The organism is Chryseobacterium sp. C39-AII1, assembly GCF_039672645.1.
GTDB lineage: Bacteria > Bacteroidota > Bacteroidia > Flavobacteriales > Weeksellaceae > Chryseobacterium.
Map to the genome: position 1 here is coordinate 1 of NZ_JBDFPQ010000003.1, position 57,671 is coordinate 57,671.

49 protein-coding genes (1 of these 49 running past the window's edge) are annotated in these 57,671 nt (G+C 34.7%); 26 read left to right on the forward strand and 23 right to left on the reverse strand.

Annotation, left to right across the window (positions count from 1 at the left end; genetic code table 11):
* Positions 1-161: 161 nt before the first annotated feature.
* From ABEG63_RS05745 to ABEG63_RS05760, 4 genes are all read right to left on the reverse strand, one after another.
* Positions 162-872 (reverse strand): VTT domain-containing protein, encoded by a 711-nt coding sequence (locus ABEG63_RS05745; protein WP_267406350.1) that lies wholly within the window; start codon positions 870-872, stop codon positions 162-164.
* Between the two features lie 85 nt (positions 873-957).
* Positions 958-2,070 (reverse strand): peptide chain release factor 2, encoded by a 1,113-nt coding sequence (gene prfB / locus ABEG63_RS05750; RefSeq protein ID WP_312400116.1) that lies wholly within the window; start codon positions 2,068-2,070, stop codon positions 958-960.
* A 154-nt stretch (positions 2,071-2,224) separates the two neighbouring features.
* Complete coding sequence (locus tag ABEG63_RS05755; protein WP_346583671.1) at positions 2,225-3,184, reverse strand: T9SS type A sorting domain-containing protein; 960 nt, start codon at positions 3,182-3,184, stop codon at positions 2,225-2,227.
* Between the two features lie 327 nt (positions 3,185-3,511).
* Positions 3,512-4,867: an AAA family ATPase gene (locus tag ABEG63_RS05760; protein ID WP_346583673.1), complete on the reverse strand. Its 1,356-nt coding sequence runs from the start codon at positions 4,865-4,867 to the stop codon at positions 3,512-3,514.
* 160 nt (positions 4,868-5,027) lie between these two features.
* Between ABEG63_RS05760 and ABEG63_RS05765 the strand changes: the two genes are divergently transcribed.
* Together ABEG63_RS05765 and ABEG63_RS05770 are read left to right on the forward strand one after the other, a co-directional pair.
* Positions 5,028-5,930: an ABC transporter ATP-binding protein gene (locus tag ABEG63_RS05765; RefSeq protein ID WP_346583676.1), complete on the forward strand. Its 903-nt coding sequence runs from the start codon at positions 5,028-5,030 to the stop codon at positions 5,928-5,930.
* A 2-nt stretch (positions 5,931-5,932) separates the two neighbouring features.
* Entirely contained in the window at positions 5,933-6,778 is an 846-nt protein-coding gene (locus ABEG63_RS05770) for an ABC transporter permease subunit (protein WP_346583678.1), read from the forward strand.
* 35 nt (positions 6,779-6,813) lie between these two features.
* Here the strand turns inward: ABEG63_RS05770 and ABEG63_RS05775 are convergent, their stop codons facing one another.
* Together ABEG63_RS05775 and msrB are read right to left on the reverse strand one after the other, a co-directional pair.
* Complete coding sequence (locus ABEG63_RS05775; protein WP_346583681.1) at positions 6,814-7,365, reverse strand: DUF4468 domain-containing protein; 552 nt, start codon at positions 7,363-7,365, stop codon at positions 6,814-6,816.
* Between the two features lie 108 nt (positions 7,366-7,473).
* Positions 7,474-8,463: a peptide-methionine (R)-S-oxide reductase MsrB gene (gene msrB, locus ABEG63_RS05780; protein ID WP_346584068.1), complete on the reverse strand. Its 990-nt coding sequence runs from the start codon at positions 8,461-8,463 to the stop codon at positions 7,474-7,476.
* A 929-nt stretch (positions 8,464-9,392) separates the two neighbouring features.
* Here msrB and alaS point away from each other — a divergent pair.
* On the forward strand, positions 9,393-11,996 hold the full coding sequence (gene alaS / locus ABEG63_RS05785) for an alanine--tRNA ligase (RefSeq protein ID WP_346583683.1): 2,604 nt from the start codon (positions 9,393-9,395) through the stop codon (positions 11,994-11,996).
* 389 nt (positions 11,997-12,385) lie between these two features.
* On the opposite strand, the gene ABEG63_RS05790 is transcribed toward alaS, so the two are convergent.
* From ABEG63_RS05790 to ABEG63_RS05805, 4 genes are all read right to left on the reverse strand, one after another.
* On the reverse strand, positions 12,386-12,679 hold the full coding sequence (locus ABEG63_RS05790) for a GIY-YIG nuclease family protein (protein ID WP_346583685.1): 294 nt from the start codon (positions 12,677-12,679) through the stop codon (positions 12,386-12,388).
* A 195-nt stretch (positions 12,680-12,874) separates the two neighbouring features.
* The gene (locus ABEG63_RS05795) at positions 12,875-13,498 is read right to left on the reverse strand and encodes a hypothetical protein (protein WP_346583687.1); all 624 of its coding nucleotides are present in this window, start codon (positions 13,496-13,498) and stop codon (positions 12,875-12,877) included.
* Positions 13,499-14,142: 644 nt separating this feature from the next.
* Entirely contained in the window at positions 14,143-15,741 is a 1,599-nt protein-coding gene (locus tag ABEG63_RS05800; RefSeq protein ID WP_346583689.1) for a DNA-directed RNA polymerase subunit alpha C-terminal domain-containing protein, read from the reverse strand.
* Complete coding sequence (locus ABEG63_RS05805) at positions 15,738-16,433, reverse strand: hypothetical protein (RefSeq protein ID WP_346583691.1); 696 nt, start codon at positions 16,431-16,433, stop codon at positions 15,738-15,740. Before ABEG63_RS05805 ends, ABEG63_RS05800 begins: the two co-directional genes overlap by 4 nt.
* Positions 16,434-16,813: 380 nt before the next feature.
* Here ABEG63_RS05805 and ABEG63_RS05810 point away from each other — a divergent pair, with 380 nt between their 5' ends.
* The 5 genes from ABEG63_RS05810 (at position 16,814) to ABEG63_RS05830 (ending at position 23,909) form a co-directional block, all read left to right on the forward strand.
* Positions 16,814-19,294, forward strand: a complete 2,481-nt coding sequence (locus ABEG63_RS05810; RefSeq protein ID WP_346583692.1) for a hypothetical protein — start codon at positions 16,814-16,816, stop codon at positions 19,292-19,294.
* 313 nt (positions 19,295-19,607) lie between these two features.
* Entirely contained in the window at positions 19,608-21,803 is a 2,196-nt protein-coding gene (locus ABEG63_RS05815) for a hypothetical protein (protein ID WP_346583693.1), read from the forward strand.
* Between the two features lie 2 nt (positions 21,804-21,805).
* Entirely contained in the window at positions 21,806-22,042 is a 237-nt protein-coding gene (locus tag ABEG63_RS05820; RefSeq protein ID WP_346583694.1) for a hypothetical protein, read from the forward strand.
* A gap of 11 nt (positions 22,043-22,053) precedes the next feature.
* Positions 22,054-23,523: a M20/M25/M40 family metallo-hydrolase gene (locus tag ABEG63_RS05825; protein ID WP_346583696.1), complete on the forward strand. Its 1,470-nt coding sequence runs from the start codon at positions 22,054-22,056 to the stop codon at positions 23,521-23,523.
* Between the two features lie 191 nt (positions 23,524-23,714).
* Positions 23,715-23,909, forward strand: a complete 195-nt coding sequence (locus tag ABEG63_RS05830; protein WP_346583698.1) for a hypothetical protein — start codon at positions 23,715-23,717, stop codon at positions 23,907-23,909.
* A 299-nt stretch (positions 23,910-24,208) separates the two neighbouring features.
* Here ABEG63_RS05830 and ABEG63_RS05835 read toward each other — a convergent pair whose 3' ends face one another.
* The 6 genes from ABEG63_RS05835 to folP form a co-directional block, all read right to left on the reverse strand.
* Complete coding sequence (locus tag ABEG63_RS05835; RefSeq protein WP_346583700.1) at positions 24,209-24,700, reverse strand: hypothetical protein; 492 nt, start codon at positions 24,698-24,700, stop codon at positions 24,209-24,211.
* Positions 24,701-24,861: 161 nt separating this feature from the next.
* Positions 24,862-26,688 carry a hypothetical protein gene (locus ABEG63_RS05840; protein WP_346583701.1) on the reverse strand — a complete coding sequence of 609 codons (1,827 nt, stop codon included), beginning with the start codon at positions 26,686-26,688 and terminating at the stop codon, positions 24,862-24,864.
* A gap of 3 nt (positions 26,689-26,691) precedes the next feature.
* Positions 26,692-27,690 carry a glycerophosphodiester phosphodiesterase family protein gene (locus ABEG63_RS05845; protein ID WP_346584069.1) on the reverse strand — a complete coding sequence of 333 codons (999 nt, stop codon included), beginning with the start codon at positions 27,688-27,690 and terminating at the stop codon, positions 26,692-26,694.
* A 1-nt stretch (position 27,691) separates the two neighbouring features.
* A complete protein-coding gene (locus ABEG63_RS05850) occupies positions 27,692-27,922 on the reverse strand; it encodes a hypothetical protein (protein WP_346583703.1) in 231 nt (76 codons plus the stop codon).
* A 242-nt stretch (positions 27,923-28,164) separates the two neighbouring features.
* Complete coding sequence (locus tag ABEG63_RS05855) at positions 28,165-28,566, reverse strand: ACT domain-containing protein (protein WP_346583705.1); 402 nt, start codon at positions 28,564-28,566, stop codon at positions 28,165-28,167.
* Between the two features lie 13 nt (positions 28,567-28,579).
* Positions 28,580-29,347: a dihydropteroate synthase gene (gene folP, locus ABEG63_RS05860; RefSeq protein ID WP_346584070.1), complete on the reverse strand. Its 768-nt coding sequence runs from the start codon at positions 29,345-29,347 to the stop codon at positions 28,580-28,582.
* A 437-nt stretch (positions 29,348-29,784) separates the two neighbouring features.
* On the opposite strand from folP, the gene ABEG63_RS05865 reads away from it, so the two are divergent.
* From ABEG63_RS05865 to ABEG63_RS05900, 8 genes are all read left to right on the forward strand, one after another.
* Complete coding sequence (locus ABEG63_RS05865) at positions 29,785-30,351, forward strand: DUF1599 domain-containing protein (RefSeq protein WP_346583707.1); 567 nt, start codon at positions 29,785-29,787, stop codon at positions 30,349-30,351.
* A 1-nt stretch (position 30,352) separates the two neighbouring features.
* Positions 30,353-31,465: a BT_3928 family protein gene (locus tag ABEG63_RS05870; protein WP_346583709.1), complete on the forward strand. Its 1,113-nt coding sequence runs from the start codon at positions 30,353-30,355 to the stop codon at positions 31,463-31,465.
* Positions 31,466-31,600: 135 nt separating this feature from the next.
* Entirely contained in the window at positions 31,601-31,951 is a 351-nt protein-coding gene (locus tag ABEG63_RS05875; RefSeq protein WP_267406372.1) for a TerB family tellurite resistance protein, read from the forward strand.
* Between the two features lie 19 nt (positions 31,952-31,970).
* A complete protein-coding gene (locus ABEG63_RS05880; protein WP_346583712.1) occupies positions 31,971-34,097 on the forward strand; it encodes a S9 family peptidase in 2,127 nt (708 codons plus the stop codon).
* The gene (locus ABEG63_RS05885) at positions 34,060-34,506 is read left to right on the forward strand and encodes a hypothetical protein (protein WP_346583714.1); all 447 of its coding nucleotides are present in this window, start codon (positions 34,060-34,062) and stop codon (positions 34,504-34,506) included. Before ABEG63_RS05880 ends, ABEG63_RS05885 begins: the two co-directional genes overlap by 38 nt.
* A gap of 26 nt (positions 34,507-34,532) precedes the next feature.
* On the forward strand, positions 34,533-35,291 hold the full coding sequence (tpiA, locus tag ABEG63_RS05890; RefSeq protein WP_346583717.1) for a triose-phosphate isomerase: 759 nt from the start codon (positions 34,533-34,535) through the stop codon (positions 35,289-35,291).
* A gap of 471 nt (positions 35,292-35,762) precedes the next feature.
* A complete protein-coding gene (locus tag ABEG63_RS05895; protein WP_346583719.1) occupies positions 35,763-37,739 on the forward strand; it encodes a hypothetical protein in 1,977 nt (658 codons plus the stop codon).
* Positions 37,740-37,741: 2 nt separating this feature from the next.
* Positions 37,742-38,593 (forward strand): cupin domain-containing protein, encoded by an 852-nt coding sequence (locus ABEG63_RS05900; protein WP_346583721.1) that lies wholly within the window; start codon positions 37,742-37,744, stop codon positions 38,591-38,593.
* Between the two features lie 90 nt (positions 38,594-38,683).
* Here ABEG63_RS05900 and ABEG63_RS05905 read toward each other — a convergent pair whose 3' ends face one another.
* From ABEG63_RS05905 to dnaG, 3 genes are all read right to left on the reverse strand, one after another.
* The gene (locus ABEG63_RS05905; protein WP_346583723.1) at positions 38,684-39,943 is read right to left on the reverse strand and encodes an esterase-like activity of phytase family protein; all 1,260 of its coding nucleotides are present in this window, start codon (positions 39,941-39,943) and stop codon (positions 38,684-38,686) included.
* Positions 39,944-40,115: 172 nt separating this feature from the next.
* Positions 40,116-40,799 carry an ATP-dependent Clp endopeptidase proteolytic subunit ClpP gene (gene clpP, locus ABEG63_RS05910; protein ID WP_267406381.1) on the reverse strand — a complete coding sequence of 228 codons (684 nt, stop codon included), beginning with the start codon at positions 40,797-40,799 and terminating at the stop codon, positions 40,116-40,118.
* Between the two features lie 120 nt (positions 40,800-40,919).
* The gene (dnaG, locus tag ABEG63_RS05915; protein WP_267406382.1) at positions 40,920-42,899 is read right to left on the reverse strand and encodes a DNA primase; all 1,980 of its coding nucleotides are present in this window, start codon (positions 42,897-42,899) and stop codon (positions 40,920-40,922) included.
* Between the two features lie 270 nt (positions 42,900-43,169).
* Here dnaG and ABEG63_RS05920 point away from each other — a divergent pair, with 270 nt between their 5' ends.
* From ABEG63_RS05920 to ABEG63_RS05960, 9 genes are all read left to right on the forward strand, one after another.
* Positions 43,170-44,912: a T9SS type A sorting domain-containing protein gene (locus ABEG63_RS05920; protein ID WP_346583727.1), complete on the forward strand. Its 1,743-nt coding sequence runs from the start codon at positions 43,170-43,172 to the stop codon at positions 44,910-44,912.
* Between the two features lie 147 nt (positions 44,913-45,059).
* Positions 45,060-45,467, forward strand: coding sequence for a tRNA (adenosine(37)-N6)-threonylcarbamoyltransferase complex ATPase subunit type 1 TsaE (tsaE, locus tag ABEG63_RS05925; protein ID WP_312390322.1), 408 nt, complete (start codon positions 45,060-45,062; stop codon positions 45,465-45,467).
* Positions 45,468-45,537: 70 nt separating this feature from the next.
* Positions 45,538-46,731 carry an alanine dehydrogenase gene (locus tag ABEG63_RS05930; protein ID WP_267406387.1) on the forward strand — a complete coding sequence of 398 codons (1,194 nt, stop codon included), beginning with the start codon at positions 45,538-45,540 and terminating at the stop codon, positions 46,729-46,731.
* A complete protein-coding gene (locus tag ABEG63_RS05935) occupies positions 46,731-47,102 on the forward strand; it encodes a hypothetical protein (protein WP_346583730.1) in 372 nt (123 codons plus the stop codon). Before ABEG63_RS05930 ends, ABEG63_RS05935 begins: the two co-directional genes overlap by 1 nt.
* 236 nt (positions 47,103-47,338) lie before the next feature.
* Complete coding sequence (locus tag ABEG63_RS05940; RefSeq protein WP_267406389.1) at positions 47,339-48,109, forward strand: histidine kinase; 771 nt, start codon at positions 47,339-47,341, stop codon at positions 48,107-48,109.
* Positions 48,087-48,797: a response regulator transcription factor gene (locus ABEG63_RS05945; protein WP_312390318.1), complete on the forward strand. Its 711-nt coding sequence runs from the start codon at positions 48,087-48,089 to the stop codon at positions 48,795-48,797. The genes ABEG63_RS05940 and ABEG63_RS05945 overlap by 23 nt, the downstream gene beginning before the upstream one ends.
* 109 nt (positions 48,798-48,906) lie before the next feature.
* Complete coding sequence (locus ABEG63_RS05950) at positions 48,907-49,296, forward strand: hypothetical protein (RefSeq protein ID WP_346583732.1); 390 nt, start codon at positions 48,907-48,909, stop codon at positions 49,294-49,296.
* Positions 49,297-49,396: 100 nt separating this feature from the next.
* Positions 49,397-51,688 (forward strand): cation:proton antiporter, encoded by a 2,292-nt coding sequence (locus ABEG63_RS05955; RefSeq protein ID WP_346583734.1) that lies wholly within the window; start codon positions 49,397-49,399, stop codon positions 51,686-51,688.
* A gap of 282 nt (positions 51,689-51,970) precedes the next feature.
* Complete coding sequence (locus ABEG63_RS05960) at positions 51,971-52,816, forward strand: prephenate dehydrogenase (RefSeq protein ID WP_267406393.1); 846 nt, start codon at positions 51,971-51,973, stop codon at positions 52,814-52,816.
* Positions 52,817-53,092: 276 nt separating this feature from the next.
* Here the strand turns inward: ABEG63_RS05960 and ABEG63_RS05965 are convergent, their stop codons facing one another.
* The 3 genes from ABEG63_RS05965 to ABEG63_RS05975 form a co-directional block, all read right to left on the reverse strand.
* Positions 53,093-54,511 (reverse strand): L-serine ammonia-lyase, encoded by a 1,419-nt coding sequence (locus tag ABEG63_RS05965; protein ID WP_346583738.1) that lies wholly within the window; start codon positions 54,509-54,511, stop codon positions 53,093-53,095.
* A gap of 249 nt (positions 54,512-54,760) precedes the next feature.
* Positions 54,761-56,104: an ammonium transporter gene (locus tag ABEG63_RS05970; protein WP_267406395.1), complete on the reverse strand. Its 1,344-nt coding sequence runs from the start codon at positions 56,102-56,104 to the stop codon at positions 54,761-54,763.
* A gap of 106 nt (positions 56,105-56,210) precedes the next feature.
* The gene (locus tag ABEG63_RS05975) at positions 56,211-56,852 is read right to left on the reverse strand and encodes an alpha/beta hydrolase (protein ID WP_346583741.1); all 642 of its coding nucleotides are present in this window, start codon (positions 56,850-56,852) and stop codon (positions 56,211-56,213) included.
* Positions 56,853-57,134: 282 nt separating this feature from the next.
* On the opposite strand from ABEG63_RS05975, the gene ABEG63_RS05980 reads away from it, so the two are divergent.
* Positions 57,135-57,368, forward strand: coding sequence for a hypothetical protein (locus tag ABEG63_RS05980; RefSeq protein WP_267406397.1), 234 nt, complete (start codon positions 57,135-57,137; stop codon positions 57,366-57,368).
* Between the two features lie 92 nt (positions 57,369-57,460).
* On the opposite strand, the gene ABEG63_RS05985 is transcribed toward ABEG63_RS05980, so the two are convergent.
* Positions 57,461-57,671: the 3' portion of a hypothetical protein gene (locus ABEG63_RS05985; RefSeq protein WP_346583743.1), read on the reverse strand. The gene runs 563 nt beyond the window's last position; 211 of the gene's 774 nt are visible here — the last part of the coding sequence; its start codon lies beyond the right edge, outside the window; it ends in the stop codon at positions 57,461-57,463.

Genomic DNA, 57,671 nt, shown 5'->3' on the forward strand with positions numbered 1-57,671 from the left:
GGCGCGGCTTCGCCGCGCCGCCGAAACATAAAGAAATAGCGAGTGCGGAAAGCGGGAAAAAGCTTCAAATAAAAATAGCTATTTCGATAGAATCAAATAACTCCTAAAAAAACAACCCGCTCTAAAGAGCAGGTTATTGATATAGTTTATTGAATTTAATGCTATTTATTTTCTTCTTCGTCGAAATTATGATTTTCATACTTCGAAAAATCCTGTTTCTTTCCGAATAAGAATTTAAGAATAACTGGTAAAGTGGTTACCAAAACGATGACAATGATAATCAGTTCCAGTTTTTTCTTTAAATCAATTCCGAATTGCTCCATGAATAATTTGTCAAGGTAATGTCCTGCAAAAATCAATAAGAAAGACCATAAAATAGCCCCGATGATATTATCTCTCAGGAATGCTTTTTTATCCATCTTTACAATTCCCGCAACAATTGGAGTAAACGTTCTTACCACAGGTAAAAATCTTGCCATAATAATTGCTAAAGCCCCGTTTTTTTCAAAGAAATCATGTGCCTGATACAAGTATTTTTTCTTGAAAAGCATCGTATCCTGCTTCTTATATAATGCAGAACCTGTTTTTCTTCCAAAATAATATCCAACCTCGTTACCAATGATTGCAGCCAGCGCAACCGCCGATGCTAAAAGGAAAGTATCGAAAAAGTCGCTTCCCGTAGATCCGAAAGTCTCTTTGATGATATCAACAGCATAAATTCCTGAAACAAAAAGAAGTGAGTCTCCTGGTAAAAAGAATCCTACAAACAGACCTGTTTCAGCAAAAATAATGAATAAAATAAGCCAGAACCCGCCTAATTTTATATAAAACTCTGGATTTAGTAAATCTCTCCAGCTATTGAAATCTTCCATACACTTTGTTATACGGCAAAAATAGGATTAATAAATGTCAAAACGAAATTTATTCTAACAATTTAACGAAATTTAAATATGATTTTTATAGGTCTAAATCATCATCCGAAACTGCCGTTCCATCCGCCATTAGAAATGCTTTCAGGAAAGGCGTAAGATTTCCGTTCATCACAGAATCTACATCCGAAGTCTCATGCCCCGAACGTACATCTTTTACCAATTTATAAGGATGCATGACGTAATTTCTGATCTGGCTTCCCCACTCGATCTTCATCTTATTGGCTTCGATCTCGTTACGGGCTTTCATACGCTCTTCCAGTTCCATTTCATATAATCTTGAACGAAGCAATTGCATTGCCTTTTCTTTATTCTGAAGCTGTGAACGTGATTCTGAGTTTTCAATAATAATTCCTGTTGGCGCGTGACGAAGACGAACCGCTGTTTCCACTTTGTTTACGTTCTGACCTCCCGCTCCGGAAGACCTCATCGTTTCAAATGAAATATCGGCAGGATTGATATTAATTTCAATCGTATCATCCACCAAAGGATAAACATATACCGATACGAAACTCGTGTGACGCTTCGCATTAGAATCGAAAGGAGAAATCCTCACTAATCGGTGTACCCCGTTTTCACCTCTTAAATAACCGAAAGCAAATTCACCTTCAATTTCAAGCGTTACGGTTTTTACTCCGGCAACATCACCTTCCTGGAAGTTCAGTTCACGGATTTTATAACCTTGCTTTTCAGCCCACATGGTGTACATTCTCATCAACATAGAAGCCCAGTCACAACTTTCTGTACCGCCTGCTCCAGCTGTAATTTGTAATACCGCAGAAAGTTCGTCACCTTCGTTGGAAAGCATATTTTTAAACTCAAGGTCTTCGATTTTTTCGACTAATTGAGGGAATGTTTCATCCAGTTCTTTTTCAGAATCAGGATCTTCTTTAGCAAAATCTACCAAAACTTGTAAATCTTCAAACTGAGTATGGATTTCATCATAGGCTTCTACCCACTTTTTCTTAGAACGAAGCTGCTTTAGAAAAGCTTCTGCCGTTTTAGGATTATCCCAAAACTCAGGTGCAGCCGTTTTCTCATCATCATTGGCAATTTCTATCTTCTTTTTTTCGATCTGAAGATATTTATATAGGTCTTCAATTCTTGATTGAATTTCTTTTATCTGGTCGTTGTTGATCACGAATATATAATTTTCAGCAAAAATACGGATAAAATTATGAGTAAGGAATAGTTGATGTTGAAGGACTAACTTCCAACATATAAAATTTTATCACAAAAGAAAAGCCAGCTTCAAAAAGCCGGCTTGAGGATCTAACAATCAAGTTTACTATTGTTTATTTTTTAACAACCTTTTGAGAAGTCATTGTTCCGTTTTTATTTTTAAGTACAAGGATATAATTTCCTTTGTCTAATCCGGAAAGATCTAATTTTGATTGTGGCTGTACATTATTTTTAACCGTTTTTCCTGAAAAATCTAAAATATCAATGGAGGTAACCTCTGAAGCATCGGCTAAATTTAATTCATCTACAAATGGATTTGGGTAAATATTTTTAAGTTTAGACTGCTTCACATCTGAAACCGAAAGCAAAGAAGCCTGTGCCGAAATACCAAATACATTAATAACCGTAGTTCCCGTAGACGTTTTTCTGAAACCTACAGAATTTATCTGCTTCCCTTGATTAGCTGTATCTATCGCTAAAGTAATCTGGTAAATTCTCGGATTTGTTCCGCCCGCAGCATCTAAAGCATTTGTTCCGCGATGAATTCTGCCAATTCCCTGAATGGCATAATTGGTTCCTCCGTACCAATCCTGAAAATTTATATTGGTAAAAACCTGGTTTGTTCCATCCTGAAAATTCACTGTAATTTCACCTGTTGAAGGTCCGCTTCCGCTTACTGCAAGCACATACAGATTAGTTGCTGCGACTGGCGTTGCCAATGTTAAAACACCTACATCATTTGCATTAGGAAGCCTCAATGAATTGTCTGAAGAATAAGGCGCGAGTTGAAACGTTAAACCAGTTGTTGCCGCCACAACGGTGGTGATTAATCCATTCTCTGGTAAACCATATGTTAATGCAGCATCCGAAGCGTTTACTTTAAAATCTCTCGACATATAAGCAAAATTATCCGTATCCTTATCAAGGCTCATATTGGTTGAGGTTGAAGCTCCGCCAACGCCATTAGCAATAACGTCTGCGTTGAAACCAGTAAGGGATAATGGTTGATACGTTTGCGCATTTACCTGAGCCAAAGTCAGCATAACACCCAAAGAGAAGAGTTTTCTTTTCATAAATTCTATGTTAAATGTTGATTAGTTTTTTTTTGTAATATTTCTATTTTCATGACAAAAGTCATAAAAATTTAATCATCCTTTAATTTTTAAAGTAATTTTTTAAATATTATCACGAAATTTACCAAAATAACCAATGATAACCAAATTTTAAATTGAATTTTCTCCCATTCAAGAAATATTTATAAAAAAAGATGGCATATAAAATAGCACCATCTTTTATGATAAAACATCGAATTTATACTGTAAGCCCCCTTTTAAAAAGGGGTTTTGAAATATTTTAATAAAAAACTAATTTATGATAAGTATTGTAATTTATGATTAAAATCAGTTTTTGTTTTCTTCTTCTCCATTATGTTGAAAACCAATACTTCTTTGCGGTTCTTCAACAATTCTATAACTATCCAATTCCTTTTTCAAAGCCTGAATTCTGTATTGAAATTCATCAAAATTATTTACAATAGCATCACTCAAGAATCTTGCAATTTGATCCAGATATTCTTCTGTAAGTTTTGCAGTGGCGTCTCTTAAAGCTTTACTTAAAATTTGCTGATCTATTTTAAGATTTTCATTTCTTGTTTTCTGATAAAGATTTTTTATTCTCTTTTTCAAACTTTGCGTAAAATCGATCACCATTGTATTGCTAAAAACCTTCATTTGTGAAGATATTTCGTTCCAGAAAGGAATTTTATCTGCTTTATTATCCTTCAAGATTTTATACAATAAGGAATCTTTTTCAAGGTTTTTGGTCATTGCGTATAAAATTATCTCGGAACGCTCAGCCGCATTAGGCGGAAAAACGGGAATCATCACATCAAATCTTCCTGGCGCCAAAATTTCTTCATCAATTTCTGAAACAGAATTCGCTGAACCGACCATTAACAGATCTTCCTGCTCGAACTTACTGATATAATGAAGGATAATTTCCTGCGTTTCAAGATTACACGAAGCGACATTGGTTTCAGCTTTTCTTTCCATCATAATTTCATCAAAATCATCAAGAAAAAGCAAAACTTTGTCATCCTGCATCATAGTCACCAAAAAATCGTTGAAATTGGTTTTATTTCCGTCAACAAAAGAAGTTCCTAAATAATGTTTTTTTACTTCTTTGAATTGATAACCAATTATTTCAGCAATTTTATTCGCCCAAAAAATCTTACCACTTCCCGGAGGCCCATATAAAATAATTCCTGCAGGTTTATGAATTCCCCAGTCTTTAATCTGTTGCGGATTTAAAAATGGCTCCAAAACGCTTGAAATATAGAAGAATAAATCTCGGTACCCGATAAAATCACGATGTTTCAAGCTGGTTTTATGTCCGAAATAATCATAGACAAACTGATAATTTCCTCCTAATTTATTATCAATCCCATAACTTGAAATCGATGAACGGAAATAGCCATTATCAAAAATATTAGGATTGGTTTCCTTGATGGCTTCTTCCACTTTTTCTTTAGGTTTATTAATGGTTTCCGCGATTTGTTCCAGCGTTTTATTCTTATCAAGATCTTTTTCATAAAGTCTTAAAAAGTCGATATTTTCGCGGGCAAATTTTTCGAAATCTTCTTTTACTTCAAAATTGGTACTGATGCATTCCACCAGTTCAATATCAAAATCCTGTATAAATTGTTTAATTGCTTCTGCCGAAACATTTAATTCTTTTGCTAAATCAATTAACTTCATAAACGACTGATTAATTCTATCAAATTTAATATTAAAAAATGAATGAATCATTGTGATTACACTTTAAATAATAGATAAAATAAATAAAAAGAGTTAAAATTTTTCTCATTCTGTAACAATTTGTAAACTATATAGACTACTACTATGTAAAACAAATTACATGGAAAAAATTTTATCAGTAAAGAATCTGACAAAAAAATTCAAAAGAGTTGTTGTTAATAATATCTCTTTTGATGTAGAAAAAGGAAATGTCTACGGACTTTTAGGCCCCAACGGAAGCGGAAAATCTACCACTTTCGGAATGTTACTTTCCACCATAAATCCTACGAGTGGCGATTGGTATTGGTTTGGAAAAAAGGGAACCGATTCTGATACATTGAAGAAAATAGGCGCTATTATAGAGCAGCCTAACTTTTATCCTTATTTAAGTGCCGAAACAAATCTTAAAATTGTTGCAGAAATAAAAGGAACCCCTTACCAAAGAATTGATGAAGTTTTAACGACAGTTGGGCTTATTGAAAGAAAAAAAGATACTTTCAAAACTTATTCTTTGGGAATGAAACAACGTTTGGCGATTGCTTCTGCACTGCTGAACAATCCTGAAGTTCTTATTTTGGATGAACCTACAAATGGTCTTGATCCTGAAGGGATTATCCAGATCAGAGATATCATCAATAATATTGCAAAACAGGGCATTACGATCATTATCGCAAGTCATTTGCTGGATGAAATTGAAAAAATATGTAGCCATGTAATTGTGTTAAAAGAAGGAAATTCTATTTATTGTGGAAGAGTGGATGAAATGACTTCCAACAACGGCTATTTCGAGTTAAAAGCGGATAATAACACCTTACTTTTAAGTGCTTTGGAAGAATTGCAATGGTTTACAGCCATTAACCAAGACGGCGAAATCATCAAAGCGCAGATTCGTGATGATGCTTCCATTTCGGCTTCTGCTTTAAATCAGAAACTTGCGGAAAAAGGTATCTATTTATCTCATTTAACGAAGAAAAAACTGTCTTTAGAATCTCAATTCCTTGAACTTGTAAAAAACACAAATTAATTATGATAAAACTATTAAAACTAGAATATTATAAAAATCTGAATTACAGACCATTCAAGATTTTCACGATCCTGTATTTCCTTATTTTGATCGCTTTGCTTTTCATCGGATTGGTTGATTTTGATCTTTTCGGAGGAACGATTAACCTGAAAGAAGAAGGAATTTACAATTTTCCGCAAATCTGGAATTTCACGACATGGATTGTTGCTTTACTGAAAATTTTCCTTGGATTAATCATTGTTTTCTCGATTTCGCAGGAATTCAGCAACCGAATGTTTAAACAAAATACAATCGACGGATTAAGCAGAAAAGAATTCATCACTTCAAAGCTTTTAACCATAAGTGTTTTCACAATTATTTCTACGATAATTGTTTTTGTGATCACGATGTTTTTAGGCTTTCAATATTCCAACACCACAGAATCTGCAAAAGTAACGGAAGAAATTTTCTTCATCGGAAACTATTTCGTGAAGCTGTTCACTTTCTTTTGCTTTCTGATGTTTTTATCAATTTTACTGAGAAAATCAGTCTTTGTTTTCTTAGGATTTTTTGTTTTCTGGATTGCCGAAAGTATTTTATCTGCGGTTGAAGTATTCTCGAAAGTTCGCGGTACACAAAGTGTTGAAAGAAATGAGATTCTTCAGAACGACTTTTTCTTCAGCCATCTTTTGCCTTTGGAAAGTATGTCGAGCTTAATTCCCAATCCCATCATGCGATTGAAAGCAGCACAATTGTTGGGCGCAAAGTATGAACTTCACTATCCAACAGAAAGTTTGATTGCCTGTATAGTTTGGTGCGGCATCTTTATTTTTGCTTCTTACTGGATTTTGAGAAAAAGAGATTGGTAAATAAAAAAGTGATTCAAAATGAATCACTTTTTTATTTACCAATCTTCTTTTGTTATAATTGATTTGTTCATAGTTTCTTTTAAGTTATCAATTGAAAGATTGATCTTCCCAGAAATGATATCTCTTATTTCATTGGTAACTTTAATTTTATAGCTTTTCGGACCACCTGCAAACATTCCTGTCAAAGTAGAGAGCATTTCTTCATTTGTAATAATTCCTAAATTAACACTTTGACCTTCATGAATAAAATTGGTGAAATCATATTTATAACGACCATCTTTACAAGCAATTGTAACATCAAAAGTTATCCAACCTTCCCTAGCTGCAGATCCCATAAAAACCTTACTCGAATACTTTAAATTACCTCTTCCAACTAATATCTTATTATCAGTATCTTCCATAATGATAACTTCTTTAGGATTTTTAAAATTTTGTGCAAACCACATTTTTGCAGCTGTGTGTAAAGCTATGGATGACTTTGTAGAATCTGAAACTTTTACAACTTGAGAAAACTTTAATGGTTCTTTATCTTGAGCTTGTAGATTAATCAGTAAGATTAAAGCGAAAAATAAAAAGATTTTTTTCATGAAATTAATTTTTCGCAAATCTATGAAAACAAAAAAAATATTCGTTATAATCTTAACAAAGAAAGACTGCCTTTCGGCAGCCCTTCAATCACTTTCACTTAACACTTTTTATTTTTTATCTAAAAGAGAAATATACTCTCCATAGCCTTTCTTCTCCATTTCAGCTTTTGGGATAAATTTCAATGATGCAGAATTGATACAATAACGAAGGCCGCCTTTATCTTCAGGGCCGTCGTTGAAAACGTGTCCCAAATGGGCATCTCCGGTTTTACTTCGTACCTCAACTCTTGTCATTCCGGCAGATCGATCCAGCTTTTCTTCAATCAGTTTTTTGGTGATTGGTTTGGAAAAACTTGGCCATCCACAGCCTGATTCAAACTTATCGGTTGAGATAAAGAGAGGTTCTCCTGTGGTAATATCCACATAAATCCCTTCTCTTGTTTCATCCCAATATTCATTTTGAAACGCTCTTTCAGTACCATTTTCCTGAGTTACTCTGTATTGCTCAGAAGTCAATTCTTTTTTTAACGCTGCTTTATCCTGTTTTTGATATTTCATTTCTTTATTTTGCTTTTTAGGAAGCGGATTGGCATTTTTTGCCATTTCAAATAATCCCGGTTCAATGTGGCAATACCCTCCCGGATTTTTATCCAGATAATCCTGATGATAATCTTCCGCTTTATAGAAATTTTTCAACGGAATGGTTTCTACTAAAACCGGTTTGTTATAATTTTTTGCCAGTTTCTGAACTTCCTCTTTTATAATAGCTTCCGTTGCTTTGTCGGTCGAATAAATTCCGGTTCTGTATTGATCTCCTCTGTCATTTCCCTGTTTGTTTAAACTTGTTGGATCGATTGTTTTAAAATAAAGATCGATCAGAAGTTTTAAATCCACCTGCTCAGGGTCGTATTTCACTTTTACCGTTTCCGCGAAACCTGTGGTATGGCTGATTACCTCCTCATAAGTCGGATTCGTTTTATTTCCGTTGGCATAACCAACTTCCGTTCCTACAACGCCACGAATTTGTTGAAAAAAGTGCTCTGTTCCCCAAAAACATCCACCTGCAAAATAAACTTCTTTTACATTTCTATTGTCCATAATGGTCTCATTTTCTTTTTTACTGTCTGTAGATTTTTGTTTCGCATCTCCGCAACTCGTTGCGAATACAGCGATTCCCAAAAACATTCCTAATACAATTAATAGGTTCTTCATTTTTATCTTTTTATTCATTTTTAATTCTTTTTCCAATTAAAAATCTGCAAATAGTTGACTGCAAATTTCAGACTAATTTTTATGCAAAACCAAAGATAATGTCTATCGGAATGATAGCGGATTTACCTTTATTCTTCCACAAAATTATATACGATAAGTATTGAAAAATAGTTTTGATTTTTGAATAAAATCTTGAATTTATTTCAATATTTATTTTTGAAAGTATGGTAGACAATTTTTTAGTTCTGAAAATGTTTTACTTAGCAAAAACTGTCATTGCGAGGAATGAAATGACGAAGTAATCTCAAATTTATATATATAAATTTTGTCATTCTGAAAGAATCTAAACCTAGTATTAGGAAACAGTTTAGAAAGATTATGCTTAAATGCTTTTAGCATTATAATTTTTATTGAGATTGCTTCACCTTCGGTTCGCAATGACTGATAGTTTTATTGCCTTTTTTAAGTAAAGATTATTTTTTTTGACAAATCGTTCTAAAAGGTTATAATTCCCTAGCCCAGATTGAAGCATTTGTTTGAGCTCATTTATTCAGTTTCGGCTGCGGCTGGCTTTGCCAGCCGCAGCCGAAACTGAATAAATAGCGAGTGCGGAAAGCTGGAAAAAGCTACTGAAAAAGAAAGGAAGTCAGAGGCTGGATGATGGAAGTTTATATGATTGAGAATATAGATTTTTTCTTCCTAGAAATGATCCTATTTTACAAATATTTTAAAACGTAAAACTATTGTTTTACATTGGTTCAAAAACCTTAAATTTGCATCTTATCAAAATTGTAAAAGCAAAGCAATATATACTTATGACATCACAAGAAATACGTCAGAAATTTTTAGACTATTTTAAAAGTAAAGGTCACCTTATCGTTCCTTCGGCGCCGATTGTGCTGAAAGACGACCCTACCTTAATGTTTAATAACTCCGGAATGGCACAGTTCAAGGATTTTTTCCTGGGCTACAAAACGCCTACCGCCCCAAGAATTGCCGATACTCAGAAATGTCTTAGAGTTTCGGGAAAGCATAATGATTTGGATGATGTAGGCAGAGATACTTACCACCATACGATGTTTGAAATGTTGGGGAACTGGTCTTTCGGTGATTATTTCAAAAAAGATGCTATTGCTTTTGCCTGGGAATTGTTGACGGAAGTATACGGAATTCCAAAAGAAAATTTATATGTTACGATTTTCGAAGGTGATGCTTCTGAAAATTTAGACAGAGATCAGGATGCTTACGATTTCTGGAAATCTCACATTTCTGAAGATAGAATTATCAATGGAAACAAAAAAGATAATTTCTGGGAAATGGGTGAAAGCGGACCGTGCGGACCATGCTCAGAAATACATGTTGATTTGAGAACACCTGAAGAAAAAGCTAAAGTTTCAGGACTTGATTTGGTAAATAATGACCACCCTCAAGTAGTTGAAGTTTGGAATCTCGTTTTCATGGAATTCAACAGAAAAGCTGACAAATCATTAGAAAAACTTCCTGCTCAGCATGTTGATACAGGAATGGGCTTCGAGCGTCTTTGTATGGCACTTCAAGGCAAAACTTCAAATTATGATACTGACGTTTTCACACCATTAATTGCTAAAGTTGAAGAACTTTCTGGCAAAAAATATACGGGTGTTTTAGAAGACGAAAAAGATATTGCCATTCGTGTTGTGGTAGACCACATCAGAGCGGTTTCTTTTGCGATTGCAGACGGACAATTACCTTCAAACGGAGGTGCAGGCTACGTAATCAGAAGAATTTTAAGAAGAGGAATTTCTTACGCTTATCGATTCTTAGATATGAAAGAACCTTTCCTTTATCAATTGGTGGCTGTTCTTCAGGAACAAATGGGTAAATTCTTCCCCGAATTGGAGAAACAAGGAACTTTGGTTACGGAAGTGATTAAAAGCGAAGAAGAATCTTTCTTAAAAACTATTGAAAACGGATTAATTCGAGTTGAAAAATTAATTCAACAAACGATTTCCGAAAACAAAAAAGTTTTACCTACAAAAGAAGTTTTCGAATTATACGATACTTATGGTTTTCCGGATGACTTAACGAGAATTATCGCTGAAGAAAAAGGGTTAACCATCGACGAAGAAGGTTTTAAAGCTGAAAGAGAAATCCAAAGAAAACGTTCTCAGGATGATTCTGCTCAGAAAGTTTACGATTGGGTAACGTTGGAGGAAAGAGACGAAAACTTTGTTGGTTACGATCAACTTGAATCTGAAACGTATATTACAAGATACAGAAAAGTAGAAAATAAAGACGGAGAATTTTATCAGGTGGTATTGAGCGAATCGCCTTTCTATCCGGAAGGTGGTGGACAAATCGGGGATAAAGGTGTCCTTGAAAATGCTGCTGAAAGTTTCGAAGTGTTAGATACTAAAAAGGAAAACGGATTGATTATTTCTTTAATCAACGGACTTCCGAAAGATGCAGGTGCCCTTTTCTATGCTAAAGTAAATGTAACCGACAGAAAAAACTCTCAGGCAAATCACTCTGTAACACACTTGTTGCATGAAGCGTTAAGAGAAGTTTTAGGAACTCACGTTGAGCAAAAGGGTTCATTTGTGGGTCCTGATTATCTGCGTTTTGACTTCTCTCATTTCAATAAAATGACAGAAGAAGAATTGACTTTAGTTGAAGATAAAGTCAACCAGAAGATCAAAGAAAGCATCGCTTTACAGGAGTTCAGAAATATCCCGATTCAGGAAGCTTTTGATAAAGGAGCAACCGGACTTTTCGGTGAAAAATACGGTGATTATGTGAGAATGATCCAATTCGGAAGTTCAATGGAACTTTGTGGTGGAACTCACGTGAAAAATACCAGCGAAATCGGTCATTTCAAAATTGTTTCTGAAAGTTCTGCAGCGGCGGGAATCAGAAGAATTGAAGCTATTTCCGGAGACAAATCTGCAGAATATTTCAAAAATTTAGAAAAGCAAATTACTGAGCTTTCTCAATTATTGAAATCTAAAGATGTTGTAAAATCTATCGAGAAATTAATTTCAGAAAACTCAGCATTAAAAGCAGAAGTTGAAGCATTCAAAAAAGAAAAAGCAAAAGGCGAAATCGGCGACTGGAAAGGAGCTTACGAGCAAAAAGGCGATAAATTACTTTTAGTGAAAAGAACTTCTCTAGATGCAGGTTCTGTGAAAGATATCGTTTTCCAGTTGAAGAAAGAAATCCCAACTTCAATCACGATTATCCTTTCTGACGCAGATGGAAAGCCAATGATTACCGTTGGCGTTTCGGATGATTTGGCTGGAATTTATCAGGCTGGAGCATTGATTAAAGAGTTAGCTAGAGAAATCCAAGGTGGTGGTGGTGGAAACCCAGGTTTCGCTACAGCTGGAGGTAAAAACCTTTATGGTCTTGAGAATGCTTATCAGAAGGCTTTGAATATCTAAATGAAATAATAATCGCATTACGGTTTTTTATAAAATTAAATCCCTTTCAGTTTTTTGAAAGGGATTTTGCTTTATGTGATAAAGTGATTTCTCCCCGTCACTTCGAGTGATTTTTTGCAAAAAAATCGTATCGAGAAGTTTTTGATTTATAAACTGTCATTTACTCACGAGTTCTCGATACATTTTTCTCCGCTCCGCTACGAAAAACACTCGAACTGACGAAGCAACTTTGTTGATGGTAACCAAACGTCACTTCGAGTGATTTTTGAAAAAAATCGTATCGAGAAGTATATGATTTACAAGCTGTCATTTACTCACTGGTTCTCGATACATTTTCCTCCGCTTCGCTATGAAAAACACTCGAACTGACGAAGGAGTTAACGAAACCATTACCTATTAAAATTCTTTTTCGCAAGATTAGGCAGATCTTCATACCTTCCTTCAATTAATGCTAATTTTTTAGCCTGAGACCAATTCTTAATTTTTTTCTCAAAAGTAATTGCTTGCTCAATATCCATAAACTGACAAAAATAGACTAACTGCAACGGACGTCTAGAGAAAGTATAAGAACCAAAATATTTACCATCCTGATGCTCGTCAAAACGTTTGTAAACATTCTCGGTTACCCCAGTATAATACGTATTGTCCGAACAAAGTAATATGTAAACAAATGAAGTTTGCATAATTAAATTTATTATAATTATTAAGAGAAACTTTGAGGTTATCCGAATGCAACGTCACTTCGAGTAGATTTTTGAAGAAAATCGTATCGAGAAGTTTATGATTTACAAGCTGTCATTTACTCACTGGTTCTCGATACATTTTCCTACGCTGCGCTGCGAAAAACACTCGAACTGACGGCTCGAACTGGCAGAGATTCACAGATGACTTACAGGAGGAATTTCCGGTAATCCGCTTGGTGTATCATAAATAATGTAATCGTTGTATTTAGCTTCGTTGGTTTCATAGAAAATATCCTGACCGATGCCTGCATATTTTATAATCAATTGATACAGTCGGTTAAGCGCTTCTACACGCGCTTCTGTTACAACATCCCTATCGGAAATACCTTGCGCCTGTTTATCTATCCTGAGATCCAGCGCATCACGTTGAGTAATAAGCATGATCAGTTTATCAGAGGAAAAACCTTCGTCGGAAAGTTCTGCAAGATACTTATCTGCGGTAAGACTCATAATTTTAGCAACACGTACAATCTCGGCATCGCTTTGCTGGCTAATCATTGCATTACCAAACTCCTTGTATTTGGCACTGTACTGCCCGAAAACATTCTGTGCCATATTGAAAATACTGCGCATCGTTTTTTCCAGGGCTTTTCTAGCATCATCTTTTTGTTCGGTGAGATTCATTTTAACGGCTTCCAGCTGTTCGTCGCTTGCGAAGCTATCTACCGTATTTCGTACTTCTGTCAGTTCGTTCCTTTTGGTATCGTTATAACCACGATCTGCAAATTCGGCGATATCTCTGTCAATTAAGGCAATCAATTCATCTGCTTTTTGTTTCAGTACAGAATCTGCCAGATTAAAATTGCGTATTACCTGATCTTTTTTCATAATACATTTGTTTTTTTTATGTTTAAAATATAGGATTAAAACCTATTTATCTCGATTTTATAATGAGTTAATTTGTTCGAAAACAATACAAAGTACTGAAATATAACAATTTGTACTTGATTGCCCATTCGGAGTGGTTGATTGCCTCTTCGGAATACTTGATCGCTTCAACGGAGTGGTTGATTCTCTTTTCGAAACACTTGAAAGCCTCAACTAAATGGTTGAAAACTTCAACGGAATATTTGAAAGCTATTTCTAAACGGTTGAAGTAATCATCAAACCTATTGATTAATCTAACGGAATGCTTTACAAGCTTTTGAGTTCAGTAAGTTGTAGGAGATAATTATTTTTATGGAACTTGGCAGTGCTGAAAGCCTGCACATGAACTGCGGGATTATTTTTAAATATCATCATTTTGTTTTTTTGTTGTTCTTAAAACAAATATAAAAATATTTTTGAATAATATGGGATTGGTGTTTTATTTTTTTTAATGAGAAAACCTCGCGGGAGGGCGAGGTCTTTTATTTACAAAATTAAATTTTATTAAAAAAAGCAAATGCCATTATTATATAATTTTATCCAGAAATTGTTTCTAATATTTCTGCAATTGCTGCATTTTTTATTAATCTCGATTTAAAAGGTCCTATAAGTTTTAATTGCATTAAATCTTCTTCAGAGACATTCAATAATTCACCAATTGTTACTATATTTATCTCTCTAAGTTTGTTAAGCAACCATGGTGTTAGATCCAAGGTATTTACATTTTTATCTAACTGAACTTTAAATGAATTATAAAATTCTGTTTCTGAAAAATTAATTACTTCGTCAATTTTCAATGTATTAAACAAAGAATTATTTCTACCATACTCAGTAAACATTTCTAATTGTACGTTTGGAATAATTAATTTTGAAATGTTTGCAGGAGTTGTGAATTGAGCTAATATACAACCGAATTTTATCTCATATCTATCTCCAATTTTTGATTTTGTAGCCTTAACTCCACTGTCGTATTTTCTTATAACACCAGTGTAAGTTAAAAGCCTTAAAGCTTCTTTAATTTGTTCGGGAGCTTCTTTAGTAACCCAAAAATATAATGTTGCCTCACTTATTTTCTTATCAATCCTATCTTGAATTTTATTAATTGTTGCTGGTAAAACATGATCTTCTACGAATGTTCTACCCCAATCAATAATTGCTTTATGCCCCTTATACTTTTCACCTAATTGTGTATGTTCCGACCATATTTCATTCCTATAAAATTGTCTAATTACATCATTAATTGTATTTAATTTAAAATTACTACTTAGATCTAATGTTTTCAACAATAAGCGTGGATTTCCACCAGATGCAAAAGCTAAAGTATTAAATAGCTCTTTATTATTATTTATTTTATTTTGCCAGAATTCACCGCCTTGTTTTAGCACTAAAGACAACATATCATCTAAGTATGTTTTCGACAAAATATCTCTATCAACACGTTTTAAAAAAGCATCGTGAGTCATTTCAAAACTCTCACCGTAATGTGTAACACCTGGATAGACAGATGCTTTGCAACTTATAAAAGGGGATTTAAAATCTCTAAATAATGAAAAAAATTGTCTTTGTTGCTCAGGTCTAAAAACATGAGCGGCTTCATCAAAAAAATATGTGATTCGGTTAATATTATTTTCTTCACATATATCTTCTATTGCATCAATTATATCACCTAACTCTGGAAGATTTTCTATATTATTTATATCTAAATTAGGTTTCTTATAGGTTTCTTCAAACTGATTAATCATATCTTCTAGCTGACTCTCACTATTAGCTCCAATCAACGAATTTGCGTACTTTGATATAATAATACCTTTTTTTTGTAAAGATTTAAGTGTCTCCCTTAAAATCTTAGCTAGCATCCAGTAATAGAACTGGTGCTCATATTTACTATGTAATAATGAGCTCTGCATAAAGGTTATATATACTGGTAAAATTCGTAAATCATCAAATTCTTGATACATTTGGGTATTTGCTACCTTCATCAAAAATGATTTTCCGGAACCCCTACTACCTTCAAGAATAATATGTGATTGACTAAAAAAAGACTCCAAAATTTTATCTTCCGTATCACCTGATACAAAAAGTTCTAAAATTTTTTCTTTACTTATACTTTCAGTTCTGTAATAAAATTCACTCATACTGGACCTCCTATATATTTTCTTATTTCATTAATTGTTAACGTTTCTTCAAACATTAGGTCTTCTATATTATTTTTATCAATCTCTTTCAAAAATCTTAACGATAAAATTCTCGAAGAAATTTTTTTAAAATTACTTATATAATTATCAAATAAATCAATTTTTGACAAATCTAATTTAAGTTCAGGCTTAGAATTATTCCATGTAAGATAGTTGCCATGAACCATTTCAGATAATTCTCGATATAAATTTTTTAAAATAGAAAAAGATTCTTCTTGTATACTTTGCAATTCTTTATAATAGGCAGAAAAAAAACGACTAGATAAAATTCCATTTTCTTTACAGGAAATTTCAGCCCATTTTAAATCTCTATCACCATTGAGCCATTCCACAAACTCAATATTATGTGAAGAAAAATAAACAAATCCAGTAATCATTTCTAACGCCAATCTTAATGACACAAAACTCCCTCTGTATAAACCTTGATTAATTTGATGTAAAGAAATTTCGATCTCCTCAATAGAATTTCGTATCATTAGACAATCATATTTATTTTCTAAAGCTTTCACCCATAAATCAAGATTGTTAATTAATTCGTACGTATTTGCTAAATGATTTTCTTTCTTAATTGATTCTTCAAATATTGTATCAGTTTGCTTTTTTAATTCTATCGTATATTCTTTAATATTCATCAGTACAAAGTTTTAATATCGTACAGATATTAAGTATCACGATATTTTGTTAAAAGTAAAAAATTATTAATTCAAAAACAATTATTAATTGAAACTCTTATAAAATTTATCAAAAAAAACAAATTTACTCCTCCTTTAGTATAAAAAATATTTAAAAATAGCCTCTATTAGAAGTAACGTAGTTGTAAACAGTAGAACATTATTTCGCTATAAAAAACCATAACAAAGTTATATTTCTCATTCATACGAGAATTAAAAAGTATGAAGAAAGCTATGCAAAATTGAAATACACCAAATTTCACTTTTAACAAAACATTATACTTTCCCCTCTACTTTCTTAACAATCTTATCAATAGTTTTGCTTCATTCATAAAAAACTAATGACAAAACTATTATCTCCGCTGTTTTTATTCTTTTCAGCACTCCTTTTCAGTCAGAGTGAAATTAAGATTTTCAATAAAGTCAGTAAACAGCCCGTTCATAATGCGGCGGTGTATTGTGATGACGATCTTCTGGGGAAAACAGATTTCAACGGACATTTATCCTTTAAAACAAAATGTAAAAAGGTAGAAATTCTCGCCAGTAACTTTGAAGATGCTTTGGCTGATGTCAAAAAATCGATGGAAGTTCAGATGCAGCCCTTGTCTGAAAAAATGGATAATATCGACCGCGTGGTAATACAAGATAAGAGTGATGCGAGAGCGTTGAGGATTTTAGATGAGGTAAATAAAAGAGCCAAGGAAAATTCGCCAAAATCTCTGGATTCTTACAATTTTAAATCGTATACCAAATTTTCGATTGATGTAGATAAAGATTCGATTGATGCTTATAAAGGCTTTTTAGCCATCAGAAAAGATTCACTTTCCAAAGTGACTCAGAAAGACTTTAAGCAGAAAGAAAGTCAGAAGAAAGATTCGCTGATTAACGAAGATTTCATCAATGCTTCTGAGGAAAGTCAGATGTTTTTATGGGAAAAAGCAACTGAATATAAATTCTCACAGAAGTTCGGTGAAAAAACCAATATTATCGATAACCGAATGTCTGGTTTTAAAAATCCGATTTATGAAGCTTTGGCAATTAATATTTCCAATTTAGACCGTGTTCCAAGACAGCTAAGACCAGAGAACAGGAAGTTATTTAATTTTTACCTTTCCGATACCTTACAGCTTGACGGCAGAAAAACGTATGTGATTAAATTTAAAGAAATCAAAGACAAGAAAAAGCAGAATCCGAGGAAATTCAACGGGAAAATCTATGTAGATTCTGAAACTTATGCCTTAAAAAAGTTTGAAAGTGCCAACAAAAAACGAAACGAAGGCGACATTGTCTCCGTCTGGAAACCCATTAATGGAAAATGGTTTCTGGATTATGAAGATATTAAACTGAAAATGGGCGACCAAACCTTTAATACTTCTAAAAAAGACAGCGTAAGAACGGATACTTTAAAGAAAGGGCAACATCTCAGCGACAGGCAAAAATACAACCGCAAGACCTTTGGAAATTATCTGTACGTAAAAAACCGTTTCTTTGATTTTGATCTGAATGAAGAGCAAAAAGCAGCCGACTTCAAAGGCTATTCTCTGGAAATGAAAAACTCAGACGGAAGCCTGCTTCAACAATACAGAACCGACAGTCTTACCGCAAGAGAAAGCGCGACCTACACAAAAATCGACAGCTTTGTAGAGAAACATGATTTTGAGAAAAAGCTGAGTTTCTTAACTCAATTGATGCGGGGAAATATTCGATACAAAATGATTGATTTTGATATTACTAAAGTTTTCAGTTACAACAAATATCAAGGTGTTCGTTTTGGTGCAGGCATCAAACTGAATGAGAAGTTCAACAAAACATTTTCTCCTGACGGATATTTCGGATATGGATTCAAAGATCACACCTGGAAATATGGTTTAGGTTTGGATGTAAAACTTTCTTCTAAAAGAACTTCTGTTTTCAGGATTGATTATGTAGACGATGTTTTTGCAGCCGGAAGATTCAGCAATACGATGTGGGATATGATGATGAAAGTAAATGATATTAATCTTGATCTTCACAATGCCAATTTCTATAAAAATCAAAAATGGGGAGCATCTTATCTTTATGATCTGTCGAATTCTTTAAGCATGAAAATTGGAGTTAACAACGAAAAACAAGAGGCACTTTTCGATTATCAATATAAAAATTTAGGAAACCAATTCGATAATACGAGCGCTACATTATCATTTAAATTCTCTCCGAACGATAAAAATATCATGACGCCAAGCGGAAAATATACCTATGAAAAAAGCTTTCCTCAAGTGTATATGAATTTTGAAAAAGGATTTGAAACCTTGGGTGGAAATTTAGATTATTTCAGAGCCGATGCGTTGATTATTCACCAATTCAGATCAAAACTGGGGTATACTAATATCAAAATTTTTGGAGGTATTTCTTCTGGAACTGCACCCATCTGGAAAAACTTTGAGATTGCAGGACAAAACGATGCAAACCCCGACAAATGGTATTCTAGTCTTAATACGCCAAACAATTTAGCATTTGCAACCATGCCTTCAGGAACTTTCTTTGCTGATAAATTTGTCGCTTTTAAAGTTTCACAAAACCTGCCTTTCCGATTCAAAACATTGGGTAAAAATTACTCCAATATTGAAATTGAATATCAGGCGGGAATAGGAAATATGAAAAACAGAACCGATCATCAGTTTGAATATCGCGTTTTGGATCATTATTATCAGGAAGCCGGATTGATCTGGAACAAATTTTTAGGAACAAGTTTCGGTGTTGGAATTTCTTATCGATTGGGATATTATCAAACCTCGGAGTTTAAGGATAATGTTGGGTTGAAAATACGATTTAGCGTTCTTTAAATTATATTTAAATACTCCGTCACTTCGAGTGATTTTTTGCAAAAAAAATTGTATCGAGAAGTTTTTGTTTGGAAGACAAATTTTGAGCTTTGGCTCACTTGTTCTCGATACATTTTCCTTCATTTCATTTCGAAAAACACTCGAACGGACGGAAATTCCTAATTCACATTAAAACAAATACAAACTCTCGAAAAATTTCGGGAGTTTTTCTATTAAAGCTAAAAGATAATTCCAATTACGAATCACATTAATATCAATTAACAAAACTTTTCCAACAAAAGAAATATTAGTACTTTTGAGGTTGTTTTTTAAAATGAAAAGGTTTTTACAGCTAATACTCTTCTGCACTTTTATTTTAGGTTTTTCGCAATCGAAAATTACCTCTATCGAAACGGTGGTTATCGAGGATAAAAGTGATCCGAGGGCCTTGGAAATCCTTAAAAAAGTCAATAAAAACTACAAAGAAAACTCTCCGAAAAGCTTAGAATCTTACGTTTATAAATCCTACGAAAAAATTTCGCTTGATATTGATGAAGACAGCATTTCACAGTTCAACAAATTCTTTGACGATACCAATCTTTTAAAGAAAAAAAGAGAAAAAGATTCATTAAACAATATTTCGGCAAAAAAAATCTTCGAGAAAAGTAAACTATTTCTTTGGGAAAGAGCGCAGGAGTTTTTATACTCCAAAAAATACGGTGAAAAGATCAATATTCTTGATAACAGAATTTCCGGACTGAAGCAGCCTATTTATGAAATGATCGCGCTTCAGCAAAGCAACAGAGATAAAGTTCCGAATCAATTAAAGCAAGAAAACAGAGGATTATACCGTTTTTATCTGACCGATTCTATTGAAATGGACGGCAGAAAAACATTTGTCATTCGTTTCAGGGAAGTCAATTACAAAAAATCAAACAAACAAAGGAAATACAACGGTGCTATTTATGTAGATACGGAAACCTACGGCGTAAAAAAGATTGAAAACTTTAGTAAAAATAAAAACGACGGCATTATCACCAGCACATGGACTTTCTTCAATAATAAATGGTTTTTGGCACAGGAAACCGTAAAACTGAAGATGAGCAACATGTCGATGCAGGAAGACAATAAAGAAAATCCCGAGCAGAAAAAAAGCAAGACCAGCTTTGGAACCTATGCTTTTCTGACTTCGCGATATTTCGATTATGTTTCGCCCATCGATGAAGAAAAAAGCGACTTCAAAGGCTATACTTTCACCGTAAAAAATGCAGATGGAAAAAAGCTGGATCTTTATCGTACCGATCCTTTAACTGATCGAGAGCGAAACACCTACAAAACCATCGACAGCCTTGGAAAAAAATATAATATCGACAGAAAAGCACAGGTTTTATCAGGTTTACTGAATGGAGCCATTCGTGTAGGAAGCTTAGATTTTGCTATTGATGAAGTGGTAAATTATAACTTGTATGAAGGTTTCAGAGTAGGTTTGAAAGCGAAATTGAATGAAAATTTCAACCCTTATTTCTCGCCTGATTATTATTTTGCCTATGGTTTTAAAGATGACCGATGGAAATATGGGCTCGGACTGGATATTAAAACGACTTTAGATAAAAACTCGTATTTCAGAATTGAACATTACGATGATGTAACCGCTTCGGGAGAATTTTACAGAAAACTGTGGAGCTTTAAGATGCGTACTTCTAATTACGGAAATAATATCAATAACGATAGATATTATCATTTTCGAGGGGTTTCTGTATCATACAATAATGATTTAACGAATGCGCTCACGGTGGTTTTGAATGCCAGAAGAAACCGTGAAGAAGCAAAATTTGATTATAGTTTCAGAAACAGCGGCGCCTCTTTTGAAAATTTCAACACGCTGGTTACGCTGAAATATTCTCCGAATTCTACTAATATCATGACGCCACAGGGAAAATCGCTGATCGATCAAAAATTTCCTGAAATATATCTTAATTACGAACAGAGTTATAAAATGTTCGGTGGAGATTTTGATTATACTCGTTTCGATATGCTTTTCCTTCATAATTTTAAAACAAAATTGGGAACCACAGGTTTCAGATTGTATGGCGGAATTATGTTAGGTGAAGCTCCGATCTGGAAAAATTTCACGATGAACGGGTTGGCTTCCCCACGAAAAGATTTCAACTTCAACCTTACGTCTTACCTTGGTTTTGCCACATTGGAAGGCGGTAAATATTATAATGATAAATTTGTAGCCTATTATCTTACGCATAAGCTTCCGGTATATTTCAAAAGTTTTGGGCAGAATGTTTCAAGTTTCGATTTCGTATTAAGAGGAACCATCGGAGATATGAAGCATCCGGAATATCATGATTTCAGATTCCGAAAGCTCGATCATTTGTATCAGGAAGTTGGTTTGGAGTGGAATAATTTCCTTTCAAGCTATTTCAATTTAGGATTATTTTATAGAGTTGGGTATTACACTACACCGAATTTTAAGCAAAATTTTGCCATTCAGTTTAAATTAAAATTATTAGATTTTTAATCATGCAGAGAATAGAAATAAAAGCAGATCAGTTTTTTGAATTATTAAAATTAAAAGATACCTCGATGTGGGAGATTTTTGCCCAAATGATGGACGGAAATGAAAAGGAGATCATCTTTTTAGACAACGAAGACAAAATACTTTTCAACTACATTTTGCCTTCTACGCCGGAAAAGCTTGAAGAAGACCGCGCAGAATTTTCAAAACAATTCTCTGATAAATTGATGAATTTAAATTAAATGAAGAGGCTATGAACAGAAACTATTTATTATCAATACTGAGTGTACTGATTTTCAGTGTCGGCAACGCACAAAACTACAAAAAACCATTGGTTTCGGCAATCAAAGAGACAGATCTTAGAAAAGATATGTACGAAATGGCTGCCGACCAGTTTTGGGGACGTGAAGCAGGAACTTTAGACGAACTAAAGGTATCGATGTGGTTGGCCGACAAAGCGAAAGAAGCAGGAATGAAACCCGCGGGGGACAACGGAACTTTCTTCCAGTTTTTTGATATGTACAGACATCAGGTGGTGCCGCAAAGTACATTAAAATTGGGAGATCAACAGTTAAAAATCTGGAAAGACTTTTTGGTGGCAGAACCTGTAAATGCGAATATCGATACAGAAATTGTATACGCAGGAAATGCTGAACCGGATGATCTTTCAAAACTAAACATCAAAGGAAAAATACTTGCGATAAACGCTTCCGATAAAAATATCGAAAAAGATATGACGCTTTTCGTAAGAAGATATCCGGGGTTTGTAAGAACGAAATATTACAACAAAGCTTTCGAATTGGGAGCTAAAGGTATTATTTTCATTACAGACGATACTTCCGATAAAAGCTGGGTTGAAGTACTTCCGCAAATGACAAGAGGAGCTTACGGCGGAGAAGGTTTAAGACAAAAAGTAACGAATAATATTCCGATTTTATGGATTAAGAGAGAAAATGCAAACTGGGTAAAGAATAATCCTAAAGTTTCATTAAATCTTATTACGGAAACTTATAAATATCCGTCAGTAAACGTAATCGGGAAAATTGACGGTACAGATCCAAAACTGAAAAACGAATATGTGCTGCTAAGCGGTCACCAGGATCACGATGGCATCAGACATCCTGTGAAAAATGATACCATTTATAACGGAGCAGACGATAACGCAAGTACTTGCGTAGCAATGTTGGCAATGGCGAGAGCGTATAAAAAACAGCCGGGAAAACGCAGTGTTCTGTTTGTGTTTCACGGTGCTGAAGAAAGAGGTCTTTTAGGTTCAAGATGGCATGCAGCGCATCCTGTAGTTCCGAAAGAAAGTATTGTTGCCGTTCTGAATGGCGATATGATCGGAAGAAATGATAACAACGAAGCCGCTTTATTAGGAGGAAATGCTCCGCATAAAAACTCTGAAGAGTTGGTGAAAATGGCAGAGGATGCGAACGACGAAAGCACGAAATTCACCTATCTGAAAGATTGGGATTCGCCGAAACATGCTGAATATTTCTACTTCCGAAGTGACCATCTTCCGTATGCAAAAGCAGGAATTCCTGCGGTGTTTTTCACAAGTGTTTTGCACGACCAATATCATACACCGCAAGACGAATCTGAAAATATCAATTATAAAAAGCTTTACAAAATGACGGAATGGATGTACCGCACGTCATGGAAAGTAGCCAACGAAACAGAACGCCCGAAAGTAATCTCTAATTTTACACTAGAAAGGTAATTTGAGTTGGATTTTTGAGTTGGAGAATTTGAGAGTCGGAGGGTTTTAAGGCTTGAGCTTTATAACTAAGCTTTCTATCATATAATGCTTCGCTATATTTAATATAACTTTTAGTTTGTTGAATGTAGCGAAGCTTTTTTTATGGTTAATGATTAAGGGTTTATAATCAACAGCATTTCTCTAGGGATGTCATGCTGAGCGCAAAGCAGTCGAAGCATTTTACTAATACCCAAAAAACCCACTCTCCCCGTTCCGGAATGATACAACGAGGTTCTGAAATGGTAGATCGGGGTTGGCAGACCCCGATGGTGGGGGTTTCGAAATATGATAATGGGGTTTTGAAGTGCGGGATTGGGGTTCTGAGGGTAGATTTCGGGGTTCCCTAACCCCGATTTCGAGGTCTGAAATACCGTGCGACCACTCCGGAACCCCGACAGACCATTCTGAAACCCCAAACGTGGAGTTGAAGAACCTCAACAGCGCCATTATAAAGTCCGACTACGCAGTGAAGAACCTCGAAAAGGGACTTTTAAACCGCATCAACGGAGTTTAGCAACCCAAAATTCGCAGTAAAAAAGTCCGTGACAGGGGTCGCGGACTTCTTTGTTGAGGTTGGAAACATCGAGATTGCTGTTCTGAGCTTTGTTTATCGTGAGTCTGTAGAACGATCGATTGTTTTCTCTCCTTATTTGTTTATACCTTCACTCGGTTTTGAAGGCATTTTAGCAACAGGAGCAAAAAACTGTTTCAGTTCGTTTTGCTTGATTTCGTAGCCCGATGCTGCGGTTCCTGCTTTGTAGGCTGTGAAGGCATAATCTGTAAGCGCCGCCTGATAGTTATCAAAATCATGAAGAATTTTTGCGTTCTTCAGCTTTGTGGTCAGGCTTTCTAGTCTTGCGATAAGGTTTTCGTAGTTTTGGCGCGAGATAAAATCTCTTTCATACTCTGACCAGTCTACTTCCGAAGCTTCCAGCTCGGGTTGATTTCTATGAAAATCATATACTTTATTCACGAAGAGCTTATTCTGCTCATTAATACTCCCATACTTCTGGCGATCGTCGGCAGAGAGGTTGATATTGATTTCCTGTAGTGATGATTCTAATAGAGACAGTGCGTTTTTAGCAGTCTCAACCTGATCGTTCGAAAGGTGCACATTGTTTAAATTGGTAATCGGCATTTTTTTTCTGTTTTAAAAATTAAAATTATTGTTTGTGTTTTTTTAATCCTTCTGAAAGTGAGGATGTAAAAAGATATACGAATGTAATAAATATTTGTATTGAATGAATATTTTTCTTTAGAAATGAAAAATCCCGCCGTGGAGACAGCGGGAAGGTTGAGTTATTTAATTTGAGGTTTTATTGTCCAGAGTTTTGTAGGACTTATAGTACCTTCAGAATTATCCAGACCGCTAAATTCTGTCCCTACATATTCATATCTTTGGGGATCCCAAGTAAATCGTGTTAAACTCTTAGGATAAGATCTTATTCTATCTCCACTCACATTTCGTATGATATACATGGGTTTGCCGTTTGCATCATCTTTAAAATACAATAAATCAAACTTACAGACATCTGCATAAGTAGGATTCTCGAGCATATTTAAGTAAGAAGCATCTCCTTGCATCAAACATCTATCCTCTGCTCTTCCAACATAATTATTTGCCTCCGGTGCTTTATATGTAAGAATTTTATAAGCATCTTTTCCACTATCAAAATGTGCTTGATTAAACTCCGGATTTTGGCTCTTAAAACCTATTGGAGTATTAAGTTCTGGCCCCCATTTTACAGTATTATTTCTCTCATATGAAAATATCTGTACAGGTCCGCTATAATTTCGCTCCGGACCTCTCGCAAATTTAAATGCTGCTGTGATGCCAAATAGAGCTCTTTCTTTTTCGGCAGGAGGGCTGGCAAATGTTAACCATTCTTTATCATCTGTATTATAAGATTGAAGGTACCCCTGTGTTCCGACCCGTTTTAACCTAAACTGATCAGCAAGGGGCTCCAACATCGAATAAGGATTATCTACATTTCGTTCATATGTATATGAATCATTAGTTGATCTTCCTGTAAAGATGTAATTGCTTAAATTTGTTCTTTGAAGAATTCCTCCCTCCAACATATTCTGAAACTGAAATCCAGTGACATCAAGAGGTTTCATCATCATAAAACGATTGTATCCAAAAGGGCTGGCACTTTGGTTACTTCCAAAAATGATATACTGATCCATCTTTTCGGCGTATCTAAAATTATCTTGGCTCTGTAAGCCCAAATACCCTATATTTCCACGACTATTGCCTGCAATCTCATACGAAACCCCTTCGTATAATGGAGATTGTATATAAAAATTGTTGAGCATGTACTCTGGTTTCCATACAGGATACCGTACAAAGGAATCATAAATAAGATCATCCATTCTTTCAGCTTTTACAAATGGTTCTGAAGGTAACTTTCCCATCATCCAACATTCATTATCATCGTAATTAATACCCTCGAAGGGATCTACATAATAAAATCTAGAGAACAGTACCCCCCCTGGTCTTGATATAAACAATTTAGTCCTTTTTCCATCTATTCTATCCAAAGTCATCCCAAAAAAGAAAAAGCCATTGGTTTCTTCCATTTTCTCTACCGGAACATCCATCCTGATAACAGGCACCATCACTGTACCACCTGCTAGTTTGTTCCGTAAAACAGAAATGGTAATCTTCTTATTCTTTATTGTACATAAAGCCTTTGCGTTTTTATTTTGCTTATCTCTTATGCTAAAAAGTATTCCTTCCTTATTCCCGTTATAAACCTCATCGGTAAAACGAAACCAACAAGAGAACTGAAAACTTCCTCCAACAATATAGCCTAATCCTTTAGCCAAAACATACCCGTTATCACCATTTATGCCAAGCGCCTGTCCATTGTTCCCAAATCTATCGGATGCCGTAGCTAGATTTCCCGAAAGTACTTGTAAAGGTTCTCCTTGTTGTGTAATATCATCTAAAAAAGAATTCCCTGCTTGCATAGGATAATAGATAGGATAACTGGTATGTGAACTAGATTCAATCATTTCTAACTTTCGTGTATTATCTTTAAAAAAGACTTCCTGAGCAGTACTGTTTACAGCAAAGAACAGTACTATAAGTATTGTGAAAAAATATTTATAGTTTCTCATATTTTAGTTTTTTTGTGTTGGTAAATCCGGTCTTTTTCCAATTAATTTCAAATTTTCTGCAAGAGTCTCAGGATCATCTGTAATGATGTATCCGTTTACCCCTTGGGTATAAGTTCCTGTATTTTCGGGGTCAAGAAGATAATTCCAGTCTCCGCGTGCATCATATGCATCATTACAACATTGGCCTATGTTTTCATTTCCCTTATATCTACCTTCATAGGTATCAGGATAAGTATTGAATACGTGTACCCTTACTCTATTTTTTTCCCTGATGGCTTTAACTACGGGTAAAAGATCCTTATCATCACTATTTCCCCGATATCCCAGCTCATAGCCTTTTGCCAAACATCTATTGACGCCGCCTCCAGTACAAGTATTTTCCCACTCTTCATATGCTTTCATAGGGTTTCCTTCATGACTAGGATTACTCATAGTAATCATAGGAAAGAAAATAACTTTATCTTTCTGGGCAGCACTTAGAGGATTAAAATATTGGCTGTAATATACATTCACCGGTAAATTAGCAGTTTTGAAAATACAGACATGAAAAGCATCTTCTTCCTGTACGATATCCCAAACCTTCCGAAAAACATTTATATCGCCAATATCTAAATTAATAAGAGATGAGGTTTCATTTTTCATATACCGCAAAACATCTCTGAAGAGAGGGACTCTACTATCTGTGTAAGAGAAATCTGCTTTTTTAAGTGTAAGACTTTTCACTTGTTCCCAAGTATAATGATCATAATGACCATAAGTATCACGTCCCTGCCCCACTCCTGGAAATTTATCCAAAAAATCAGTCGTTCGTTGTAAATAATCATCATGCATTACATATACACTGTCATCCTTAGATTTTTTAATATCCAGCTCTACAATATCAGCTTTTGCTTCAGCTGTGCCTAGCTGCAAAGCTTTTATTGCTTCCATAGAGTTCTCCGGTTCTGTACCGCCATTATACTGCGCACGGTGAGAGGCAGTGATAACTAAATTGGGTTGAATACTACCAGATGTAAGAACCCTTTATTGTCAATATTCTATCTGAAGTATCTGCTGCCATCGGTTTATTTTTCAACCGTTTGTATTCTTCACTAAGCTGTGCTTTGTTCCCGGAAGCATCAACTTTAGGTATCCGTTGTCGTTCTCTTTTCGCCTTTGTTTCGGTTTCTAGCTGTGCATTAATCTGCACAAGACCCCATAGAAGGAGGGTTATTAAACATAGTAGTTTTTTCATGTCACAGTTGTTTTTATTGATTTTTCACTTTCTAAGTTACAGAAAAATAAAATACAGATACAACGTTATTTTAACATAAAATAAAAATTAATATTCAATTAATTAGACATATCATTACAAATTTCCCATACCACCGTATTATTCACTGATTATTTATATAAAAAAAATCGTGAAAAAATTTTTCTTCTTCACGATTTTTATAATAATTCGTTTTAATCTGATACTCTTGTAAACTATATCACTCAGATTCCCTCTTCAGATAATCTGTGAAGTTCTTTCATTGCTGCTTCGGCATCTTTTGTCGCAACAAAAATATGTTCATGAAAATACCCTGCAACCACATTACAGCTTATATTTTTTGAAGTCAGCGCTTTTGAAAAAGCAGCCGTAAGACCAACTGCTTCAAGAGAGGAATGGATCTTCAGGGTAATCCACGAAGCGATAAACCCATAAGAAAGATTGAGCTGATCTGCCAATTCTTTTCTAATAATCAACGTGATACCTTCCTTTTCCTTGAAAAAGCAAACAATCTCCTTCAGTTCTATTTCCGGTAGCTTTTCTACGGTACAAAATACATATTCGCCTTCATTCAATTCAGGCTTCATAGATTGTAATAATATTTTCAGGTCTTTTTCTCCCGTCATTAAATTTATTTTTTTAAAGATTATTAAAAATTTTCAGTGTAGCTGCTGCTTCTGCAACATCATGTACACGAAGAATTTTCGCGCCTTGTTGCAACACTTTCAAATGAAGTTTCTGCGTTTCTTCATTAATATCCAAAGGAGATTTTCCTAAAGGTTTATAAATAAAAGATTTTCGCGAAATCCCAATTAACAAAGGAAATTTTCCAAAACCTAAATATCGAACTTCATCAATCATTTTCATCTGATCTTCTACTGTTTTTCCAAAACCGAAACCGGGATCCAGAATAATATCATTCACTCCTTTTGCTAATAATTCGGCTGTTTTTTTTGAAAAATATTGATTGACAGCCAATGTAATATCATCAAATTTCACTTTTTCATGCATCGTTTCGTAAGAAGGATTAACGTGCATTAAGATATAAGGAAGTTTGGTTTCTGCCGCTTCATCAAACATCTGTTCGTCATAATGTCCGCCGGAAATATCGTTGATGATATCCATTCCTTCATTGAAACCGAATTTTACCGTTTCTGCATAAAAAGTATCAATGGAAATTAAAGCTTCGGGAAATTCTTTTTTGATATTTGAAATTATACTTCCCATTCGTCTGATTTCTTCCTTTGCACTTAAAAATTCAGCATTCGGACGTGTAGATTGCGGACCGATGTCAATAATCTCTGCACCTTCTTTCAATAGTTGCTCAGCATGTTGCAACGCAGCTTTTTCATTATTAAATTTTCCGCCATCAGAAAAAGAATCCGGAGTAAGGTTCAAAATTCCCATGATTTTGGGAGTGGATAAATCGATAAGTTTTCCGTTGCAGTTGATGGAATGTGTGGGAGGGTTGGAGGGTTTGAGAGTATTAGAGTGAGAGTGTTTTAGAGTTGGAGAGTTTGAGATTTTTGGAGATGATGATTCAGAAGATTTATTGTCGGACATGATAGGTTTAAAATTTATACTACAAAATTAAAGCAAAAGAAATAAAATATTTACTTCAAAAAAAAACTCTTTTTCCCTCAAACATTTAAAACATATCCCCCTAATACTCCACCACGCTCAAACACAAAAACTCTAATACTCTCAAACCCTAAAACTCTCCCACTCTCCTACACAAAAAATCTAAAACTCTCCCACACTCCCAACGGAAAACTCCAAAAAACTAATCCCTAATTCCTGCTACCTAAAACCTATTTTGTATATTTGAAAGATTAAGAGAATTTATGCTAAAAACATCAGTACAGTTCGAGGAAATTATAGGTCAGTGTCGCGATTTGTTCGGTAAAAAACTGAAAGATTACGGAGCCGCTTGGAGAGTTTTAAGACCAAGTTCTATTACGGATCAGATATATATTAAAGTCAACAGAATCCGCACTTTACAAATGACCGATAAAAAAATGGTAGATGAAAGTGAAGAAGACGAATTCGTTGCTGTTGTGAACTACTCTATCATCGGACTTATTCAGCTGGAGAAAGGTTTTTCCAACGATTTCAACGAAAATACAGAAGAAATTTTAAAGCTTTACGATAAATATTCCCACGAAGCAAAAGCTTTGATGGAAAGAAAAAATCATGATTATGGCGAAGCTTGGAGGGATATGAGAATTTCTTCGATCACTGATCTCATCTATCAGAAAGTTTTAAGAACAAAACAAATAGAAGACAATCAAGGCGTTACCATCGTTTCAGAAGGTTTAGATGCCAACTATTTCGATATGCTGAACTATGCAGTTTTCTGCCTGATAAAATTCTCCGAACAAGAAAAAAATTTCGAACCAAAAACTATTTAACATGATCAAAGGTTTATTACGTTTCATTATTGCCGTTATATTCATCCTTTCAGGCTTTGTAAAAGCGGTGGATCTGGTAGGTTTTTCATTCAAAATGGAGGAATACTTCTCCCCTGCCGTTTTCAATATGCCGTTTCTGGAAAAATTTGCCTTACTGTTTTCAATTATCGTAGTGGTTCTGGAACTGCTTTTAGGCTTTATGCTTCTGTTAAAATTGAAACTGAAATTCACTCTTTCAGCATTAATTGCGTTGTGCATTTTCTTTGGTTTCCTTACGTTTTACTCGGCCTATTTTAATGTAGTGACCGATTGCGGATGTTTTGGAGATGCAATCAAATTTACGCCTTGGCAAAGTTTCATTAAAGATGTTGTGCTTTTGGTGGGATTAATTGTTGTTTTCATCTTTTATAGAAAAGACTTTAAGAAAAAAGATGCTTATACATTCAGCAGCAAAAAAGAAGCTTCGAATAAGCCTAAATATATCTTGTTGGGAATATTTTCTTTAGCGATGATCTATATTATGGCGCATGGAATTATTCAGGAACCGATCATTGATTTCCGTGATTATAAATTGGGAACCAATTTAAAAACTGAAAAAGAAAAAATTGCTAAAAATCCTTCAGAATACAAAACTTTTTACTCTCTTAAAAATACGAAGACAGGAGAAGTTTTAAAGGTAAATCAGGATGATTATATCAAAGAAACAAAATACTGGGCTGAAGGTTCGCCGTGGAAAATTGAAGACGGAAAGAATGAATCTGTTTTAGTAAAAGAAGGCTACAAATCTGAGATCGTGAAATTTAAGATCGAAGATCTTACAGGAATTGACCTTACGGATGAGATCATTAAAGCTCCGAAAGCTATTTTGGTTTTCTCTTATCATCCAAAAGAAGTTTCTCCAGAGCTTTTAGCACAAATTGAAGCAAAAGTGAAAGGACAAAAGGCTAATATTATCTATGGAGTTTCAACAGATCATAATACATTCAAAACCATCAAAAATGCAATGATGGATGCGACTGCCATTAAAACAATTGCAAGAAGCAATCCTTTCGTTCTGATCTTAGAAAACGGAAAAATCGTAGAGAAAACGCCTGCGAAAGACTATGTAAAATAACGAATGTTGAATGGTCTATAATCAATTATGAATGGTCAATTGTGAATTTTAAAACGACTACTCAAACTACAAACAGCCAGCCACAAGAAACTAGAAACCATCAACCAAAAATTAACAAACAACTAACATAATACAATGCAAAAATCAAATAAATCAATTGCCGGTTATCACTTATTAATGATCCTTTCATCTGTAGACGGTGATTTTGCACCGGAAGAAGGAATGCTTATTCAGCAATATCTGGCGGATGAATTTCCTTTCAGAATGAATCTGGATAATGAATTGGAAACCCTTGCTTTATTGCAGCCTGAAGAATGGAAAGATCATTTTGAATTCCATGCACGTTGCTTCCAAGATGATTCTACAGAGGATGAAAGAGTGAAGTTTGTGCAGTTTGCTAAATCTTTAATCAAAGCAGACAATAAGGTGACGGACGAAGAGCATACTTTCTACACGCTTCTGAAGAATCTTTGGCATTTGAACTAAGCTAAAAAACATTAAAACCATGAAAAAGCTTTATTTAACCCTATTCGTAATGAGTGCAGCTACATTTCAGTCTCAAAAATTCCCCGATTTAAAAGCTCCGATTGCTGAAAAGCAGGAACATATCAGAGATATTCACGGTGATAAAGTAAACGATCCTTATTACTGGATGATCGATTATTTTAAAAAAGCAAAGGATTCAACCAAAGTGGTGGATTATCTGAAGGCTGAAAATACCTATTGGGAAGGCATGATGAAAGATACAGAACCTTTCAGAGAAAAGCTTTTCCAGGAAATGAAAGCCAGAATTAAGGAGAAAGATGAGTCGGTTCCGCTTTTCAAAAACGGCTATTATTATTACACCAGAACTGAAACCGGCAAACAGTATTTTAAATATTGCAGAAAAAAAGCCAGCCTTACTGCGCCTGAAGAAATTCTTCTGGATGTTGACCAACTGGCAGAAGGTCATGCGTATTATTCGGCTTCGGGTTTCAGCATCAGTCCGGATAATATGAAGATGATTTATGGGGTTGATGATGTTTCGAGAAGACAATATCGACTATTTTTAAAAGATCTTTCGACCGGAAAAACTACGGAATTGGGTATTAAAAATACCACAGGTTCTGCAACGTGGGCGAATGATAATAAAACCATTTTCTACACCGGAAAAAATCCTGAAACACTTCTTACGGAGAAAATTTTCAGACATACTTTGGGAACAGATGCTTCTAAAGATGTGATGGTTTATGAGGAAAAAGATAAATCTAATTATATCGGCGTTGGAAAATCTAAGAATGAAAAATTCATTATGATTTATTCCGGAGCCACGACTTCATCCGAAACAAGGTATCTGAAAGCTGATGAACCGAATGGAACATTCAAAGTTTTCCAACCGAGAATGAAGGATGTTCTGTATGATGTAACGCCTCTTGAAGATAAATTTTTAATCACTACCAATAAAGACGCGCTTAATTTCAAAGTGATGGAAACACCTTTGGATAAAACCAGCGTTGAAAACTGGAAAGATTTTATTCCGCACAGAAAAGAAGTTTTGATGGAAGGGATCAGTGAGTTTAAAAATTATCTGGTATTCAGCGAAAGACAAAACGGACTTTCACAATTGGTGATCTATGACAGAAAAACGGGTAAAAAAGAATTTCTGAAATTTGATGAAGCTGCCTACACGGTTTATCCTTCAGGGAATCCGGAATATAATACGGATAATTTCCGTTTTGGATATACTTCGATGATCACACCAAGTTCACAATTCGAACAGAATTTAAAAACAGGAAAAAGAACTTTATTAAAGCAACAGGAAGTTTTAGGTGGTTATAATAAAGAAAATTATATAACGGAAAGACTTTTTGCCACCGCAAAAGACGGAACAAAAATCCCGATTTCCATAGTTTATAAAAAAGGATATAAAAAAGATGGGAACAATCCGCTTCTGCTCTATGCTTACGGTTCTTACGGAAGTTCTATGGATGCAACGTTCAGCAGCACAAGACTGAGCCTTCTCGACAGAGGTTTTGCATATGCCATTGCACACATCCGCGGAGGTCAGGAAATGGGAAGACAATGGTATGAAGACGGTAAAATGATGAAAAAGAAGAATACTTTTACCGATTTCATCGATGCCGGAGAATATTTAGTTAAAGAAAAATATACTTCACCGAAACATTTATATGCTCAAGGCGGTAGTGCAGGAGGTCTTTTGATGGGAGCCATAGTGAATATGAGCCCGAACTTATGGCATGGAGCGATTGCTCAGGTTCCGTTTGTAGATGTTGTGAACACCATGCTAGATGAAACGATTCCGTTAACAACCAATGAATACGATGAATGGGGAAATCCAAACAATAAAGAGGCTTATCTCTACATGAAATCTTATTCTCCTTACGAAAATATTGAAAAGAAAAACTACCCTAATATTTTAGTAACAACCGGTTTACACGATTCTCAGGTACAGTATTTTGAGCCTGCAAAATGGGTGGCAAAATTGAGAGATATGAAAACCGATAACAACGTTTTATTGCTAAAAACTGATATGGCTTACGGGCATGGCGGTGCTTCAGGAAGATTTGATTATCTGAAAGATACTGCGTTGGTGTATGCTTTTATGTTTAAACTGGAAGGAATCACAAAATAAAAACTATGAAAATCTATTAGTACTAGCACTCCTAATAATAGGAATTGGGATAACAGCTCAAAAAAGAGAATATGACCCTAAAATGGTGGGTTGCTATAAAGGGTCCGAAAAAAATCAGCAGATTGATGGACTTTCTAAATATTGGGTTTCTTGCCGATTAGAGGGAGGAAAGAGTATTTTGATGTTTGTGGCTATCGATGAGAATGGAGACGTACAGCAAGAAACGGAGAATGGTAAATGGTGGACAAGCAATGGCAAATATTATGAACTTCACAATTTTGATAAGGTGATAGATGTATATAGTTATGAAATTTTAGGGAGTGGTGATGTTAAGTTTCAATCTATTGAACTGATGGGTAAAAAAGATAATACCTACACATTTATTGATACTAAAATAGAAGAAGATTAAACAAAAAAATAGATAATATAAGAATTATGAGAAGAAAGATCGTTGCAGGAAACTGGAAAATGAACAAAAATGTGATTGATGCTCAACAATTAATGACTCAGTTACAGGATTATAAAAACAATAACGCAACCAACTGCGAAGTTTGGATCGCCCCTCCTACTTTATATTTAATGATGGCAAAAGATGTTTTCGAGAATGATGAGATCGGAGTTTTTGCTCAGGACATCAGCGAGCACGTAAGCGGAGCGTATACAGGAGAAATTTCTGTAGACATGCTGGAATCAATTGACGCAACAGGTTCTTTAATCGGACATTCTGAAAGAAGACAATACCACGGAGAAACAGATTCTCACTGCAACAGAAAAGTGAAATTGGCTTTAGATAAAGGTTTAATCCCGGTGTATTGCAACGGTGAAACTTTAGAGCAAAGAAAAGCTGGACAGCATTTTGAAGTGGTTAAAAATCAAACAGAAGTTGCCCTTTTCACGCTTTCTGCGGAAGAAATTAAAAAAGTAGTGATCGCTTACGAACCAGTTTGGGCTATCGGAACAGGCGAAACGGCAACTCCGGAACAGGCTCAGGAAATCCACGCTTATATCAGAAGTATTATTGCTGCAAAATACGGTCAGGAAGTTGCTGATGAGATTTCTATCCTTTACGGAGGTTCTGTAAAACCGGATAATGCTAAAGAAATTTTCTCTCAACCTGATATCGACGGAGGTTTAATTGGCGGAGCAGCTTTGAAAGTAGAAGATTTCTCTAAGATTATCGAAGGATTTAATTAAGAATAATTTTCTTTGAATATATAATAACGCATCTTTTGGGTGCGTTATTTTTTTATTTTTACACAAAAAACTAATTTAAAATTACCCTGAAAAACTCATTAAATTCTTTGTAGCATTGGGCTATTGAGCTTATTCATACAAAATACGGATACCACAGATTACGTATAAATACTTAATTTATATCGTTTCGGTTTTGCTACTTTTATACAATAATAATATTCCATGAACATCATATTAAAGCTTTTCTATTACAAAAGAGCAATTCTAAACTACGCCTCTACTTCGAAGATAGTGAAAGTAAAAGAACAATAAGAAATATTACGTTTCGAGCTTCTTTTAATTATTAAATAAATGATTATCAGTAAACATCAAAGATTCTTAAAATTACATTCATCACGAAGTCATTATTTATTCTATAAATATTTCAGAAAAATTTAAACCTAATAAAAACCATCAAATAAACTAAAAACTATGGCAAATTTTGCATCATCAAAAAATCTTGGAAACGGATATCCAACTCCGGGACCTCAGCGACCTGACATTCAGGACATCATGAATCATGCTTATTTCTTAACCGACGGTCAGTGGAAAGAAGCAAAAGAAAATAATTCTTATGACTATATAATTATTGGCTCAGGCTTCTGCGGATATGCCTTTGCTAAAAGAATTTTAGAAAAAGACAAAGAAGCCAAAATTCTTATGGTGGAACGCGGAGGTTTCTTATTACCAACACATTTTCAGAATTTAGGAGCGAGCTATAAAAAATTGGTAGGTCCAATTTCTGAAACTTTTCCTTGGAGTTTGTCTCAGTCTACCATGCTGGAAAAAGCGCCTTATCGTGTAACCCAGCATGGAATGTTACCTTATTTTGGAGGCAGAAGCTTCTTGTGGAGCGCATGGTGCCCTCAACCCGAAAAAGCACAAGCCGAGAAGTGGTCGCCAGTACTATTTGAGTCTTTAACGCAAAAAAATGGGGAGGCCTCTTACTTTGATGATGCGATCAAATTATTGCATGTTCATAAATCCAATGCATTGCCTTTCTCTAAGAATTTAAAAAAATTGGGACTGGAAAATAATTTAGACCAATTACGATTACCAGAATATGGAACATTGCAAGATATTATTCATGATCTATTTGATAAAAACAAAGACGATTTTAATTCTAAAAGTGAAACACGTGCGCAACTCATGAAGGTAGAATATGCATCGTTGGCTTGTGGTGATGGTGAAAATAAAGGGATTGATTTTAATAAATTTTCAACTCCAACAGCTATTCTTAACTTGGTAGACAGCACGGCGTTTCCGACCAAAAATGTAGATTCTGAGACCGAAAAAAGAAGAAAAGAAGGCAATAATATGTACCCCAACAGATTGCATATTCTTACAGAATGTGTTGTAGAAGAGATTTTGAATGAAAATAATCAAGCTTATGGATTATTAACATCAAGAGGAACCATCGCATTGAATAACGCAGAATTGATATTAGCAACGGGAGCCATGCCACCTGCAACGTTAATTCAGAAATCATTCAATCATGAATCGGCAGGAAAGCATTTTACAGCCCATACAATTTCTGCTATTACAGCAAGAGTGAAGAAAGATAAAATAAAAACGCTAACAGAAAATGGAAATTTGCAGATGGGAGCGATTTATCTGCCTTTCTTTGCAGAAAACGGTCAGCAGTTTCACATTCAATTATCAATTATTCATGATCCGAATCCGGCTAAAAATCAGGAACTGGCAATGCGCTATATGCCTGATGTAGTGTCTACTGCTTCTCCGGAGCAATTGAAAGGTTCAGAAAATCATGTCATATTAGTATGTGCTATTTTAGGTGAATTAGATATTCATAATGAAGATGCATCTTTTAAAGCTAATAGAGATTCTGATGCGACTACAGGAAGTTTACTAAGATGTAATCCTAGCCTGAAAGATAAAAAAACATGGGATGACATGGGTAAAACGACCTATGATATTCTTGATTATTTATTTGATGATCCTGAATATTGGTATAGTGATTTGAACTATTATCAAGAATGTCATGTAAGTGGTACAGATTATTTACCTGAGCGTTATGGAATCCAAAACTCATGGGTGAAAAAAGCAGAGCGCACAAGATATCCTCATGTTCCGGCAATGGTACACGAAGGTTCTACGTTGCCTATTGAAAACAATAATTTTGATAGTGATCATAAAAAAATTGAGGCTGTCGTAAATTTAGAGTACCAACTCATCAATCAAGGTAAGCCTGTATCTAATTTATTCATAACGGGAGCTTCATTATGGGCACAAAGCGGTGCTTGGAATCCTACTTTAACCATGACGGCAATGGCTTTACAATTAGCTGATAAACGAATTGCAGCTAACGCTCAAGAAAAGAAACAGCCCGTTTCTGAAAACACAGAATCTACAGCTATTCTTGAATTAATTGATCAATCTAAATTTTAATCATGATGGATACTAACGAAACTGTTAAACTATTAGAAGTAAGTTTAGACTTGCAATCTGTAGAAAATATGGATGGGGTCTATACTTGCATCAAAGATGTTGATTCCCGATTTGTATTTTGCAACGAAAATTTTGCAAAACTCGTAGGAAGTTCTGTCTCGGAAATTGTAGGAACAATTGATGACAGAGAAGATCATGTAAAAGATGATGAAGCGGTACGAAAATCTGGCATCCCGTTATTAAATCATCGTGAAGTAATAGAATTACCCAACGGCTCTCAACAGCCTATTCTTACACAAAAAGGACTGTGGCGATGTACCACCGACAAATCTGAAATTCTAGGCACAACCGTTAATTTCTCTTTACAAAAGACCAAAGAATCTTGGATTGAAGAATTAGATCTAAAATTGGTAGATCGTGTAGGATATTTTGGCATTGACGGCAGTCATCAGACCGATAAAGACAGTACTTATTCTTTGAATTTTATTTTGATAGATAATCTTCCGAAGTTGAAATTGCACAAACTTGCGATGGATGAACAATGGTTTTTTCATGAAGGTTCTGCCTTACAAATTTATATTTTCGATTTGGTGAAAAAGACGGCAACCGTTAAGACTTTAGGTAAGAATATTTCTAAAGGCGAAAAGCTACAAATTATAGTTCCTAAAAATACATGGTTTGGCGCCAAAGTCGTAAATAAAGATTTTAATCTAAGCAGTTGCAGCTTAGCACCGGCTTTTTATGAAGGTTGCAGCACTCCTTTACCAGCAGATGACAACGAAAGAAAGGTATTTTTGGATGAGTTGAAGCATACTTTCCCGGAATATGTTGATATAATTGATGAACTTTCTTAAGTCTTAAAAATAACACCTCATTCAGCATATTTCTGAATGAGGTTTTTATTGAATTTATAATGCAACTGTTTAAATATTTTCTTTAATTATTTACTGAATATCTACAATATACATCGTTCCTTTATCCTGTTTTCCTGTTTTAGGAAGAATTTTTGTTTTCGGATTTCCGTTACCGTCATCTACCACGCCAAAATCATCATCATTGAAAATCGCCAGCTTATTATTTCCTAAATATACAATTCCTTCGAATTTATCATGTTCGTAGCCCAATTTAGCCACCAGATCAACTGCCAGAGTTTTTGTTACAGGTTTCAGTCCCGCGGTATTGATTTCATCCCAAGTCGACTGCTCCAAAGTTTTCCCGTTGATTTTCATTCCGTCCACAGCGGCCAAATCTGTTCCGGTTACATCAGAAGCACCATTTAAATTAATTCTATACACTTTCTTCACCCCGCCAACAGAGCCAAAATTTCCGTCTCTTTCGATCACTAAAAATTCCGTATTGCTAATAGGCGTTATATCACAAACAGAGTCTGAAGCGCCGCCATCCTGCTTATATAAATATTGTTTGGTTTGCCCTGTTGCTAAATCAAAAGTGACAATTCTTGTTAAGGTAGTATTCGTGGCCAAAGCTTTTGTCGGAACATACATCATGGACTGCATGGTGCCTACCAACATTTTTCCATCCGGAGTCATACACATTCCTTCCATTCCACGGTTGGGTCTTCTTTTAGCAAAAACAGCAGGAAGCTTTCTCGTTCCGGTATTTACTCCAATCGGGCTGATTCTTTCCATCTCAATACCCTCTGCACTGTAATGAACGATGTGCGGACCATATTCATCAGACACCCAAAATGTTCCGTCTGCCGCTGCTACAATACTTTCACTGTCTAATCCGTAAGTATCAGTTCCCAACAGATTTCCGTTGGCTCCATAGGCAATTTCTCCTGTACTTCCCATTCCCACAGGATTTGGAAGACCTGTAATTGGCTGCCCGGACGGATTTTTGAGCTTGATATATTTAATGACTTCAATATTTCCTTCCGCATTAATTTTAAAATGTAAAATTGTAGGGGTAAAGTCAGGAACAAGGAATTTTATTCCGTTTAAATATGCAGTATTGGGACCACGATCTGTAATGGCGTAAAACTCTCCGTTTCTGGTAGGATGCGCTGCGGCTCCCGAACCGAAACCTCCGTTGATAACATTTACTCCGTTTATCGTGGTCAATGTTGAAAAAGGAAATTCCTGTGGAAGTTTAGAATAATTGATGTCTTGATTAGCAATGTCATCATCTTTACATGAAGCCACTGTCAGTAAGAAAACAAGAGGTAATAAGATTCTTTTCATAGTTACTTTTATTGGCAGCGAAAGTAACTATTGATTGTAAACTGATCTTGAATAGAATATTAATTTTCTTTTGTTTTGTAATAAAAGAAATGAAAATTCAAGACTTGGAATCAAAAAAAACGCACCAATACCAATTGATGCGTTTCTGAAATATTCTTTAAAAGAAAAACAACTATTTCTCTTTTGATCTCTGTAAAACCTCATCTACCATTCCGAAGTCTTTTGCTTCAGTAGATGTCATCCAATAATCTCTGTCAGACGCTTTTTCTACCCACTCGTACGTTTGTCCTGAATGGTCAGAAATAATGTCATACAATTCTTTTTTCAGTTTCAACATCTCTCTCAAGTTGATCTCCATATCAGAAGCCACCCCTTGTGCACCTCCTGAAGGCTGGTGAATCATCACTCTTGAATGTTTCAAAGCTGAACGCTTACCTTTTTCTCCAGCTACCAATAAAACAGCACCCATAGAAGCTGCAATACCTGTACAGATAGTTGCAACATCAGGCTTAATGATCTGCATCGTGTCGTAGATCCCTAAACCAGCGTAAACGCTACCACCAGGAGAGTTGATATAAATTTGGATGTCTTTTGAAGGATCAGCACTTTCTAAGAATAGAAGCTGAGCCGTCACGATATTAGCCACCTGATCGTCGATTCCTGTTCCCAAGAAAATAATTCTGTCCATCATCAAACGAGAGAAAACGTCCATTTGAGCAACGTTCATTCTTCTTTCTTCCATGATGTACGGGGTAAGATTCGTTGGGCCATACATTCCCATATACTGATCGGTTGCCAAACCGCTGTTTCCTAAATGTTTTGTAGAGAAATCTCTAAATTCTTTTTTAATGTCCATATTTCTATTGGTATTATTTTAAATTTTTACTGTTGTTTAAATTACAACTTTTATTCCTAAAATTTTATAGGACTTTTTGTCAGTTTAATACGATAAATATAAACATTTCTATGATTAAAACTAGCGTTTTCTGTTGACATAAATTCCTTTAATCGGAGAATATTCGATAATATTACTCAATTGAATCGAAGCCTGTTTCAGCAAAGTGATCTTTTTAATCAAATCATAATATTGCGTTTCATCGGCTCCGTCAAGCTGTTTTGCGGTTTCTGTAATTAAATAATCAATATATCGATATTTATGCAGCAATACATCACCTTTTACCTGCTCACCAATTTTATCACCATAATTTGGTGGATAAATATTTCGGGAAGCCCAGTTTTCAAGATCATCCAAAGGAATTAAAGCATCAACAACCTTTGTCGTAATTTCCTCATCCATAAAAGACACGAAGAAATTTCCGCTTCTTAATTCATCATTCTGAATACCTTCACGAACCTGATTGATGATAATTTCATTTCCTTTTACCAAAAACTGATACTGCTCTTCCTCAAAATGATGCAAAATTTCTTCAATTACGGTAATCTGATATTCACCATTTTGATCATCTTTTCGCTTCAAAACAATATCTCCAAACATCAGCATATGATCTACCAGTTTATTTTCCATGAAAAGGACTTCAAACAAAAAAGGATCATTTTTTTCTTCATCCAACGGAACAATTTCCATTTTTGGAGGAGCTACCGCCTGTTCTTTTTGTTGCTGAACATGCTGATTCTGATTTTGAGTAACCTGTCTTTGAACATCAAGTTCATTAAACAAACTTTGCTCAGACAAGCCGAATTTATTCGAAACTTCTTTTAAATAAACCTCTCTTTTTAAAGCATTCTGTACGAAACCTACCGATTTTACAATATCACGGATCGCTTCTGCTTTTTTTATCGGATCGTTGCCAACTTCTTTTAAGAGAATTTCAGCCTTAAAATCGATAAAATCCAAAGCCTCATTTTCGATGAATTTTTCCACATATTCCTGCGGATGTTTTCGGGCAAAAGAGTCGGGATCATCGCCGTCAGGAAACAGAAGAACACGAATGTTCATTCCTTCCGTCAGCAACATATCAATACTTCGGAAACTGGCTTTAATTCCGGCATTATCACCATCAAAAAGAATCGTTACGTTTTCCGTAAGCCTTTTAATAAGCTTGATTTGCTCCGTCGTTAAAGAAGTTCCGGAACTCGCCACCACATTTTCGATTCCCGACATGTGAAGCGAGATCACATCCATATATCCTTCTACCAAAAGACAAACATTTTTTCTTGAGATCGCCTGTTTGCTTTGATTTAAACCATAAAGAACATTCGACTTGTGATAAATTTCTGTTTCCGGAGAGTTGAGATATTTGGCAGTTTTAACATTATTTTTCAGAATTCTGGCTCCAAAACCAAGCACTCTTCCCGAAAAACTGTGAATCGGGAAAATTACTCTTTCACGAAAACGGTCGATTCCGTTCGGAGCATTTTCAGGAAAAATAGAAAGTCCGGATTTCTCAAGAATTTCTTTTGAATAGCCTTTATCGATTGCAAATTCTGTAAAAGCATTTTTCTTTTCAGGAGAATATCCCAGCTGGAATTTTTTGATGATGTCATCTCTTAATTCACGCTCTTTAAAATAAGATAAGCCAATCGCCTTACCTTCTTCAACTTCCCAAAGAAAATTTTGATAATAATCATTGGCAACTTCGTGAATTTTATACAGAATATCTCTCTCCGACTGAGCATTTTTGGCTTCTTCGGAAAACTCGCGCTGATCTTCTTCGATCTCTATTCCGTATTTTTTTGCGGCGTGGCGAAGTGCCTCGGGATAAGTGAAATTTTCAATTTCCATTAAAAAAGAAATCGCGGTTCCTCCTTTTCCGGTTGAGAAATCTTTCCAAATTTGTTTGGCTGCAGAAACTACAAAACTCGGTGTCTTTTCATCATGAAACGGACTGAGCCCTTTGTAATTAGACCCTGCCCTTTTCAATTGCACATATTCGCCCACAATCTCCTCTACACGGATTGTTGAGAATATCTTATCAATGGTCTGTTTGGAAATCATACTACAAAAATAATTCAAATATTAAAAAGAACGATCATATTTAAATCAAATCAATCCACCTATTATCAAATTATCTATAACTAAATAACACTAAATCAATATCATAAGTCAAACTATTAAGTATCATCTTTTTAGGCTAAAAAATTAACAACCATCCCAATTTGCGCTATTTCGGTAATGGAAAATATCATCATAACTTCATTGAAAAATAATGAATTAATGAAATTAAATAAAAAAACAATTAAAAATTTTTAACCTAAAATAAATACGATGAAAAAAAATGAATTTTTAAAAGTGAAGGCGTTTATTGCTATCTTACTATTTGCTTTTTCGAGCATTTACGCCCAGAGTAATGAAGAAATCTATTCATTAGGAAAAACTGATGAATTTTTACAACGCATGATCGTGCAATCAGATAACAGCAAGAATGTCATTAATCTAGATATTTCTGATAATCATTTTCTACCGTCTATTATTAATTATAGCAAAAAAAATGATGATCAATCACTACATATTGAAGGAAACATTATTGATGAGCCCAACGGAAGTTTTAGTATTAATATAAAAAACAATAAGCTAGAGGGAAGAATTATTCTTTTAAAAAGCAAAAAAGCTTATCTATATTATTCTGATAACCAATCTAATGCTTTCATAAAAAATATTGACATTAATAAATTAATCTGTCTAGATTTTCCTAAGCCTCCAAAACAGAAATTGGCTAAAGCTACATCAACTGTTTTAAGTGATATTATGTATTTGCAAAGCCTTCCGGGAGCCGCTGGATGTCTTTTGCTTGATTTTGACGGGCATACAGTTCCCGCAGGCAGTGGCTGGAATAGCGGAAATCCCATTGTAGCCTTACCTTCCGGCATGAATGACAATGAGATTTTAGAAGCTTGGGAACTTGTTGCGGAAGATTTTAGACCATTTAATATAAATATTACGACAAATGAAGCAGTTTTCAACCAATATCCTCAAAATAAAAGACGAAGATGTGTAATTACACCTACCGACACGGCATTACCAGGAGGTACAGGAATATCTTTAATTAATTGTTTTTCATCTATGTCAGATTTGCCGTGTTGGGTATTCACTTTATCTTCAGGAACATCCGGAAAGTTAGTGGGTGAAATTGCCTCTCATGAACTTGGTCATACATTAGGATTGAGCCATGACGGACAGGCTGGAACAACTTATTATGCTGGTCATGGAAATTGGGCGCCAATCATGGGAATGGCTTATTACAGAAATGTAACGCAATGGAGCAAAGAAGAATATTCTAACGGAAGCAACCATGAAGATGACCTTGCAGTCATTACCAGCGAAAATAATGGCGTAGGCTACCGAATCGACAAACATGCCAATACACATGCAGCTGCAACGCCATTACATATTTCAGGAACTGTAATTTCAGAAAGCGAAAATCAGGGCGTTATTAATTATACTGATGATATTGATATGTTCCATTTTACAACAGGAAACAGTACTATTTCACTTCTGGTAAAAACAGCTGCGCGACATAGTAATTTGAGGATAAAGATAATGATTTACAAAGGTCAGAATATGATTATCAGTTCTTATTCCGGTAACCCGCTTAATTTGAGCGAACCGATTGCTATTAATATGCATCTGGATCCCGGGGATTATTATATTTCCATCAGCAGTATCGGCGAAGGAACCCCTGATACTGGCTATTCTACCTACGCTTCGCTTGGTTTTTACAGTATTTCGGGAACGATTACTCAAAATTCCGGAAAAGAAAAAGAGGAGGAAAAAGGGAAAATCAGCATTTATCCGAATCCTGTAAAAGATCAACTTACCATTATAACCAATGATAATGAAAAGTATGAAGTTATTCTTACCAATATCACAGGAACGATTCTTTATCAGGGAAATATTTCTGAAAATTCAATAACAATTCCCTTTTCAGATAAGCCGGAAGGAACCTATTTTGTGATTTTAAAAAACATGAAAAATGGCGTTAGGAAATCTTATACGATAATTAAAAAATGATTTTAAAAGCTGCCTTGCTACTGTGAGGCAGTTTTTATTGATGAAAATTGAATTTAAAATCGCTTTATTCCTTATTTTTGAAAATTGAGTTTTGATTTACCTAAAAAATAGTAAATCAATATAAATCAGTACATTAATTTAATTAAAATGAATTTTACCATCCATAAAATCGAAGACTGGCAAGAGATAGTCGATCAGATTATGCCTCAATTACAGCATAATATTCTTTTGTTGAAAGGAAATTTAGGAGCAGGAAAAACAACTTTCACCCAATTTTTACTGAAAAATTTAGGAAGTGAAGACGAAGTTAATTCCCCAACCTATTCTATTGTTAATGAATACAATACACCAAAAGGTAAAATTTACCACTTCGATTTATACCGTTTAAAAAATATTGAAGAAGTTTATGATATCGGAATGGAAGAATACCTAGACAACGCCTTCCTGTGCATCATCGAATGGCCGGAAGTGTACGAAGAAGATCTTTACGGTCTTACCTACCACGAAATGAGCATAATTAATAACGGAGAAAGCAGAGAAATTACTTTCGATTAAATATTATGTATCTTTGCTATTGAATTTGATTAAAAATACGATCTGTAAGAACTTAATGCAATTTTAAAGGATGAGTACTACTAATATTTTTACTCCTTTTACTGAAGAGGAGCTGATTCCTAAGGCTGAAAAGCTGGATGTAGTCAAAAAAGGCAAACAATTCAGTATCGGGATTCCTAAAGAAACCTGTCTGAACGAAAGAAGAACGTGCATCACTCCCGATGCTGTGCAGGTTTTGGTAGAACACGGCCATGAAATCATCATAGAATCCGGAGCCGGACAAGGTTCATTTTTTACAGATTTACAATATTCTGAGTCGGGAGCGAGGATTACGAATGATCCTAAAGAAGCTTTCGGGCAGGATCTTATATTAAAAATTAATCCACCAACAGAAGAGGAAATTGATTATATGAAACCGAATACCTATCTGGTTTCGGCACTTCAAATCAATTTAAGAGATAAAGATTATTTCTTAAAACTGGCAGAGAAAAAAGTAAATGCCATCGCTTTTGAATTTATCGTTGATGAATACAAACAACTGGCGTTAGTAAGGTTAGTGGGTGAAATTGCAGGAACGGTTTCCATTCTTTATGCATCCGAATTATTAGCCTTATCAAATGGTTTAATGCTTGGTGGAATCACTGGTGTAAGACCTTCAGAAGTGGTAATTTTAGGTGCAGGAATCGTGGGAGAATTTGCAACAAAAGCAGCCATCGGTTTAGGAGCAAGCGTTAGAGTTTTTGATAATTCACTTTCAAAACTAAGAAGGCTTCATACGTTGGTAGACAGCCGAGTTCCGACTTCCATCATCGATCCTAAAGAATTAAGCAAAGCATTACGAAGAGCAGATGTTGTCATCGGAGCTCTTCCAAGATTAAATATGACCCCGATTGTAACCGAAGAGATGGTTGCAAAAATGAAAAAAGGCAGCGTCATCATCGATATTACCATCGACAACGGAAAAGTGATCGAAACTTCTGAACTGACAACAATGGAAGATCCTTACATCATCAAACATGGTGTTATTCACTGCGGGCTTCCGAATCTTACTTCAAGAATGCCGAGAACGACGACAAAAGCAATCTCTAATTTCTTCCTTTCTTATATTTTAAATTACGACGAAGAAGGTGGCTTCGAAAACATGTTGGTTCGCAAAAATGAAATGAAACAAAGTCTTTACATGTACAAAGGCAGACACACGAAAAAAATCATTTGCGACCGTTTCGGACTTACTTATCACGATATCAATCTTTTAATTTTCTAATGAAAAAACTCAAATTCTACGCAATTGGTCTTGTTCCAGGACTTATTATCGTATTTTTTATATTAAACAAAAAAGGCGCAAGCTGCAGCGGTTATCTTCCAAACAGCCGTGTTATTGCAGAAACATTGTCTAAAGATTTTAAATATTCTGAAACTTTCACAGCAGAAATGAATACGTTGAAAGTAAATGAAAAATTCTTGAAAGACAGCATTATTACGAAAGGAAAAGTAGATTTCGACAGAAGTCACGCTCAAAAAAAACCTTGTCCGGATTATGTTTTAACGTATCCTGAAAACAATCCAACGTATGAAATCACGTTTGAGAAGTGTGAGGAAAATGTGACATTGAATTCTTTGAAAAAGTTGAAGTAATTTTGTTTTAAATAGTAAGAAGTTTAGAAATTCATTCAAAAAAGATTAAAAATTTGATAAGGTCAAATAATAAGCGACATGATTAAAAATATCTTTAATATTTTCTTAATTCGACTTAACAACTTAAATCTTCTTAATGGTTAAAAAGTCTTCATTTTAAATAAATATGCTTCGACAGGCTCAGCATGACATCGCTAATACTGAACTTAAAAAAAGTCAAAAACTGATTTAAATTAATGGATGGCAATTACTACATGATTCATGATTATCTGATATTCGTTGGAGTATTTGCTATTTTCTTTTTTTTAACCGTTAGTATTTATTTATTCAGCCAAAATCAGAAATTAAAGATAAAAAATGCTAAAATTTCTGAGGCGAATAAAATTATTCAACAAAGATTAAATGAAGTTCAGCTGGAACATATCGGCACGAAATTAAATCCGCATTTGTTTAAAAACATTCTGAATTCTGTTCAGTCTCATGCCTATCAAACCTACATGTCTCTCGACAAACTGGCGAATGTTTTAGACTATATTTTATACGAAAGCAATAATAAATTTGTAAGCCCGAAAGAAGAATTAAATTTCGCTTTAAGTTTAATTGAAATTAATAAAATAAAGATTAATCCACTTTTTGACTTTAGAATAAAATCGAGAATTAATAAATCGGATGAAGTGTATGAAGAAAAAGTTTTTGCTCCTTTGATCTCAGTTGATCTTATTGAAAATGCTTTTAAACACACTGATTTTTTGGCACAAGACTCATTCATTTCAATCCAAATGGAACTTGAAGACGGAATTTTCATCATGAAAGTAAGCAATAAGGCTTCCCTGAAAAATATGTTGGAAAAGGAGAAAAGTGGTTTCGGAAGTCAATCTTTGGATCAACGACTCAAAATGATCTATGGAAATTATTTTACGCTTCAAAAAAATTCAAAAAACGGTATCTTCACAGCAGAATTAACAATCAATTTAGGAGAATTCTATGATAAAATGCGTTATTCTTGATGATGAATTACTGGCGATCAGCTATTTAAAATTACTTTGCGAACAAATTGATAACGTGGAAGTTGTAAAAGCATTCAATGATCCTAAAGTTTTTCTACATGAAATTGAAAATATCGATTGTAACGTCTGCATTTTAGACATCGAAATGCCTGGAATGAATGGTTTGCAGGTTGCCGAATTAATTTCAGGTTCAAAAAAAATCATTTTCACAACCGCTTACAAAGAATACGCAGCTGAAGCATTTGACCTCAATGTAGTGGATTATGTCCGAAAGCCGATCAAAAAAGAAAGGTTAACACAGGCTTTTGAAAAAGCGGCAGAACTTATTCAAAAATCAAACAAAAAAGAATTTATCGAATGGAATACCAACATCGGTAAAACCGTGATTTTCACAGACCAAATCGCATATATTAAAACTTCAGAAATCGACAGCCGCGATAAAGATATTATTCTTAATGACGGTACCAATATCGTTCTGAAAAATTTAAATTTCAAAAACCTTTTAGAAATGCTCCCTTCAAAGGATTTTGCACAAGTGAATAAAAAAGAAATCATTGCGCTATCTTCCATTAAAGTATTTTCAACCAACGAAATTATCACAACCATTTCTTTAGAAGGAGAGAATTTTTTAAAGCTACAAATCGGAGATGCTTACAAAAATTCATTAATGGAAATGTTTGGAAAGTAGATTTTTCAAATATTGTCCATTTAATTACATAATCCCAGCCTTTCATTACATCTACCCTATTTTAAACGTTTAGTCAACGTAGTTTTGCGTCTGATTAAATGATTTCATAATGAAAAAACTTCTCTATGCTGGCGGAATTCTCATATCCGGTCTTTGCTTTTCTCAGGAAACAGATTCTAAAATTAAAGCCTCTTTTTTTGACGGAATTGCCGTTGTCGGATATGTAGATCATGGCGCATTCATCAACTTTACGGGACCCAATATAAGTTACAAAAACAAAGATTTAAAGCTGATCTTGGGAATGCTGCCTTCACTCAGAATTAAAGAAGATAAATCTTACGGCACGAAAAATAGCCCGATTACACCTAATCTTGGAGCCGGATTAACGGTTGTTTACAAAAAGATCGCGTTGCAACTGCCTGTTTATTACAATTCTAAAACTTCAACCCAAAACGGAGCCTGGAAAATGGGAGTCGGGCTTGGATATTCTTTCAAATAGACTTTCATTACATTATTCGTGGGATTGATTACATTTTAAGAAAATTAACATTTATTAACCATTTATTATAAAGAAATTTACACACTTAAATATAGGAGTTATGAATTTGGGGAAATATAAAAATATTATTTTTTACGTCTGTACCATTGCATTTTTTTCATGCCTGATGTATTGGTTTTTTGTGGAAGGAAAAACGTTGGAAATCGGAGAAAATATTCCGGCTCCCAAAACTACAGGCGGCACGATGTGGGAGAATTTCACAGATTCTTTTTTAACCAATCTTCATCATCCGTTGGCACTTTTATTGGCTCAAATCGTTACGATTATTATGGTCGCCAAATTATTCGGATGGATTTGTGTTAAACTGAAACAACCTTCTGTAATTGGTGAAATGATCGCGGGTATCGTTTTAGGTCCTTCTCTTTTCGGATTGTATTTTCCGGAACTTTCCGCATTTATTTTTCCGAAAGAATCATTAGGAAATTTACAATTTTTAAGCCAAATCGGCTTGATCCTTTTCATGTATATCGTCGGAATGGAGCTTGATTTGAGCGTTTTAAGAAAAAAAGCACACGATGCTGTTGTCATCAGTCACGCAAGTATCATTATTCCTTTTGCGTTGGGTGTTGGTCTTTCTTATTTTTTATATAAAGAGTTTGCTCCAGATGGCATTCAGTTCAGTTCATTTGCTTTGTTTATCGCTATTGCGATGAGTATTACCGCGTTTCCGGTATTGGCAAGAATTGTTCAGGAAAGAAATTTACATAAAACAAAAATAGGAACCGTCGTTATCACCTGCGCGGCCGCCGATGATATTACCGCATGGTGTATTTTAGCAGCCGTTATTGCGATTGTAAAAGCGGGTTCTTTCTCAGGTTCGGTTTTCGTTATTTTGATGGCTATTTTATATGTTTTCATCATGATTAAAGCAGTAAGACCATTTTTGCATAGAATTGCCGAATCCCAAAAAGGAAAAGGATTCATCAGCAAAGCATTGGTTGCTGTTTTCTTTTTAATACTGATTATTTCATCTTACGCAACAGAAGTTATCGGGATCCATGCGCTTTTCGGAGCCTTTATGGCAGGAGCAATTATGCCCGAAAACGTAAAATTCAGAAGTCTTTTTGTAGAAAAAGTAGAAGATGTAGCTTTAGTTTTATTACTTCCGTTATTCTTTGTATTCACAGGTTTAAGAACCCAAATCGGATTATTGAATGATCCGCATCTTTGGAAAATCGGAGGATTTATCATCTTAACAGCCGTTATCGGAAAATTTGTAGGAAGTGCATTAACGGCAAAATTCCTGAACATCAACTGGAAAGACAGTCTTACCATAGGCGCTTTGATGAATACCAGAGGTTTAACGGAGCTTATTGTTCTGAATATCGGGTATGATCTTGGAGTTTTAGGCCCGGAATTATTCGCGATGCTGGTCATCATGGCATTGTTTACAACCTTTATGACAGGGCCTTGTCTTGACCTGATCAATTATCTATTTAAAGGAAAAAAATCATCTTTGGAAGAGGAGTTTGATGAGAGCGAAAATGATGCAAAATACAGAGTTCTTTTGTCTTTTGAAACTCCGAAATCGGGAAGTACATTATTAAAACTTGCTGATAATTTCACTCATAAAATGAATGGAAACAAAAGCATAACCGCGATGAACATTGCTCCTGTTGACGAACTTCACGCTTTTGATATCAATGATTTTGAAAAAGATCAGTTTAAAAATGTAATCGAAACATCCAGTGATCTGAATTTGGAAGTTACTACCCTTTTCAAAGCATCAACTGATGTTGAAAATGACCTGACAAGTATTACCAATAAAGGAAATTATGATCTTCTTCTTATCATGCTTGGAAAATCGATGTATGAAGGAAGTTTACTGGGAAGACTTTTAGGATTTACTACAAAAATCATTAATCCTGAAAAATTATTAAATACCGTAAAAGGAAAAGGAAATATTTTCAATACCTCACCTTTTGACGATCTTACGCTTCAGGTATTAGATAAAGCAACGATTCCCGTTGGAGTATTAGTGGAAAAGGAATTTACGTCGGCAGATAAAGTTTTTGTTCCAATCTTTAATTTAAGCGATTTTTATTTATTAGAATATGCTAAACGACTAATAAACAACAACAATTCTCAAATTATCATTCTGGATGTCGCAGGACAGATCCGAAATAATATTGAGGTGAAAGAATTGATCCGAAGCATTGAACAGGTGGCACCCAATCATATCACTTTATATAACGAGAAAAAGATTGAAAAGGAATTCCTCAATTCACAACACCTAATGTTGATCAGTAAAAAAAGCTGGAAAGGCCTGATCGACACAAAAAGTCTTTGGTTATCGGATATTCCATCAACTTTAATCATCAGCAATCCATAGATTGTGTGAAGTGTCAATTTTGCTTTGCAAGTCAATGGTCAATTTTTAAATTCAATTAAAAAATTGACAGTAGAGCCAATTGACTTTTAAAATTCATTTGCATAGGAAAATTCACTTTTTTAATCTCAGATTAAAAAAAATTGTCTACCTTCGCTTTGTGATTTTAAATAACAGAACATATTATTACGGAATTTCTAGCTCAAATTTGGGATAAGGATTCTTATGTATATAAATTAAAGCCTCGTCCTCGGACGGGGTTTTTTGTTTTAATAAATTAAAGAAATGAAAATAAGTATTATCGGTGTAGGATTGATTGGCGGCTCAATCGCATTAAAATTAAGAGAAAAAGGCATTAGCGATTTCATTTACGGAATCGATAACAGCAACGAGCACCTGAACGAAGCTTTAGAATTAAAAATAATTGATGCAAAAGTAGATCTGGAGTACGGAATTAAAAATTCAGACCTTATTATTTTAGCAATTCCGGTAGATTCTGCAAGAAAATTATTACCCAATGTTTTAGATCTGATTTCTGAAAATCAAACGGTAATGGATGCAGGTTCTACAAAAGCTGGAATTGTAAATGCTGTAAAAGATCATCCGAAACGATCGAGATTTGTGGCTTTTCACCCGATGTGGGGAACGGAAAATAATGGTCCGAAATCTGCCATTTCAAACAGTTTTTCAGGAAAAGCAGGTGTTATTTGCAACAAAGAAGAATCAGCTAAAGATGCTTTGGAATTGATTGAAAAAATTGTAGAAAGTCTTGATATGCATTTGATTTACATGAATGCAGAAGATCACGATGTACACACCGCTTATATTTCACATATTTCGCATATCACTTCTTATGCTTTGGCGAATACTGTTTTGGAAAAGGAACGTGAAGAAGATACGATTTTTCAGTTGGCGAGTTCCGGTTTTTCGAGTACGGTTCGTTTAGCAAAATCTCATCCTGAAATGTGGGTTCCGATCTTTAAACAAAATAAAGAAAATGTGTTGGATGTTTTGAATGAGCATATTTCACAATTAAGAAAATTCAAATCTGCTTTGGAAAAAGAAAATTTTGAATATTTGGGAGAGTTGATTTCTAATGCGAATAAGATCAGAGGGATTTTGGATAAATAAATAATTTTCTTTTGTCTTGAAACAAAAGAAACAAAAATTCAAGACTTGGAAACTTTCGCTAAAAATAAATTCTGCTCTCTAAAAATTCTAAAACTCGCGCGATAACGAAATTTGTTCTTCGGTTCAATTTTTGTCTCGCGCTCAAACAGTAGATTTTCTTAACGTTCGCAGAATTTATTTTCTTTACGCTTCAGTTTCCTAAGTCTTTTTTTTAGTTATAATTAGAATTAGCGGTCGTAAAACATTACTTATTACCAATTACTTATCACTCGTATTCTAGCATTCCGGCACATTCACCGCAATTGCGAGACCGCCTTCTGAAGTTTCTTTAAATCGATCGCTCATCGAAAGTGCTGTCTCCCACATCGTTTGAATCACCTCATCCAAAGTCACTTTTGCTTTTGCAGGATCACTTTCCAAGGCAATATTTGCCGCAGTAATCGCTTTTATTGCTCCCATTGTATTTCTTTCGATACATGGAATTTGGACTAGACCTTTGATCGGATCACAAGTTAATCCTAAATGATGCTCCATCGCAATTTCTGCTGCCATCAAGACCTGACCAACGCTTCCGCCAAGAATTTCTGTCAAACCTGCTGCCGCCATCGCTGAAGAAACGCCTACTTCTGCCTGACAACCGCCCATTGCTGCAGAAATGGTTGCATTTTTCTTAAATAAAGTTCCGATTTCGCCTGCAACCAATAAAAATCGTACAATATCATCATCGCTTATGAAATCTGTAAAAGCCTGAGAATACATTAATACCGCAGGAATTACACCACTTGCCCCATTAGTGGGAGCCGTGATAATCCTTCCGAAGCTTGCGTTTTCTTCATTTACCGCCAATGCAAAACATGCAATCCATTTATTGATATTGGTAAAATTTTCTTCGGCATCAATCACCTGCTGAAACCATTCATCTTTATTTTTATAGATTTTATCTCCTAATAATTTCCTGTTGATTCCGGCTGCTCTTCTCGTAACATTCAATCCGCCTGGAAGAATACCTTCCTTGTTTACGCCTTTGTAAATACATTCTTTAATTTGCTGCCAAATATAAAGCGCTTCTGCTCTTGTTTCCTCCTGAGATCGCCAGCTTTCTTCATTCATTAAAATTAAATCTGAAATTTTATTTAATCCTAATTTCTGACAGTATTTTACGATGTCTGAAGATTTGTGACAAGGATATAAAGTACGGACACAGTGCTTATCAATCGATTTTTTTTCCTGACTCATGATAAAACCGCCACCCACAGAATAAAAATCCTGAACAAGCTCAGTTCCGTCTTCAAAAATAGCTTTAAAGATCATTCCGTTGGGATGATAGTCTAAAGATTTAGACATATTCAATACCAAATGATGCCCGTAAATAAAAGGAATTTCTTTTTCACCACCCAGATTTAGAATCTGAGAAGTTTTAATATATTCTATCTTCTCATCAATTTTTGTTGTATCGATTGTTTTAAAATCTTCACCATTTAAACCCAGCATTCCGGCAATATCTGTCCCATGCCCGATCCCCGTTTTTGCCAGTGAACCGAAGAATTCCAAGAAAACTTCCTTCACCTCATCTATTGATCTTTCTCTTTTAATAATTCTGATAAACGCAGATGCTGCATTCCAAGGCCCCATTGTATGCGAACTAGACGGGCCTATGCCTACTTTTATAATCTCAAAAACCGATATTGATTCCATAATTGATTTTCATTTCCACAAAAAACAAAGATAAAGGTTTAATCGGATAAAAAAATTGTAATCTGTATGGGAAGAAAACTTTGCTAAAAAGTACTACCTATTTATAATTAGACCAAAATAATTTAAAACAAAAAGCCAAAGATCGTGACAATCTTTGGCTTCAAATTAAAACTATATGAACACTGTAGATAAACTATTTTATGTAAATTGTGAATTTATTTAAGTCTAACTTAAACCTCACAATTCTTTTTAACAAAGGCTTTCTTCGTGCTGAGAAATATCAAGTCCCATTTTCTCAGATTCTTCCGAAACCCTTAATGTGATAATATTATTTGTGATTTTATATAAAATTAATGAACCGAAAAACGCAAATAAAGAAACAAGAACCAATGCCATCATGTGATGGGCAAACACTTCCCAACCGCCGTGAAGTAAACTTGCATTTTCACCGTGAGCAAAAATGGCCGTTAAGATCATTCCCATAATTCCGCCAACGCCGTGACAAGCAAAAACATCTAAGGTATCATCAATTTTCTTCAACGCTTTCCAATTCACCATGATATTTGAAACAATCGCAGAAATAAATCCGATAAAAATACTTTCAGGAATAGAGACAAATCCGCATCCTGGCGTAATAGCAACTAAACCGACTACCGCACCAATACAAGCTCCTAATGCGGAAACTTTACGCTTATTAATTCGGTCAAAAAAGATCCAGGTCATCATCGCAGATCCCGAAGCAATTGTAGTTGTTCCAAACGCCATCGCAGCCGTTGCATTGGCACTTAACGCAGAACCTGCATTAAAACCGAACCATCCGAACCAAAGCATTCCCGTCCCTAACATTACATAAGAAATATTGGAAGGCTCGTGATGAGGATTTTTTCTGTTTCCGACCACTAAAGCACCTGCCAAAGCGGCAAATCCTGCACTCATGTGAACAACGGTTCCGCCTGCGAAATCTTTAACTCCGAAAAATTTATTTAGAAGACCTTCCGGATGCCAAACCATGTGGCAAAGCGGTGTATAAATAAAAAGACTAAAAAGCACCATGAATAAAAGATAGGATACAAAACGAACCCTTTCTGCAAAAGAACCGGTAATTAACGCGGGTGTGATTACAGCAAATTTCATTTGAAACAAAGCAAACAACACAAAAGGAATCGTGGATGCCATCTGCTTATGTGGCAAAACCCCAACTCGGCTGAAAAAAGGATAGCTTAAAGGATTTCCTATAATACCGTAATGTTCGCCATTTAAGGTAAATCCGATAGAATCTCCGAAAGACAGAGAAAAACCAATGACTACCCATAAAATTGAAATAACTCCTAATGCAATAAAGCTTTGAAGCATGGTTGAAATCACGTTTTTCTTACCGACCATTCCACCATAAAAGAATGAAAGACCGGGTGTCATTAGCAAAACCAATCCGGCAGCCGCCAAAATCCATGCAACATCTGCTCCTACAATCTTATCTTCACTCAGGAATTCTCCGGTATTTGGAAAATCAACAATCGGGCTCCAAAATAACCCTCCTATTGCCACCAAACTAATAATACTAAATGAAACGATCCATTTCAAACCTACTTTCATAAAATTTTTCTGTTTACCCCCTCAAAAGTAAGCATTAATTTTATAAAAACAATAAAATATTTTTAAAACCCCTTAAATTTTAAGTAAAATTAATTTTAAAACATATTTATTTTAAAACCTCCCCTAAAATTTTAGATACTTCATTAGGTTTTGTTGCAGGAAAAAGATGAGTACCTCCTTTTATGACGAAATTAGGCTTTGAATATTTTATAGGAAAAACAATATCCCGATCTCCTAAAATCTGAATCACCTCAGGGGTTTCTTCAAATTTCCATTCTGATACTTTTTCGACAGACCATTTTAAATAATAAGGATCTCTTACTCTAAAATATTGTAGAATTTTAGGATTTTTAGGATCAAACAGTTTTCTCACTACAGAATACATATTGGCAGCTTTATCGTTGAAAAGACCAATAGGCAAAACCCTCGGAATTTTTGTGTATTCGCCAAGTTTAATGAATTTCGATTTTTCTTTGTCGGATTTTATACTTCCAAGAATTATGACTTTCTGCGCAGGTCTTATTTTGTTGATTTCCTGAACCACAATACCTCCAAAAGAATATCCCAACAAGCAGAAAGGCTCTGAAACATCTATTTTCTCAGCCATTCTTTGGATGTAATCATTGAAAGGCTCGTTCATCTGTGGAATGAGCCAGTCTATAAAAACAATTTCATACTGCGCCGGGAATTTTATTTTTTCCAGCACTTTAAAATCTGCACCGAGACCGCTTACAACATAAATTTTCATAGAACTAAAATAATAAAAATCATGAAAATAGAATTACTCTTTACATTTTATCAGTAATAGTCAAAGAGTAAAGCAATTACAACTTAATTAAATCTAAAACTTGTGATTTATGATAAAAACAACACAATATTAATTTAATTATATGTTTTAAATAAATTAATAAATAATTACAAAAATAAAAACGAATAAAATCACATAAAACGCATTTTAATCATTAAAAACACAAATTCAATTAAAATATTTAATAATTTAGCAAAACAATAATCATAAAAATAAAATATCATGAAAAATTTAAAAAAATTAGACAGAAAGGAATTGAAAGAAATTTCAGGAAGTGCACTTAATCTAATCCCTGCTATTGGCGGTGGCATTCCAATAGGCATCATAGGTAATGTTCCTTACATAGGACCATCTGTAGAACAATTAATATGTACAGCTGTATGCCAAGCCATTCATACACCCGCCCTAGCCAATATTCCAATTGATCAGCTTATAAAATGTACACCTTGTCCATAACAAATTAACCGCTCCAAAAAGAGCGGTTTTTTTATTTCAAAAATAAAAACCTCAAATAAAGAGATTTTTACACTTTCCAAATTCAATAAAACTTAGTTTTTTGCAAAAGATATCCTTGTAATACTATCAATAGATAATGAAGAAATAGTATCCGACGCTACCCACTCTAAAATATATCCCGCACCCGTGCCTAAAGGAGGAGGAAGGCTTGCTCCATCTGCAATGGTAGTAAAATTGTACACCAAAATACCACTCGTTTTACTGGAAGGTACTACCCCACTGATCTCAGACCGAAAACCCGAA

Excerpts from the sequence above, each read along its gene's own strand:
- ABEG63_RS05745 (WP_267406350.1), bottom strand. The coding sequence starts at position 872 with ATGGAAGATTTCAATAGCTGGAGAGATTTACTAAATCCAGAGTTTTAT.
- ABEG63_RS05755 (WP_346583671.1), bottom strand. The coding sequence starts at position 3,184 with ATGAAAAGAAAACTCTTCTCTTTGGGTGTTATGCTGACTTTGGCTCAG.
- ABEG63_RS05760 (WP_346583673.1), bottom strand. The coding sequence starts at position 4,867 with ATGAAGTTAATTGATTTAGCAAAAGAATTAAATGTTTCGGCAGAAGCA.
- ABEG63_RS05765 (WP_346583676.1), top strand. The coding sequence starts at position 5,028 with ATGGAAAAAATTTTATCAGTAAAGAATCTGACAAAAAAATTCAAAAGA.
- ABEG63_RS05770 (WP_346583678.1), top strand. The coding sequence starts at position 5,933 with ATGATAAAACTATTAAAACTAGAATATTATAAAAATCTGAATTACAGA.
- ABEG63_RS05775 (WP_346583681.1), bottom strand. The coding sequence starts at position 7,365 with ATGAAAAAAATCTTTTTATTTTTCGCTTTAATCTTACTGATTAATCTA.
- msrB (WP_346584068.1), bottom strand. The coding sequence starts at position 8,463 with ATGGACAATAGAAATGTAAAAGAAGTTTATTTTGCAGGTGGATGTTTT.
- alaS (WP_346583683.1), top strand. The coding sequence starts at position 9,393 with ATGACATCACAAGAAATACGTCAGAAATTTTTAGACTATTTTAAAAGT.
- ABEG63_RS05790 (WP_346583685.1), bottom strand. The coding sequence starts at position 12,679 with ATGCAAACTTCATTTGTTTACATATTACTTTGTTCGGACAATACGTAT.
- ABEG63_RS05800 (WP_346583689.1), bottom strand. The coding sequence starts at position 15,741 with ATGAGTGAATTTTATTACAGAACTGAAAGTATAAGTAAAGAAAAAATT.
- ABEG63_RS05805 (WP_346583691.1), bottom strand. The coding sequence starts at position 16,433 with ATGAATATTAAAGAATATACGATAGAATTAAAAAAGCAAACTGATACA.
- ABEG63_RS05810 (WP_346583692.1), top strand. The coding sequence starts at position 16,814 with ATGACAAAACTATTATCTCCGCTGTTTTTATTCTTTTCAGCACTCCTT.
- ABEG63_RS05815 (WP_346583693.1), top strand. The coding sequence starts at position 19,608 with ATGAAAAGGTTTTTACAGCTAATACTCTTCTGCACTTTTATTTTAGGT.
- ABEG63_RS05820 (WP_346583694.1), top strand. The coding sequence starts at position 21,806 with ATGCAGAGAATAGAAATAAAAGCAGATCAGTTTTTTGAATTATTAAAA.
- ABEG63_RS05825 (WP_346583696.1), top strand. The coding sequence starts at position 22,054 with ATGAACAGAAACTATTTATTATCAATACTGAGTGTACTGATTTTCAGT.
- ABEG63_RS05830 (WP_346583698.1), top strand. The coding sequence starts at position 23,715 with ATGCTGAGCGCAAAGCAGTCGAAGCATTTTACTAATACCCAAAAAACC.
- ABEG63_RS05835 (WP_346583700.1), bottom strand. The coding sequence starts at position 24,700 with ATGCCGATTACCAATTTAAACAATGTGCACCTTTCGAACGATCAGGTT.
- ABEG63_RS05840 (WP_346583701.1), bottom strand. The coding sequence starts at position 26,688 with ATGAGAAACTATAAATATTTTTTCACAATACTTATAGTACTGTTCTTT.
- ABEG63_RS05850 (WP_346583703.1), bottom strand. The coding sequence starts at position 27,922 with ATGAAAAAACTACTATGTTTAATAACCCTCCTTCTATGGGGTCTTGTG.
- ABEG63_RS05855 (WP_346583705.1), bottom strand. The coding sequence starts at position 28,566 with ATGACGGGAGAAAAAGACCTGAAAATATTATTACAATCTATGAAGCCT.
- folP (WP_346584070.1), bottom strand. The coding sequence starts at position 29,347 with ATGGGAATTTTGAACCTTACTCCGGATTCTTTTTCTGATGGCGGAAAA.
- ABEG63_RS05865 (WP_346583707.1), top strand. The coding sequence starts at position 29,785 with ATGCTAAAAACATCAGTACAGTTCGAGGAAATTATAGGTCAGTGTCGC.
- ABEG63_RS05870 (WP_346583709.1), top strand. The coding sequence starts at position 30,353 with ATGATCAAAGGTTTATTACGTTTCATTATTGCCGTTATATTCATCCTT.
- ABEG63_RS05875 (WP_267406372.1), top strand. The coding sequence starts at position 31,601 with ATGCAAAAATCAAATAAATCAATTGCCGGTTATCACTTATTAATGATC.
- ABEG63_RS05880 (WP_346583712.1), top strand. The coding sequence starts at position 31,971 with ATGAAAAAGCTTTATTTAACCCTATTCGTAATGAGTGCAGCTACATTT.
- ABEG63_RS05885 (WP_346583714.1), top strand. The coding sequence starts at position 34,060 with ATGCTTTTATGTTTAAACTGGAAGGAATCACAAAATAAAAACTATGAA.
- tpiA (WP_346583717.1), top strand. The coding sequence starts at position 34,533 with ATGAGAAGAAAGATCGTTGCAGGAAACTGGAAAATGAACAAAAATGTG.
- ABEG63_RS05895 (WP_346583719.1), top strand. The coding sequence starts at position 35,763 with ATGGCAAATTTTGCATCATCAAAAAATCTTGGAAACGGATATCCAACT.
- ABEG63_RS05900 (WP_346583721.1), top strand. The coding sequence starts at position 37,742 with ATGATGGATACTAACGAAACTGTTAAACTATTAGAAGTAAGTTTAGAC.
- ABEG63_RS05905 (WP_346583723.1), bottom strand. The coding sequence starts at position 39,943 with ATGAAAAGAATCTTATTACCTCTTGTTTTCTTACTGACAGTGGCTTCA.
- clpP (WP_267406381.1), bottom strand. The coding sequence starts at position 40,799 with ATGGACATTAAAAAAGAATTTAGAGATTTCTCTACAAAACATTTAGGA.
- dnaG (WP_267406382.1), bottom strand. The coding sequence starts at position 42,899 with ATGATTTCCAAACAGACCATTGATAAGATATTCTCAACAATCCGTGTA.
- ABEG63_RS05920 (WP_346583727.1), top strand. The coding sequence starts at position 43,170 with ATGAAAAAAAATGAATTTTTAAAAGTGAAGGCGTTTATTGCTATCTTA.
- tsaE (WP_312390322.1), top strand. The coding sequence starts at position 45,060 with ATGAATTTTACCATCCATAAAATCGAAGACTGGCAAGAGATAGTCGAT.
- ABEG63_RS05930 (WP_267406387.1), top strand. The coding sequence starts at position 45,538 with ATGAGTACTACTAATATTTTTACTCCTTTTACTGAAGAGGAGCTGATT.
- ABEG63_RS05935 (WP_346583730.1), top strand. The coding sequence starts at position 46,731 with ATGAAAAAACTCAAATTCTACGCAATTGGTCTTGTTCCAGGACTTATT.
- ABEG63_RS05940 (WP_267406389.1), top strand. The coding sequence starts at position 47,339 with ATGGATGGCAATTACTACATGATTCATGATTATCTGATATTCGTTGGA.
- ABEG63_RS05945 (WP_312390318.1), top strand. The coding sequence starts at position 48,087 with ATGATAAAATGCGTTATTCTTGATGATGAATTACTGGCGATCAGCTAT.
- ABEG63_RS05950 (WP_346583732.1), top strand. The coding sequence starts at position 48,907 with ATGAAAAAACTTCTCTATGCTGGCGGAATTCTCATATCCGGTCTTTGC.
- ABEG63_RS05955 (WP_346583734.1), top strand. The coding sequence starts at position 49,397 with ATGAATTTGGGGAAATATAAAAATATTATTTTTTACGTCTGTACCATT.
- ABEG63_RS05960 (WP_267406393.1), top strand. The coding sequence starts at position 51,971 with ATGAAAATAAGTATTATCGGTGTAGGATTGATTGGCGGCTCAATCGCA.
- ABEG63_RS05965 (WP_346583738.1), bottom strand. The coding sequence starts at position 54,511 with ATGGAATCAATATCGGTTTTTGAGATTATAAAAGTAGGCATAGGCCCG.
- ABEG63_RS05970 (WP_267406395.1), bottom strand. The coding sequence starts at position 56,104 with ATGAAAGTAGGTTTGAAATGGATCGTTTCATTTAGTATTATTAGTTTG.
- ABEG63_RS05975 (WP_346583741.1), bottom strand. The coding sequence starts at position 56,852 with ATGAAAATTTATGTTGTAAGCGGTCTCGGTGCAGATTTTAAAGTGCTG.
- ABEG63_RS05980 (WP_267406397.1), top strand. The coding sequence starts at position 57,135 with ATGAAAAATTTAAAAAAATTAGACAGAAAGGAATTGAAAGAAATTTCA.